Here is a 57,671-nt window from a genome sequence, read left to right as displayed (position 1 = left end):
GATTATTTCTTTGGTCTGAAGGTCATTCTTGTTTCTGGTTAGTAACTCCAAAACGTCAGCGTTCATCGTGAGCTTGTTTAGTGTTTCCCAGTCAATTGCCTCACGCTCCCGTGCGGGGAACAGAACCTCTGAACTGTCGGGATCCTCAACCGAAAGCGAAATTACTCCAATGCCGAAAGCCGCGGACAATCGGCGGAGTTCAGCGAGGAAGTCCTCGTCGGTTGAAATCTCGGCTGCTGCTAAGTAGCCCTCATGAGCCCAAGAAGAGTTCGATACCGACTGAAAGAACGCTTCTCGGAGGTTGGCGAAGGAAATGGATTTCTTGACCTCGAATGAGTAAAGTTTGACAGCGATGTTGCCCGTTGCAGCACTGAAATCAAGAAGCTCTGGCTTCCAATCTTCGAGGGCGTAGTAAACGCCGATTAGATCAGGATGCACCCACTCGCCAAATTCCTTCTTGCGGGAGGTATTGTGCCGGATTGTTTTGGTGAATGCCTTGAAGTAGAGGCGGCAGTAGTAGGTCAGGAAGGGGTGTAACTCTAATTCCTTATAGTCGTATTCAGTGGCAACAGTGTCATCTGATGCTGTTATGGCTTTCTCAATCTCGGTCTTAGTGGTGGTTGGTAGCAACTCCTTGAGAAAGTATCGTGCAGGGCGTTGACCGAGCTTAATGAATATTGTGTCCAGATTATCCCGCGTATTAGTGAAGATCGCTGAGTATAATGTCGCTGCGGGTGTCTTCCCCTGAGACTCCAGTTGGTTGTCGTACCCTTTCGTAAGGGCATTCTTCCAGAGTTCAGCGGGAGAAAGAGGGCGCTTCTCTTCGCGCAGAATCTTTTCGGCAAGACCGAGGAATGTCAGCTTTGGCAAAGTGTTGTAAGGCCTAACTATTAAGTAAGCCGCCTTAGGCGGCTGCAAACGCTGGTAGCCATCTCCTGTTGGATGGTCAGCGTGATGCCGTCGATGGATGGGAGCGGATGGCCCATTCTGAGTCCCAAGACAATCCACTCTTCCAAGACTTCACACAACTCCTCACGGCAGGCTTCCAGTGTATCAGCCTGCGCCCACACCCCTTGAAGGCCTTCGATGCTGGCAAAATATCCATCTCCATCCGGCAGCACCTCGTAGTGGGCTTTCCGTAGCGCGGCATTGATGTACGCCGTCAGCATACGCGCCTCTTTTCTCGGAGACTCGTGTTTCCTCTATCGAGGAAACTATTCCCGCTCCACGGCGCATGAACATGCCATGGGGGAAGCCGTCAACGGTCGGTCGAGTTGTCGGGTTACGCTACGCTAACCCGACCTACGACTTCCGAGAAATCTTTCGAACAATAACCCACCACAGGCCATAGCCGATCGCTAAGACGCCAACCACAACCGCCCAAATAATAACGTCTGTGTCAAGTCCCCACATCAATGCGCCTCTCGCGGTGTGAATTACAGACCAAGATTATGTTACACCCGCTTATCGTTCTTTAAAACCGTGATAACTGCTTAATTCTATAGATATGGCCGAAGTCGGTCTGTAAGCCGGATCCTGTACGGCCGGACTTTGCGGTCCGACCGGATGACCATTCCTCTAGGCCCGACGTTACCGCCGGGCTCAAGCAGCCTACCCGTCCCGCCTGCCCTGGAAGGAGCACGAGAGCGGGCCGCTCTCTGCATAATGGGGCGGGACCTATTTGGCCTTGCTCCGAGTGGGGTTTGCCAAGCCGACATGTCACCATGCCGCTGGTGCGCTCTTACCGCACCATTTCACCCTTACCCACGGGACCGTTCAGCTACGCTCGCGGCGAAGCCTGGCGGCCGATAATGCCGCGTGGGCGGTATCTTTTCTGTGGCACTGTCCGTGAGGTCACCCTCCCTGGGCGTTACCCAGCACCCTGCCCTCCGGAGTCCGGACTTTCCTCCCGTCCGCCAAAGGCGAACCGGCAGCCATCCGACCGACTTCGGCCACTATCAACGTAACCCACGTGGGCGCGATTTGCAATGGCGATCCACGCTGTGCCGGATAGCGGGCCGCGCGAGGGCGAAGGCGGTATCAGGCATACTGGGCAGCTTTCCACGACTGAAAATAGGTGTCCACCTGCTCAATAAAGCCGCGATGTTTCGGTTGCCATCCCAACAGGCGTACGGCCTTGCTGGAATCTACACGTTGATCCAAGGTCAGACACTCGGCAAAACCGTTAATGATGTAAGAGGCCTCGTCTGCCGGGAGGAATTCCGTGTATCCGGCATATCCGGTGACCCGCGCAACGGCCTCGGCCATTTCGCGTACGGTGGAACTTGAGTGATCGGTAAGGTTGAAGACCTCGCCGGCAAGTCCGCTCTCAGCCGCGCGTAGATACCCATCGGCCAGATCGTCGACATGCACCATCGCCCAATGATTATTGCCGTCGCCAACCACCTGGAGTACTCTGCCTTTGTCGGGGCCGTCGAACCACATCCCGGTCAGCCCCCCTTGCCGGCCATAGACGCAGCCGGGCCGCACCACGACCCCCCAGACCCCGGCTGTGTTCAGTACCATCTGCTCGATGCCGGGACGGCTGGCGACCAGCGTCGCTGGTCTCAAGGACGCACCCTCATCCGCTGTCTTGCCGAGGGTATCGCCATAGACCCACGTCCCACTTGTGTAGACAACGATCTTCGGCTGCGAATCGCGTTTGCCGGCCGCCAGCAACACCTCCATCGTTTGTCTGTCCAGCGAAAAGGTGTCTGCCTGGTAATCCACGGCGGCGTGGATCAGCACACCGCATTGCTCAGCAATCTGCTGATAACTTTCCGGATGCTGCATGCTCCCGATGACCGGGCGGATCTCGTGCGTGGCAATAGTATGAGCCTTTTTCTCGCTGCGGACCAGTCCCCATACCTCATGGCCGGCGCGGCGAAAAGCCGAGGCCACATTGAAGCCAATGTAGCCGCTTGCACCAGTTACAAATACCTTCATAACCCCTCCATTCTAACGGTGAACAGCTTCGTGCGGCTGCCCGTCAATCTCCCGCGTATGATCTCTGAGGTGCGCCTCAGCCGCCGGTCTTGAGGCGCCTCAAGACCGGCAGGATTCTGACGGTAGCAGTCGTCGAGGGCACCGCTAATCTGTTCATCGCCCGCGAGTATAGAAGAGCTGCAGAGATGGGGCAAGTCTTTTCAGTTATTGTGGGTGGGACACGGAACAGGCATCGTATGGTTAAAAATGCCGGCAGAATCTATGCTATACTTACACCGTCGTAACAGCTATACCATCGCTCGCCTTTCGCGAGCCTCAACAACCGATCACGGTTCAAGCGGATGAAATCCGAAACGATCGTAAGCAGGACACATACATCCTCATGAAAATACGGTAACAACGTGATGTGGACAGGTAGCTCTTGAGGCGTCAAGCGCCTTCCTGAGTCGGAGCGATATCATGACGGATGAAGCTCGGTACACCAGCGTCACGCTGACCGGCGGTCGAGGCAGGCTGGCGGACGATGTCCGGCAGGGACTCACCGCGTCCAGGAAGTGGCTTCCGTGTAAATACTTCTACGATCCTGAAGGAAACGCGCTGTTTGAGCAGATCAGCGAGCTGCCCGAGTACTACCTCACACGGACGGAGACCGCCATTCTCGCCGAGCATGCCGCTTCCATTATCCAACGCTGCCCCCCAGACCTCGCGCTGGTCGAACTCGGTAGTGGCGGCTCTACGAAGATCCGATACCTGATCGATTCCTGCCTGGCTCGGCAGCAGGCGCTTACCTACTATGCCGTTGACATCTCACCGGCCGGACTTCAGAATGGAACTCGAGCACTCGTACATGCGTACCCGCGTCTGCAGGTCGTGGGGGTAGCTGCCGAATTCGGGGATGGGCTGAGCTACCTTACCACACACGCAATCGGACCTCGATTGATCGCTTTTCTGGGCTCTACTATCGGTAACTTTGCGGAAGAAGATATTGCCCGGTTTTTTTTAATGCTCCGCCGCCATCTTCGCCCAATAGACCGGCTCCTGTTGGGGGTTGACCTGATCAAAGATCCTGCTGCTCTGGAAGCGGCTTACGACGACACCCTGGGCGTCACCGCACGGTTTAATCTCAACATCTTGACCCGACTCAATCGAGAACTGCACGCCGACTTCGATCTCACCGCGTTTCGACATCGGGTGGCCTGGAATCGCGAGCACAACCGGATAGAGATGCACTTGGTCAGCCTGCGCGACCAGCACGTGAGCATCGCCAATCTGGACCTCGGCATCGATTTTCGTCAAGGTGAAACGATTCACACGGAAAACTGCTATAAATACTCCCGACTGGGAATGGAATCCCTGCTCACTCGTCACGAGTTTCACGTACTTGGTCACTTTACCGATCCTCGGGATCAATTTTGTCTTTTTCTGGTCTCCTGATCCTCCCACCTACCATCCGGATGTCCCTTCCTGCGGGCCATGAACAACCTATCTGCAATTGAGTTTGCGCATGTGCATTACCGAGCCCCTGGCGGCGCGGTGATTCTTGATGACGTCAGCTTCACCGTGGAGCGCGGTGCGGTGCTCGTCCTTGTGGGCCGTAGCGGCGTCGGCAAGACGACTATCCTGCGGCTGATCAACCGCCTCCTCGTCCCGAGCGCCGGCGAGGTTCGGGTAGAGGGTCGACCGACACTCGAGTGGGACCCGATCGCCTTGCGCCGCCGGATCGGCTATGTACTGCAGGAGGTCGGCCTGTTTCCACACATGACCATCGGCCGCAACATCGGGGTCGTACCGCGCCTCAACGGATGGCCGGAGCCCCGTATCCATGCACGCTGTCAGGAGTTGTTGGAGCTTGTCGGGCTTGATCCCTCAACCTTTGAAGAGCGATTTCCCCACGAGCTCTCAGGCGGGCAACGCCAACGAGTAGGATTCGCGAGGGCGCTCGCCGCTGACCCCCCCGTGATCCTGATGGATGAGCCGTTCGGCGCGCTCGATCCGCTCACACGAGCCGAACTGCATCGCGAGTTCCGCCGCATTCAGGAACAGCTCCATAAAACCGTCGTCATGGTGTCGCACGACATGGGTGAAGCATTTGCGCTCGCCACCCGACTCGGTGTCCTGGATCAGGGACGCCTCGTGGCCCTCGATACGCCGGAGACAGTCGCCCGCACGGGCGATCCGAGGATCCGAATGTTCCTCGACGCTATGCCACCGGTACCGGTCATCGCCCGTGACTCTGATTAACTTCTGGTTCGTCCATCGCGCCGATATGCTGGGCGCCGTCGCTCAGCATCTGCTGCTCACGCTGGTCGCGACCGTCGCGGCAATCGCCATCGGGGTACCGCTCGGGATCGTGGCGGCACGGCGGCCACGGCTGGGCACCGCGCTGCTCGCCTTCGCCAACATCGCGCAGACGGTGCCCAGCCTGGCCATGTTCGGTTTCCTGGTGGCCCTGCCGGTGATTGGAGGGGTCGGCGCTAGAAGCGCGCTGCTCGTGCTCATCCTCTATGCGCTGCTGCCGGTCATGCGCAACACGGTTGCCGGCATCCAGGGGATCGACCGGGCCGCGCGGGATGCAGGTGTGGCCCTGGGGATGACGCCACAACAGTTGCTGCTGCAAGTCGAACTGCCGCTGGCGATGCCGACGATGGTGGCGGGGGTACGGGTGGCAGCGGTTGTCGGCGTCGGGGCGGCCACGATTGCTGCCGCCATTGGTGCTGGAGGGCTCGGCGACTACATCTTCCGAGGTCTCTCCATGACCGAACCGATCCTGATCCTGGCAGGCGCGGTGCCGGCCGCGCTCCTCGCCCTTGCGGTGGACGCGTCGCTCGGATGGCTGGAGCGTGCTATGACACCAGGGACCGCCCGATCGCGGCGCGTGACAGTCCGTGCGCTGGTGGCCGCCGGCATCGCGCTGACCCTGATCGTGATGGGTAGCTTCGCCGTCTCAGGGCGCTGGGGCTCCCGGGTCATCATCGGGTCGAAGAATTTTTCCGAACAGGTCATCCTCGGCGAGTTGCTGGCCCAGGTGATCGAGCGGACAACCGATCTCAGGGTCGAGCGCCGTCTCAATCTCGGCGGCACGTTTATCGCCGATCAGGCGCTTCGCTCCGGCGCCATCGACGCCTACGTCGAGTATACGGGAACGGCCCTGACCGCGATCTTTCATCAGCCGGTGTCGCGGGATCATGCGGATGTGCTCGCGCGCGTCACCGCAGCGTATGCGGCAACCGACCGCACGGTCCTGCCGCCCCTCGGCTTCAACAACACGTTCGCGATCCTCATCCGGGCTGCCGAGGCGCGCCGACTTAACCTCAAAACGATCAGCGATGCGGCGCCGCATACGCCGAACTGGAAGGCCGCGTTCGGATACGAATTCCTGGAACGCGAAGACGGCTACAAAGGACTGGTGCAGACCTACGGGCTGCGATTCGCAGAGACACCGCATGTGATGGATCTTACGCTCAGCTACCGGGCGCTCGCCGGCGGCTCCGTCGATCTGATCGCCGGTGAGGCGACCAGTGGGCTAATCAAAGGACTCGATCTGTTCATGCTCGAGGACGACCGGCACTATTTCCCACCCTACCACGCCATCCCCGTCGTGCGAACGGAGACGCTGGCAGCTCATCCGGAGCTTCGGACGGCCATCGAGCGGCTGGCCGGACGGATCTCGGAGGAGGCGATGCGACAGATGAACTATGATGTGGATGTCAGCCACCGCGATGCCGCGGTCGTCACGCGGGAGTTCCTCGACAAACTCTTTCAAGCGCCTTGACAAACGTGGCATTTTATCCCCACTTTGCAAAAAAAAGGGGGGGTACGGAGGGATTTCAGGGAGGGAAATACGGCTTTCCCTCCCTGGCAGTCTACTGCGCCCCAAAGTTCGGCCTGAACGGTTTCACGGAGGCGCTGGCGCGGGAGATGGCCGGCGATGGGATTCGTGTCTACGCCGTATGCCCGGTCAGAGAAAGGCTTACGGATAGTTGCCATCGATATCCTGATATTGAGAGTTGGAGGGCTTGACCCCTCACTTTGCCAAGGTACTAAGAAAGGCAGTAATCTTCGCCCTATCAATCAGGGTTTTCTTGAAACGGTCCTTAGCGTCGAATATGGCATGGGCTTCGTCACAGTACTTATCCAGCCACGCCCAGGTCATCTGTTGCTTGCGTCCCCACGTCACGCACACGGGTCCGCTGGGGGTGTACCCGGGCACATGGACATAGTGGCCGCCCCAGGAGCCTGGCGTCGAGTCAGGCCCTGTCGTCACGTCCCATGGCTGGCCGGTTTGAATTTGCGTCTTGGCAGCGTTGGGGAGTTGGAGGCCTAAGCCGACCCCAACGTCGGCAAAGATGGCTTGACGCATCTCCTCGTAGTTCGTAAAATCCACATCGGCGAAAGCCTGGATCTTGTAGGTGTGCTTGCCGACCTTCCACCCCTTGTGGCGCCACTCCTTGAGGGAGTCCAGAACAACGAGGCCCGTGTCGGATCCACCCGTCTCCTTGAAATACTCTTTGAGCACCTCTTTGTCCGCGATCATCAACACTGCCCCTTGTTCGATATCCTCGAAACGGAGCGTCTGGTGCGCTCTGCCAGCGATAACACAGTCGCCGTAGACATCGTTTCCGAACATCGGGGTCGGGATCCCCGAATGGGCGGTGTCGAAATCGTAGGAATTTGGCAACGCCGGTGCCGTCGCCCGCAACAGAGTGACGAACCGAAGAGTCCGCTTGTCTTTCTTCGCTGGCGCCTTGCCGAGCTTAAAGATCTTATGTGCGTGAATCCCTTTAGCCCTGGCCATTCCATCCTCCTTTTGAAATACGTGTGACTTTAGAACCTGGCACTATGCCGCATGAGAAAGTAGCCCCACGAGTCTCTGTCGCAACAGTCTTCTGAGTACCCGTTTCTCTATGTCGGTCCTTACCATCCTCGGCACCCAGGTACCAGCTCGGGGGCACCCACGTGCGGGCGGCCCTTGCAGCGTATGACTGGGCCTGACGTACTTGCCGCGGGCTCTTCTGTTTCACTGACCTAGGGCAGGTTAGCCGGCCTGTAGGGCGCGGAAGATTCGTTAGGGTCACTAACTACGCTATCGATGGCCATTCTTTCAGCAACGGATGGATCTTGTGCCATTCCTGCGGGAAAGCTTCTGGCTCCAAGAGAGACGCCGGGAAGGTTCCACGGCAAATGCGCCCACGGCTTATGGGCAGTCCCGGCGGGATTTGGTCTGATCGGGTACGTCAGCCCGTCGGTAAAGCGTACACCGACTTCGCCCAATCGGTCAATCATCCATTTTAAGGCAATGTCAGACAGCCCACTCTCGTCGTCTGTCCTCGGATAACCTCCGCCGACATCGGCATGGGCCCCTGGAAACAGTACCTGTGTCACCGTGGGAGCCGCGTCCCAGAGAGTTGGCGTAAAATCATTGCGTCGTTCATCCAATGCTACGGCGTGAAAACCATGGCTTACTTTTTGGCTCAGCTTTGTGTCAGCGAATTTGAAGGCGTCTACGCGCTTTCCTTTGGCCACATATTCAGGGAAGCCCATTGCTCCCACGGTCTCCCATACGGCTACAACTGCAATACGGTCTACAGGTATTAAGTCTTGTTCCTTGGGTGAGCTGTACAAAAGAAATGCGGGGAGGTTCGCGGCGATTTCTGCGAGGTGAGCCAGGGAGAATGGGTTTGAAAGTGTTGCCTTGCGGTAACGATACCATGCCTCGGCGCCTCGCCTGTATGCCAATTCTTTGTCTTGAGTGATATGTGCGGCCAAGAGTCCCTGCGATGCGATAAGGCCAGCCAGTGCGCGCGCCGTGTAGGCGCCACGACTGAAGCCGATGATATAAATGTTTGCTCCTGGTTCGTAGTTTCGAGAAATGAACGTATAACCACGTACAACTCGGCAAATGACGCCAGCCCCAAAAGTGCCACCCATCAATTTAATTATCGCATTGCGGGAGTCGCCGACACCATGAATATATTTGGCCGTCTGCTGGGTGATGGCCGCCTCAACCAATTCCTTTTCCTGTTCGTCAGCGGCAAGCGGTGAACCTGCTGCCAGCACGCCGTTAAGACAACTGAATAATTTATAAACATTTGTTGGATCAGGGGACCGATCGGCGTTTTCGTCTTCGTTCGGATTGTTCCACGTGCCGTCGGCACAAAAAACGATATTCTTCCGCATGTTCCTCTCCTTTGATCGAGACCTAAGAGTAAAGAAAAGAGGTCAAGTGTCAATGAATTTATGACGCATTACACTCGTGTATCGACATGGCTGCGAATTCCTCTCCCGCTTCAATTGCGGAGATACGCATAGATCAGCGTGGCGCTCATATCCCGGCAGCCTGGCGTCTCTTGGACGTTCCTGATCTTGTTACCGGTTTTCCACCAGTGTGTTGCAGACTGGGGTCGAAGGGTGTGACCGGCCCATTTGATCGGCAAGGTCGGCGCGCCCCGGATACAGAACGGCCCTTCGTGGTTTACCTACCCCGAAGGGCCGTGAGATATTTGTCTCCAGCGGGAGTGCTGGGATAGTTCAATTCATAGTCCCCACAGACCGCCACGGCCCCTCTTTTTCTGCATTGAGTTGCGGGTGCCGACGTGGCGTATTCGACATCATGGTCACTACACCAATAAATTGGCGTAGGATGATAGCAGCCCGTACACTGACATCACTAGGCGGATGCTACTTCGCTTACCGAAGTGATGTCAAGTTGAAACGAAGACGAGGATTCGTAAGCGGATAAGCGTCAATGGCAGTTCAGTGACGCCGATCAAGGAATTCTCGTAGCGCAACGAGACAATTTAAATGCCGCGAAACATCTCGAGGGATTGAAGGCGTGTCTTGTGATTTCGCACATACATTACCAGATACTTTATGGCGCGATGAGACGGTCTGCGCCCTCAGGCCACACGCGTTTGAAGTCGTCAATATTGAATGTTAACACATGGTCAACCCCGGATTTATTCGCTGCCTTGGCGATAATGGCGTCATAGATCACGCCTCCAGATAGTCCCAGATCAACCATCCGCCTGACGACAGAACTGTACTCCGAAGGTGAAAGGGAAACCATCTTTGCCAGAATTTCAACATCACTGTGGATCAGATGCCCGGCTATCCCTGGCGTAATCCGCGGGCTTATGGGCAACGTGGTCAACACCGCATACAGCTCAGCCAGCGTATGACCGGCAATCAGCATGTCGAACTCTTTTGCTCTCGCCCGTTTGAGCCATCGGAAAGCAGGGGCATGCAGGGGGTGCGGTTCTACAATCGCAGCCACAAGGACAGAGGTGTCAAAAAGGATTTTCATGATCTCCCCGGCAAAGCCACCCTCCTGAGGCGTTCCTCGCGATGGGCCCTCACAGCCTCCATCAGAATGCCTGTTGCTGTGCCTGCATAGACCAGCACGCCATTCTTCACCTTAATCGGGGGTTCTTCCCGCAACGGCTTCAAAACAACCTCGTCATCCGTTTGCTCTATCTTTAACAGTTCCCCTGGTTTCAGACCGAGAGCGTCGCGGATGTCTTTTGGGATCACCACCCGACCGAATCTATCCAAGGTTGTTTCCATGGCAATGCCCTCCTCTTCATGGCATTATATTATGCCAAATGGCAAGAGTCAATGCCATTTTCATCATCTCAACGGTCGGCAAGGAAGGGGGACAGAGGAAAAGGCGGGTCTGAGGAGGATGCGCGGGAGCAACCCCCCCCCATGTTTCCTAATCGGCTTTGGTGGTGGCGAGCTTCTTGATGATCTCCTCGAAGTATTCGATCGGGTAGGCGCCCTTCACCGGGATACCGTTGAGCAGGAAGCCTGGGGTGCCGTTGAAGCCGAACCGCTTGGCTTCCTCGATGTCCGCAGCGATACGGTCTTTCACGGCCTGGCTCTCGGCGTCCTTCTCGCACCTCTCCACGTCGACGCCGAGGTCCTTAGCGGTCTTCTTGAAGAAGTCGACTCCGAGCTTGTCCTGATTCTCGAAGAGGATGTCATGAAACTTCCAGGCCTTCTCTGGCGACTGGATCGCGACGGCCTCGAGCCACTGGGCCGCGGGCATGGCTTGGGGGTGGAAAGGCAGGGGCAGGTGCTTGTAGATGAAGCGCAGGTCATTGCCATGCCTCTTTCTCAGCTCCTCAACGGTGGGGTAGGCCCTTGCGCAGTAGGGGCACTGGAAGTCGGAATACTCCACCAGAGTGTACTTGGCGTCCTTGCTGCCACGGATCCGGGTCTTGTCGTCAATCGCGGGCTTGAGAGGGTTCCTGAAGGCGTCCTCGTAGGCCCTTCGCTCAGCTTCCTCGGCCTCCTTCTGCATGCGAGCCTGTTCCTCGAGCCCAGTCTGATTGATGATGTCGAAGATAGCCTTCCTGTTGGCCTTGATCGTCTCGATAAGTATGTTGGGATTCTCCTGCAAAACCTTCTTAAGCTCGTCGCCAGTGATCTCCGCAGCCTGCGCAGTGGCGTAGGCTAGAATCACGATCGTCACGGCGGCGAGGGCTCGGCCGATCCTCATGCTCTCCTCCTGCTGAGTTCCTTCAGCATATCATTTGTCCTATACGGTCCGGGCGCTTCCGTCAATGAAAGCAAGGAGGGCAACCTCTTTGAGGGGGATGCCCTCCTTTGCTGAGTTCTCCAGTCCTACAATTCTATTGCCTTTGTGTTCTGACCGCGGTGCACGCCTCCGCTTCAAATCGCGCTTAGTTCTTCACCCTTCCTTTTGGTATTACGATGGGCCTTGGAGACACGACACCAGAATCCGACACTGCGATTTCTCTCGCGGCTGCTTCATCCGCCGGATTCTTCAGGATGAGAACCGCCGGGATTTTCCCGCCTCCTGGTCCAGCGGGTACGATGCGAACGATGAGATTAGGTTGGTTAATACCGAGCTTTCGCAAAACCTCTCGCACCGACGCCTCGGTTACCCCATGACCAATCTTATCCAACTCATCTCCGATGGCGGCCGCCTGCGCCGGAGTTACGACCGTCGTGTCAGATACCATCCTATTGACGTTGCTTTTCGACAAGTTAAGGTTGGACGTAGCCCAAGCCATCGACCCCACCGCCATGAGCAGGCTCGTGACGGCACACACAAAGAACAGTCGTTTCATCTGCAATCACCTCCTTCAACTTAAAGAATCCCCGTAGGCTGACTACGAGTTGCCCGCTTGTCATCATTCTCACTCCGCGTCACGCGCCTGGAGCTTCAGCGAGAATTGAGGGCGTTATGTTCTGATTCCCCGTTTTGATGAGGATCACGCCTGGATGCCGGTTGAAGCCTACCCCCCCGGCGAAAACTTGAGGCAGGCATGACATATATCTATATCTTGTGCGATACCTATATGGGACATGTCCTACTGGATTGCTCCTTCTGGCTTGCATGGTCCACCCTGTGTTATCGGTCCCGCCAGACTCTCAATCGTCCACCAGTAGCCACCGGAGCACACAGTGATCCTTTGTACCGTACCCCCGCCACCTTTGCCACCAAGCCGTACTGCGTTTTGGCAGGACGCATATTTTTTGGCATCGTTCTTGTGATTGACGCATAGATCTTTCTGACCCATCACTGCTTCATCAGGAGGACGCAAAGGCTTCCTTCTTTCCTCAGCCTTCTGTTGCGCAGCGCCCAGGCCAGTGAAGGCCACTAGTATCACCACGCCCAATGCTAACGTCAGCAGCTTCTTCATCGCAATTGACCTCCTTCTCTCCCCGCGAAGAACGTGTTTCGCCTCGCCTATCAAGGCGTGCTCAAGCCCCCACTCCGAGTTCAGATCGCCGGGCTTCACGCCACCAACTAAGGGCTAGGAACCTTCACGAGGTCCCCGCGCGAGGCCTGAAAGGGCGACCGCGTCTTGGCCACGCTGAACTTCTCCTGGACGCTCACCACCTCGATCTCGCCTCGTTTGTCTTCCACAATCCCCAGGAGAGCCCCTGACTCGGGATCCATTAGTTCCCGCACGACGGCCGTAACGGTGAAGCGATCGCCCAGCTTCACGCCCGCGCCGGCTCCGGCGTTGATGTACACCTGGTTGCCTGTCACCTCCACCACCCGGCCTGTCCACGGCACCGGCTCCGTCGATCGGATGATGAACATCACGGCCTGCTCGATAGCCTGCCGCGTCGCCAGTCCGAGCACAGTCTTGTTGAACGCGTCGCCGCCGAAGGTTACCTGCTGCACGTTGATGTCCGCCGAGATCCCGCTCTGCGATGTGTTCGCCTCGACCCGGTGCGACTGTACCACTTGGCCCGTGGTGGTATCGATGACACGCACATCCATCCCGACCACACCCCTGGTAGTTTGGGCTCCAAGGAGACCGCCCAGCAGCCCTGAAGCCGCCCCAACCCCCAGATGCAAGCTCCCGCCACCGGCCCCCTGATCAAACTCGGTGACCGAGCCCGCGACGAGAAGCTGGGCCCCAAGGATCCGACTCACCTGAGCGACGGTCTCCCTGGAGACGATCTTCTGCATGGCCATCTCCTGCTCACGCATCACAGGCATAAGCTCGGCCCGCTCCACGACGATGAAGTGACCAGAATTGACTAGGGCAGTGGTCAGTTGGGCCGCCAGACCGCCACCAATATCCCAGACACCATACTGGGCCATAAAGGCGCCGGCGGCATCGAATTTGGCGACCGCGATCCGCTTCTTGGGGCCCATCAGCGGGGGGAGTCCACTCTGGAGGCCTATGGTCGGTATACCTACCGCGGGGCCGGAGGCCGGCGGTGCAGTCGGCTGCGACGAGCCGCCGCCAGTACCGGCGCACCCCGCCAGCACTGCGAGAAGAATGAAGAGCGCCGTCGACCTCGTAGGCTGCTTTGCCATTCTCATAACTTCCTCCTGATGGATTCTCCGATGGACGTGTGCCCGTCTACCCCCGGAAACACCACGGCCCTTCAGGGCTTACCAGCCTTGACTTAGCTCGTCGCAGGCTGCCATGAAGGGCCGCACACATTCTTCTTGTCTGACGCTGAGGCTTAAATGGCCAATCCCCGTCGGTTGACATGACTACCCTCTCAACGGAGAAGAATTCCAAGAAGAAACTACAATGTTATCATCCTCTTCCCACCATGGATGTCAAGGAGAAAGTCAAGCCAAATATTAGAGACAGAAAGTTGTCATTACGAACGAAGTGGAGCCATCTCGCACTGTTACGCTGAGTTTACCACCCACCCTGCCTCTGCCTGCGGCAGGCAGGGGTGCTCGCAATGACGAGGGAAATCGAGTGAGATTAGACAGTCTTATCCGGCCAGGGGCAGAGGTGACGGACGGGGCAGCGGGGGCAGTCGGGTCGCTTCGCCATGCAGACGGCGCGACCGTGGAAGACGAGCAGGTGGGTCAAGCGAATCCACTTCTCCTTTGCGATGATCCGGCAGAGCTGTTGCTCGATCTCATCCGGTTTGTCGCTCTGTGCCAGGCCCAGGCGGTTCGCCACCCGCATGACATGGGTGTCCACCGCAATTCCGGCCGTGATCCCCAAGGCGTTGCTCAGGACGATGTTGGCGGTCTTACGCCAGACGCCGGGCAATGTGATTAACTCCTCCATCGTTTGCGGCACCTGCCCGCCGAACTCCTCCATGATCTTCTTACAGCAGCCGACGATGCTTTTGGCTTTGTTCCGGTAGAAGCCCGTGGACCGGATCGCCTCTTCCAGCTCGGCGGGATCGGCCTCGGCGAACGCCTTTGGAGTCGAATACCGCTTGAACAGCCCCTTTGTAACTTGGTTAACCCGCTCATCGGTACACTGGGCGGCAAGGATCGTAGCGATCAGCAGTTCGAACGGGTTCTTGAAGTCAAGCGTCACGCAGGCATCGGGGTAGGTCTCCTCCAGGATGGCAAGGATCTTTTTTGCGGTGGCAGGGGTGGCGCTACGAATGTCGCCCTTCGCCGGTCTCAGCTTGACCATTTCGTGACCTCACGGGCGGTGCCGGTCAGATCCAAGGACCCGATGAGATCGGTCACGCGCCTCACCTTATGGTCGATCAAATATGCCTCGATCCCATCAATGACCCGTTTTGCGCTGCTCGGCGAGGTGAAGTTGCCCGTCCCGACCGCAACCGCTGTGGCGCCGGCGATCAAGAACTCCAGTGCGTCGTCGGCCGTTATGATCCCGCCCATTCCGATCAGCGGGAGCTTCACCGCTCGCGCCACCTCCCAGACCATGCGGACCGCGACCGGCCGGATGGCCGGGCCGGAAAGTCCACCCGTCACGTTGCCGAGCTTTGGCCGACGGCTTCGCACGTCGATGGCCATACCGATCAGCGTGTTGATGAGGGAGAGCGCGTCGGCCCCGGCATCCGCCAGCGACTGCGCGATCTCCACTACATCAGTAATATTTGGTGAGAGCTTCGGGATGAGTGGAAGCAGTGTTGCCTGCCGTACCTGCGATATCAGTTTGTGAGCCAACACCGCATTGCAACCGAAGATCAGACCGTCGGCCACGTTGGGGCAGGAGATGTTCAACTCGATTCCGCTGATCCCCTCTTGATCGCTGAGCCGCTTCGCCAGCTCCACGTAGTCATCGATCGACTCGCCGGCGATATTGACAATGACAGGCGGCCCCAACTTCCTCAGGTAGGGGAGTTTCTCCTCGATGAACGCGTGTACGCCGACATTCTGGAGGCCGATGGCGTTCAACATCCCGCCGGGGGTCTCCACGATCCGAGGCGGCGGATTTCCGGCTCGCGGCGTACGTGTGATAGTCTTGACAACGATGGCCCCCAGGCGAGAGAGGTCTACGTACGGCTCAAACTCCTGAGCATAGCCAAAGGTCCCGGAGGCGGTCATCACCGGGTTCTGCATGGTGATGCCCGCAACAGTCACACTCAGATCCGGTCGTTTAGCGTGGCTCACGACAGGCTTCACGTTTTTATCCCTCGTCCTTCGCACCCCGCGCACCTTGATCCCGCTCCTTTTTAACGGCTGTCCGGTAGCACTGCTGGAGACGGCGCGTGACTGGGCCGGGGCTGCCGGTACCGATTTTGGAGCCGCCAACCGCAATTAAGGGCGTGATCTCCTTGAGGGAGCCGGTAAGGAACGCCTCGTCCGCAGATAGGAGCCCACCGAGAGGGACCGGGGCTTCGTGGACGATCAAGCCTTCCCGCTTCGCCAGTTCGACAACCACTTCCCTGGTAATACCCGGTAAGAGCCCAGAACTTAAAGGAGGAGTCACCACCATCCCTTGTGAGACTGAGAACACGTTGCTCGTGGTTCCCTCGATGACGCAGCCATCGGCCTCCACAAATAAAGCCTCCACTGCGCCTTCACGTTTCGCCTGCGCCATCGCCAGCATGTTATAGAGATAGTCAAGCGACTTGATCTGGAGCGGGTTGAATGGACTTCCCCAGCGAACCGTAACCGCGCCGATCCCGACCTGCTGACGTTCAGCGATTCCCTCATCCAGTGGCCTGGCGACCAACAGTAGCGTAGGTGGGAGGGGCGCGTCGGGAGGCAGGAGAGAACCCAGCACGTCCGGGCCTCTTGTCACCGTCAACCGCAAGGAAGCATCAGTAACTTGAAGACGATTGCGCCGGAGCAGCTCACCCATCAGCTTTCGCCACTCGCCCACGTTACTTTCAAACGGGATTCCGATCTGATCGGCGCCTTTCTTGAGGCGAGCGAGGTGGCGCTCGAGGCCAAAGATCCACCCGGTATACGCCCGGATGGTTTCAAAGAGGCCATCGCCGTACGAGAACCCTCGATCGAACGCCGATACCTTCGCCCGCTCAGCCTGTACATAGCGCCCGTTCAGATAGACAAAGGCCATCCGCTTCCTTTACCTCCCAAAACCAGCACCCACGCCAAGGGTTCGAAAAAAGGTTTCGGCCTTGAGCAGCGTCTCCTCGTACTCTCGTGCCGGCGAGGAGTCGGCCACAATCCCTCCGCCCGTCTGGAAATAAATCCGTCCGCCCGTCGCGATAGCTGTTCGAATGGCGATGTTCAGTTCCATCCCTCCCGAGAACCCGATGAACCCGATCGCCCCGGTGTAGAGGCCACGAGCCGTTGGCTCTACCTCGTCGATCACCTCCATCGCGCGGATCTTCGGGGCCCCGGTGATCGACCCGCCAGGGAAGGTCGCTCGCAGACAGTCGATCGGATCTATCCCGTCCTCCAGGGTGCCCGCTACGGTTGACACCATGTGGTGGAGGGTGTGGTAGGTTTCGATCGTTTCGAACTGCTCCACATGCACGGAGCCGACCTGACAGATTCTGCCCAGATCGTTTCGCTCCAGATCCACGATCATGACATGTTCGGCGCACTCTTTCGGATCGTGACGGAGATGGCCGATGATCCGCGCATCGTCTTCCACAGTCATCCCGCGAGGACGGGTCCCTTTGATCGGACAGGTCGAGATCCGATTCCCCTCCACCAGCAGGAACCGTTCCGGAGAGTTGGACAGCACATGGAAGGGGCCACAGTGAAGGTACGCCCCGAATGGCGCGGGGAAGCGACTCCGAAGCCGCCGATACAGCGCCCACGGTTCGCCGGAGAACTGCGTGGCGAAGCGCTGCGAGATGTTGGCCTGATAGATATCGCCGGCGGCAATATACTCCAACACCGCCTCCAGCGCCTTACAGTATTGCTCTTTCGACATGTTGCTCTCGAGAGGAGCCTCAAGATGCGGCAACTCAGGCGGCCCGCTCCCGCCCGGCAGCTTGGCGCGCGCTATCAGGTCGCGACCCTCCTGCAACCGCTCTCGAGCCCTTCGCTCGCGGGCGACGCCCGGCGGCAGTGGCAGCCCGGAGGAGGTAATGAGCAACTCGCCCGTTGCCGGCTCAAACCAGAAGAGACGGTCGTAAAAATAGATTATACAGTCAGGCAGCCTCAGGTCGTCTACCGCCGCAGCCGGTAGTTTTTCGAGATGATGTCGAAGATCATACCCGAAGTAGCCGATAGCGCCGGCTATTGGAACGTCCCCGGCAGACGTCACGCCACCATACTGCCTGAGAGCCGCCTGAAGGTGTTGGAACGGGTCACCCCTGACTCGGCGGATCTCACCCTGGAGCGAGATAGTGATCTCATCGCCCTTCGCCGAGAAGGTGAGGAACGGATCGTAGCCGAAGCATGGCGCCCGCCAGTGATTCACAGCCCAGGGATCGGCGTCCAGGAGGCATAAACCGGGCTCGGCGGCAACCAGACCAACCAGATCCGTGAGGGCAGGTGGATTCGAAACTTCCTCTGCGATGAGGTTGAAAGACTGATGGGTGGTACGAAGCTCAGACATGAAGGGCGATGGGGTCATATCTGGTCTGTTTGGTCTATCGACCGAATTGACGGGATAGGCGGGATAGTCCCATTAACCCAAAGGATGTCGTGACCATCAAAGACCGGCCCCTCCTTGCAGACAAGGCGGTAGGTCCGACCTGCCTGTGCGTCGCACGCAGACGGGTCTCGCTTATCCCCCTTCACCGGCACAACGCAACCCATGCAGGCCCCAAACCCGCAGGCCATGTTCGCCTCGAGGGAGGCCTGGTATGGCAGATTATATTTCTCGGCAATCGGCGCAAGAGCCGCCAACATGGGGTACGGGCCACAGGCATAAATCCCCCCGTGCCCCCCTTTTGTAAAGGGGGGATGAGGGGATTTGGAGTGCGAGGCGTTGAGATACTGCTCCAGCAGCTCGGTTACCAGTCCTTTACGACCGGCGGTGCCGTCTTCTGTGGCCACCTGGACCGTCGCGCCGGCTCGCTGAAGGTCCGGAACGCACAGCAGGTCAACCTTCGATCTCCCGCCGAGAAAGGCGGTTATCTTCGCTCTGCGTGATACTCGGCGTGCAGCGAACGTCTCAGCAAGAGCAGCGATGGGGGGTACGCCGACTCCGCCGGCAACCAGGACGACGTCCGTCACCCTTCGCGGAACCTCGAAGCCGTTGCCGAGCGGACCGAGCATGCGGAGAGACCTTCCCGGACGCATCCCCGCCAGAAGCGTCGTACCTCGGCCACACACCTTGTAGAGGATCTCCACCTCGCACTGTGCACGCCAAATCCCCCCGTGCCCCCCTTTTGAAAAGGGGAGTTGGAGAGTTTTCGTACGCCTGATGCTCATGGCCCGAGGCAGCAGCGGATCTTGTCCATCGATCCATCCGAGCATGAGGAATTGCCCGGGACGGAAGCGCGTCAGGCGCGCTGGGCCGGCTAGACGCATCGAAAAGTACTCTGGCGCGATCTGCTTGTTGGCGACCACTTCGACGAGAGCCTCTGAGGCCGCTATCATTCCCTCCACATCGCACCTGTATGGGCGACCGGCCGGTCGCCCCTACGTGCCTCGTACCTGGTGATACTCCTGCAGCGCTTTGACCCTCAACGTCCCGCGCTGCATCGCCTGGATCGCTTCGACCGCCGCGCGCGCCGCGGCCATCGTAGTAAAGTAGGGAATGCCCATCGTCACCGCGGTCCGCCGGATGGAGTAGGAATCCAGACGCGCATGGTGACCCCCCGGCGTATTAATAACCAGGCCGATCTCCCCGTTCTTCATCTTATCCACAATATGCGGGCGCACGCCGTCAATGACCTTCGCCACTGCCTCAACAATCACACCCTCACCTTTTAATACGGCCGCGGTCCCGGCCGTCGCCACAACCTGAAAGCCCAACTCCATAAGTCGTCGCGCCAACAGCACGATATGCGGCTTGTCATTGTCCCGTACGCTCAGGAAGACCGTTCCCTCCAAGGGGAGGGCGCCGCTCGCGCCTACCTGCGACTTGGCAAAGGCCAGTCCAAATTCGCGGTCGATTCCCATTACCTCGCCGGTTGATCTCATCTCCGGCCCTAAGACGGCATCAACCCCTGGAAACTTCACGAACGGCAGGACCGCTTCCTTGACCGCCACATGGCGAAGCCCGGGCTCCTCGGTCACGCCAAGCTCCTTCAGGCTCATCCCGGCCATAATCTTGGCTGCCAGCTTGGCCAAGGGGACGCCGACCGCCTTGCTGACGAAGGGGACTGTCCGCGAGGCGCGGGGATTCACCTCCAAGACGTACACGACACCGTCTTTGATCGCGAACTGGATGTTGATCAGACCAATAACCCCAAGCTCCAGCGCCATGGCCTTCGTCTGGACCCGGATCTGATCGAGCAACGGCTGAGCCACCGATCGGGGCGGCAACGAGCAGGCCGAGTCGCCGGAGTGGACTCCGGCCTCTTCGATATGCTCCATGATCCCCCCGATTACGACATCCTGACCATCGCACAAGGCATCTACGTCCATCTCGATGGCATCCTCGAGAAACTTATCCACCAGTACGGGATGTTCCAGCGAGGCCTGTACGGCCCGAGTCATGTACTCCTGCAGACTCGACTCATTATAAATGATCTCCATCGCCCGACCACCGAGGACATATGAGGGCCGAACAAGAATCGGGAAGCCCACCTGCCGAGCGATCCGAAGCGCCTCACTCACCGAAACGGCGGTCCCATTCGGCGGCTGATTCAGACCAAGATGCTGCAGCATCTGCTTGAACCGTTCCCGGTCCTCGGCCCGGTCGATAGCGTCGGGTGGGGTTCCCAGAATCTTTACGCCCGCCCGCTCGAGCGGGATGGCCAGTTTCAATGGCGTCTGTCCGCCGAACTGGACGATCACTCCGTCCGGCCGCTCCCGTTCCGTAATGTTCAGAACATCCTCCAGACAGAGCGGCTCGAAGTACAGACGATCAGAGGTATCGTAATCCGTCGAGACCGTTTCCGGGTTGCAGTTGACCATGATCGTCTCATAGCCGATTTCTTTCAGGGCGAAGGCCGCGTGAACGCAGCAGTAGTCGAACTCGATCCCCTGGCCGATCCGATTCGGGCCGGAACCCAGGATTATGATCTTTTTGCGATTGGTCGGGTTAGCCTCGCACTCCTGCTCATACGTCGAGTACAGGTACGGCGTATGGGCTACGAATTCGGCGCCGCAGGTGTCTACCATCTTGAAGGTAGCCTCAATTCCCATCCGCTTCCTGGCATCCCGGACAGCGGATTCCTGAGAGCCGATGAGATCGGCCAGTCGCCGGTCGGAAAAACCCAAAGCCTTGGCCTCACGCATGACAGGGGTCGTCAGGAGGCGAAGCATCGATGACCCGCTGCGGCGCCCGTTGGGACCGATCACTCGGTCCTCAAAGTCCACAATCTCTTTGATGTTTTCGAGGAACCAGGGATCAATGGCTGTAAGTCTGTGAATCTCCTCTACCGTCATCCCCAGCCGAAACGCATCGGCAAGGTAAAAGACCCGCTCCCAATTGGCAACGCGAAGGCGGTCTCGGACCAGCATCCGGTCCGCCTCACTCACCTCGGAATCTCGCGCCTCGCGCCCCGCACCCCGCACTGCCAAGTCCCTGAAGATACGGCCCTCAAGCCCATACGCCTCAATCTCGAGCGAGCGGATCACTTTCTGCAAGGCCTCTTTGAAGGTCCGGCCGATTGCCATCGCCTCCCCAACCGATTTCATCTGCATCGTCAGTGTCTCGTCGGCGCCGGCGAACTTCTCAAACGAGAATCGAGGGAACTTCACGACGCAGTAATCAATGGTCGGCTCAAAGCAGGCAGTGGTCTCTTTCGTAATATCGTTGCTGATCTCGTCCAGCGTGTAGCCCACCGCCAGCTTGGCGGCGATCTTTGCAATCGGGAACCCGGTGGCCTTGCTGGCCAAAGCCGAGGATCGAGAGACCCTCGGATTCATCTCAATCGCCAGCATCCGTCCGTTCTCGGGATTGACGGCGAACTGGATGTTGCTACCGCCGGTCTCCACGCCGATCTCTCGGATAACGGCAATGGCGGCATCCCGCATAAGCTGGTATTCTTTATCGGACAACGTCTGAGCCGGAGCCACCGTAATTGAGTCGCCGGTGTGGACGCCCATCGGGTCAAAGTTCTCGATGGAACAGATAATCACGACATTGTCCTTCAGGTCGCGCATGACCTCCAGCTCAAACTCCTTCCATCCGATCACGGAGGCTTCCACCAGGATCTGGTGGACGGGGCTCACATTGAGACCCCACTGGACCTGCTCGTCGAATTCGTCCCGGTTGTAGGCGATACTGGCGCCGGTACCGCCGAGCGTAAACGACGGACGGATAATGGCCGGATAGCCGATTCGCTCGACGATGGTACGAGCCTGCTCGAAGGAGTCGGCATAGCCGCTCTCAGGCACCTCAACGCCGATCTTCTGCATCGCTTGCTTGAAGAGGTCGCGGTCTTCGGCCTTTTTGATGGCATGGAGCTTCGCCCCGATCATCTCAACCCCATATCGGTCCAGGATCCCGTCCTCAGCCAGTGCAACAGCCAGATTGAGGCCGGTCTGACCCCCGAGGGTGGGGAGTAGCGCATCGGGCCTCTCCCGGGCGATGATCTGCTCAACAACAGGCACAGTCAGCGGCTCCAGGTAGGTTCGGTCAGCCATCTCCGGGTCGGTCATGATCGTGGCCGGATTTGAGTTGACCAGGATCACCTGGTACCCTTCTTCCCGGAGGGCTTTACAGGCCTGTGTCCCCGAGTAATCGAACTCGCACGCCTGCCCGATGACGATCGGACCCGACCCGATGATCAGGATTTTCTCGATGTCGGTTCGCTTAGGCACCTATTTCACCTTCACGCCGTAGGCGAGGCCATCGCCTACCGACAGGATCTGAGCCAGCAACTGGGGATGGTGGACGAAGTAGTCGTTGAAGCCGCGCAGCGCCTCTGTTGAGCGACGATACTGCTCGCCGAACAGCCGATTGCTCGCTATCTGCCCTTTCCAGAGGACATTATCGCACACGACAACTCCGCCGGTCCGCATCAGCGGTAAGGCCAGATCCAGGTAGCTCCGGTACTCCTCTTTCACCGCATCAAGATAGATGAGATCAAACGGCCCGTCGAGACTCGGGATGACCGTCAGAGCCGGACCCTCATGAAACTCGACCTGATCCTCCAAGCCTGCCCGTTTCACATACGCCTTCGCCTTCCCGATCATCTCGGTACTGATGTCGATGGTCATAACTTTACCTTGAGGCGACATGGCCCGCGCCATGAAGATGTCGGCATACCCGATGGCGGTTCCGACCTCCAGCGCACGCTTCGCCCGAATCGCCCGGACTGTGATCTCCAGAAACGTTGCGACCTCAGGATCAGCGATGGGGACGCCATGCTCATGCGCAAAGCGTTCCATCTCCCGCAACAGCAGGTCCCTCTCGGGCAGCAGCCGCTCCAGATAGTCCTCTTGTTCCTTATGGATGATCAGTCCGATCTGCGCCTTCATTTGCGTGCGCCAGCCTTTGCCATCAACTCTACGAAGCGCTGAAACAGATAGTTCGCATCATGAGGACCGGGGGAGGCTTCCGGGTGGTACTGTACGGAGAAGATCGGCAGGCGGCGATGACGCATCCCTTCAACAGTGTGGTCGTTCAGGTTGACGTGGGTCAGCTCAATCTCAGTGTCCGGAATCGACGCGATATCTACGACAAAGCCGTGGTTCTGAGTGGTGATCTCCACCTTCCCCGTCGTCAGATCCTTGACAGGCTGGTTGCCGCCGTGATGACCGAACTTCAGCTTGTAGGTCCGTCCCCCGAACGCGAGGCCCAGGATCTGATGCCCCAGACAGATGCCGAAGATCGGCTTTGTGCCGATCAGCTTCTGAACGTTGTCGATCAGATAGGGCACGCCCTCCGGGTCGCCGGGACCATTACTGAGGAAGATGCCATCCGGGGCCAGATCCAGGACCGTAGACGCCGGGGTGTCCGGTGGGACCACCGTTACGTCGCACCCTGCCTCTATCAGCTTTCGCAGAATATTCTGCTTGATCCCGCAATCGTAGGCTACCACCTTAAAGGATCTAGGGTGGAGGGTGGAGGGTGGAGGGAAGAGCTTAAGCTGGTCTGCCAACGCGACGCTCGACGCTCGACGCTCGACGCTGTTACCGTGGCCTTTGCTCAAATGCCACGGTCCCTCGTGCCAGGTGTACGGCGACGCACAGGCGACTTCCTTCACCAGGTCACGTCCGATCAGGCCAGGCGAGGCCTTCGCTCTGGCAATCAGGCTGTCGGGTTTGAGATCGTGTGTGGAAATTACCCCTTCCATCGCTCCATGGTCCCGGAGATGGCGGGTCAAGGCGCGGGTGTCAATCCCCTGAATGCCTACGATGCCCTGCTCTGCAAGGTAGCTGTCGAGGGTCTGAGTGCTCCGCCAATTACTTGGGTGAGCGCTTGCCTCCTTCACAATAAATCCCTCTACCGCCAGAGCGCTCGATTCGGCATCTTCAGGATTGATTCCGTAGTTACCGATTAGCGGATAGGTCATGACGACCATCTGACCCTTATATGAGGGGTCGGTCAGGACCTCCTGGTAGCCGGTCATACTGGTGTTGAAGACCACCTCGCCGGCGGTCTCTCCCTCTGATCCAAAGGAGCGCCCCTCGAAGATGGTGCCATCCGCCAGCGCCAAGAGCGCCCTTTTCACAGGTCTCTCCACGTTACGCCTCCCACACGACCTTACCTCCGACCAGCGTCGCCACCGTCGCACCGGTAAGCCGCCACCCGGCAAACGGCGTATTCCGACTCTTGGAGGCAAAGGTTGCGGGATCCACCGTCCAATCACGATTGGGATCAAAGATCGTGAGATCGGCATCGGCGCCCTCGGCGATCCGTCCCTTCGCGAGCTTCAGGATGCGCGCGGGCTCGCCGGAGAGTTTCGCTATCGCCTGTGGCAGGCTCAACACGCCCGGAGCCACGAGCGTCGTAAGCGTCACTGCGAGCGCTGTCTCCAGGCCGATCACACCATTAGGGGCCTGATCAAACTCCCGCTCTTTCTCTTGGACCGTGTGGGGGGCGTGATCCGTCGCGATCACATCGATAGTCCCGTCTCGCAACCCCTCCAACAGGGCCTGCCGATCGTCCTCGGAGCGAAGCGGCGGGTTCATCTTCGCGTTGGAATTGAAGCCGCGGACAGCGTCCTCTGTGAGCGCCAGATGATGCGGGGTGACCTCGCAGCTTACCCGCATCCTACGGGCCTTCGCCTCGCGAATCAGACGCACCGATTCGGCCGCGCTCACATGGGCAATGTGGAGCCTCGCGCCGGTCAACTCCGCCAGCAACAGGTCGCGCGCCACCATGACCGCCTCCGACGCCGACGGGATGCCGCGCAGCCCAAGCTCAGTCGAGACCAGTCCTTCGTGGACGACTCCCCGGCCGCTCAGATGCAGATCCTCGCTATGCTGGATGACCGGTAAATCAAACATCGCCGCATATTCCATGGCCCGCCGCATCAGTTCAGCATTCATGACCGGGCGGCCATCGTCGGAGATGGCCACACATCCCGCTTCGAACAGCTCCCCGATCTCGGCCAGCTCCTCCCCTTTCAACCCCTTCGTGATAGCGCCGATGGGATAGACCTGAACGGCCCCCTCGCGCTTGGCCGTGTCCAGGATGAACTCGGTCACTGAGCGCGTGTCGTTGACAGGATCGGTATTCGGCATACAGCAGACCGCCGTGAAGCCGCCCCGCGCTGCCGCCATCGTTCCGCTTGCGATGGTCTCTTTATCCTCACGCCCCGGCTGGCGCAGGTGGACATGCATGTCGATCAGGCCGGGACAAACCGTCAGTCCCGTCGCATCCATTACCCGATCAACGCTGCCTGATGTTGACTCCCCGCTCTTTGCAGTTTTCGACCCCCTGGCTTTACCGACTTCCGGTAGTTCGGTGCCTCCCGCTTCCCGCCTCCCGCCTCGTGTGCTTTTCTCAATTCGGACAATCTTTCCATCTTCGATAAACAGATCGAGAAGATCATCCAATCCGCTTGTCGGATCGATGACCCGCCCACCTCTGATCAGAATCCTCATGATCGCTCCATCCTTGGAACTATCCTGCCTGGCCGCCGCCGGCCATAAGGTACAGAAGCGCCATCCGTACGGCCAGGCCGTTCTCCACCTGATTCAGGATCAGCGAATACGGCCCATCCGCAACGTCCGGCGCGATTTCTATGCCTCGATTAATCGGGCCTGGATGCATGATCAGCACATCGGGCTTTGCGGCTTTCAGTCGTTCGGCGGTCAGGCCAAACAGGCGTGAGTACTCCCGCAGCGAGGGAAACAATCCGGCCTGTTGACGCTCGGTCTGCAGCCTGAGCATCATGATGATATCGACGTCGGCGACGGCTCGATCGAGATTCGTAAAGACCTCAACGCCGAGTCGCTCAATAAAACGGGGAAGCATCGTCCTGGGCCCTGCGATCCGCACCTCCATCCCCATCCTGTGCATCCCATAGATATTGCTTCTGGCGACCCGGCTGTGGGCGATATCGCCGATAATGGCGGCCTTCAGTCCCTCCAGTCTCCCCACCTTTTCCCTGATGGTAAACAGATCGAGCAGGGCCTGACTGGGGTGTTCGTGGGCGCCATCCCCGGCGTTGATAACCGACGCCGCAAGCCGCCCAGCCAGGAACCCCGCCGTGCCTGCCGCCGGATGGCGGATGACCACAATATCCGGGTGCATCGCCTGCAGCGTGAGACCCGTATCCTTCAAACTCTCTCCCTTAGTCACCGAACTGGCTGAGGTAGAGATATTGATGACGTCGGCGCTGAGCCACTTGCCTGCAATCTCAAACGATGTGCGGGTCCTCGTACTGGGTTCATAGAACAGATTGATGATCGTTTTACCACGTAGAGCCGGTACCTTCTTGATGTCGCGACGGGCCACCTCTTTCATCGACTCGGCGGTATCCAGGATCAGCCGGATCTCGTCCGACGTCAGTTCCTGCATACTCAACAGATCTTTATGTGCGAGGCCCATCGCGTCCCTCCCTACTGCTCCACGATGACGACTTTGTCCTCACCATCCTCCTCAGTGAGCAGGACCTGAATCTGCTCCTGTCGCGAGGTGGGGACATTCTTGCCGACATAATCGGCCCGAATCGGCAGCTCGCGGTGACCCCGATCGACGAGGACGGCAAGCTGAATGAGACGGGGCCGGCCAAGATCGATCAAGCCGTCCAGGGCTGCCCGGATGGTTCGGCCCGTGTACAGGACGTCATCCACCAGCACCACTCGCTTTTCATTGATCGAGAACGGGATGTCAGTTTTGCGAACGACCGGCTGTGGCCCGACCTTGTCCAGATCGTCGCGGTAGAGGGTCACATCCAAGGCGCCAACTGGCGGCTCAGCCCCGGCAATCAGCATAAGTTCCTTGGCGATCCGTCGTGCCAGATCGACCCCCCGGCTACGGAGGCCGATTAGCACCAGGTTCTCTGTCCCGTTATTTCGCTCGATGATCTCATGGGCAATCCTGGTGACCGCCCGCTGGATGGCCGATGGATCCAGGATTTGGGCCTTTTCGTTTAGCTCAGTGGCCATCGAATTCACGACATAAAAAAACCCCCTCACCATCCGGCGAGGAGGCTATTCGATACACGCTGACTACAATAATGACTTGCGGGGTCCCCACTGCATCTCCTTTTCGAACCTCTCTGAGTCCGATTAAAAGGTTAATTTATTGTAGCCGAAGGCGCAGTACTGTCAAGCTCAATCTTCACGCGTCCGACTTCAGAGTTTTTTGACTGTAATCCCAAGTGACAACCTTTTTAGGGACGACCTTCATGAGGAGCGGATCGGATCCGCTCACCAAGTACTTATAGCCCGGGTGCTCGGCTGTGCCAAAGTAGCGCTGCGCCATCGCATCGCGGAATTGCTGAAGCATCCGCTTATCGTTGACGAACTCCACCGTTCCCTGGATCATGATCCCTTTGTAGTTCTCGAAACCATCACCTCCATCGACGACGAGGGCTACCTTCTGATTGGCCTGCAGGTTCCGGCCCTTTTTGGATCGGGGTGAGGTCTCTATATAAAGTTCACCATCCAGCAGTATGTGCCACACAGGTACTACGTGCGGCTGGCCTTGGCGATCCACAGTAGCCAGCCGGCAGACCTTCTGCTGTCCCAAGAATACGTTCATGGCCTGTTGGCTCATTGTTGCCTCCACGTTTCTCCTCCTATGCCGCAGGCGGTGTGGCCCGGCGCGCGTCAATCAATTCACGAATAGCCGGAATCAGGTAGATGGTGGAAAGATCGAACCGTGACAGGCAATCAGCCAGGACCTGTATTCGATCGCCCGGCGCAAGACGATAATCGATGATCGCCACGAGTTGTCCTCGCAGCGTGCAGGTCCCGCTTCTCACGACGAATTCCTGGTGATCCAAGCTCTCGTAGAGGACCTTCACGCCAAGCTGGTCAGCTAACCTTTCAAGCTGTTGCAGGATTGCTGCCTCGACCATCGCGCGTACCGACGCCGTATAACTCTGAGCGTTAAAGCCACCCTACAGAAGAAGCGTACAAATGTCAAGGCGATGAATAGATCCCGAAGAACAACAAAAAACCGCTAAGGGATCGACCTGACGATCGATCCCTTAGCGGTCGGAGGGAGGGGAGGGTAGGAGGAGCAGAGCACATTTACCTAATTAGACAGCCGACATCGACAAGGGTTTAAGGGCCGAATTACCTTGCCTCACTAAACAAATTCTGCTACCAATAGGCTGAAGATAAGATCTACTAATCCCTCTATTTACAACTAGTTATACTGGATGCCACATCGAGAACCATGTCAGAGATCGCTACGCTTCGGGCGCAAGCTGAGGAACTCCGACGACTCATTCGCCGCCACGAATACCTGTACTATGTGCTGGACCGGCCGGAGATCACCGACGCCGAGTTCGACAAGCTCTTTCAGCGTCTGCAACAGCTTGAAGCAAAACATCCCGGCCTGATTACGCCCGACTCTCCGACGCAACGTGTTGGCGGTCAGCCTGTCGAAGGGTTTACCTCGGTGCAGCACAAGGCGGCGATGCTCTCGTTGGACAACGCCTACACTGCCGATGAAATTCTGGAGTTCGAGGCCCGTATCAAGAGGGCGCTCCCTGGCGAGCGGTTCACCTATGTGGTTGAGCCGAAGGTCGACGGCCTGGGCGTAGCCCTGCTGTATGAGGACGGCCGGCTTGTGCGGGGAGCTACCAGAGGGGACGGTCGATATGGCGAGGACGTGACGCAAAACCTGATGACGGTCAGGGGGATCCCCCATCGCCTGTACGGACCGTTAGCTACGTGTGCTGCCTTGGAGGTGCGCGGCGAGATCTTCATGTGGCGTCAAGCGTTTGAAAAGTTAAATCGGGGGCTGGAGACGGAAGGCGAAGAGCCGTTTGCCAATCCCAGGAATGCCGCGGCCGGCTCAGTCCGCCAGAAAGACTCGCGAGTTACCGTAAGCCGTCCCCTCGATATCTTCATCTATGGCGTCAGCTATGCAGAGCCGGATCCGTTCACAGACCATTGGCAGACCATGGAACAGTTGCTTGAGTCCGGATTCCTTCTTGATCCCAACGACCGCAAAAACACGCTGGAGCGCTATCGCCGGCGCTGCGCCGATATCGAGGGCGCCATCCAGACCTGCCTTGAGGTCGAGGCCGGTCGTGACGAGATCGGGTGCGACTGCGACGGCGTCGTGGTCAAGGTCGATGCAATCGAACAGCAGCGCAGGCTCGGCTCGACCACCCACCATCCCAGGTGGGCCATTGCCTATAAGTTCCCGGCGCGGCAAGCGACCAGTGTCATCAGAAAGATCGACATCAGCGTGGGACGAACAGGAGCGCTGACGCCGACCGCCCTGCTCGATCCCGTAGAGATTGCCGGCGCCACGATCAGCCGGGCGACGCTCCACAATGCCGATGAGATCGAACGTCTTGATGTCCGGGAGGGAGACAGTGTCCTGATCGAGCGGGCCGGGGATGTGATCCCGCACATTTTACGGGTGATTCAGGACAAGCGGCCGTCTCACAGCACGCCGTTCCGGTTTCCCACCCGATGCCCTGTCTGTGGCGCCGAGGCCTTCCGGCCAGAGGGCGAGGTCGTCAGCCGCTGCGTGAACTCCGCCTGCTTAGCGCGGCTGAAAGAGTCGCTGCTACACTTCGGCTCGCGCCGGGCCATGGACATCGAGCACCTTGGCGAGGCCGTGGTGGAGCAGCTTGTCGACCGGAAGCTGGTCCGGGAGTTCGCCGATCTGTACCGACTTGACGTGGACACGCTGGCAGGGCTTGAACGGTTAGCGCAGAAATCTGCTACCAACCTGTACAACGCCATCCAGGGGAGCAAGGGACGCGGGTTGAGTCGCCTGTTGTTCGCGCTGGGCATCCGGTATGTGGGCGAGCACGTCGCCACGATCCTGGCTCAGCATTACGGCTCGATGGATCGGCTGGAGCAAGCGCCGGAGGAAGAACTGGCTGAGATCTACGGCATCGGCTCTCGCATCGCCCAGAGTGTGGCGCTCTACTTTCGCCAGTCGGAGAACCGCCGTCAGATTGAGCAGTTGCGAGGCGTAGGCGTCAGCATGAAGGAAGCAGGGGTCACGGCGGGACCTCGCCCTCTGGCGGGCAAAACGTTCGTCTTAACGGGCGGGCTGGAAACCCTCACCCGCGACGAGGCAAAAGAGCTGATCGCGCAGGCCGGCGGCCGCGTGACTTCGTCGGTCAGCTCAAAGACCGATTACGCCGTCGTGGGCAAAGATCCCGGCAGCAAGTTCGACGACGCCAAGCGCCTCGGCGTCCCCACCCTCGACGAGGCCGCCTTCAAGAAGCTGTTTAACCTCAAGTAAGCGTGGACCCACTAAAGTAAGAGGGTGTGTGACAGAACCAAAACGAAAGATAGTGTTGCTTGTTGCACTGGCACTGGCCGGCGCAGTACTCATCGTCGGCTGGAGGCTGGTCCGCGAGAAGGGGGACGGCGACAACCTCGTGGCGAACGGGACGATCGAGGCTACCGAGGTCGAGGTCAGCTCGAAGTTGCCTGGCCGTCTCGCCCAGCTCCTGGTGAAGGAAGGAGACCAGGTTCAGGCCAATCAGGTCATTGCTCGTCTCGACACCTCGGAGATCGAGGCGGAGGTAGCGCAAGCGCAGGCGGCACTGGCCAAGGCCGAGGCCCAACTCAAAGAGCTGCTGGCCGGCTCGCGCCTTCAGGAGATCGAGGAGGCACGCGCCAATCTGCAGCAGGCCGACGATAACCTGAAGCTGGCACGGGACGATTGGGACCGCTTCGACAACCTCTTCAAAGAGGGCGCCATTTCGATACAGGAGCGGGACCGCGCCAAAAACCGGGTAGAGGTGGCCGCAAGTCAGGTCAAGGCCGCCCGTGAACGGTACGAATTGATCCGGGTAGGACCTCGACCGGAGGTCATTGAGGCGGCCCGCCACGAACGTGATCGGGCGAAGGGGGCGCTTGGAATGGCCAAGGTCCGACTGCGCGACAGTACCATTCTGGCGCCCCTCTCCGCAATCGTTCTCACCAAACGGGCCGAGCAAGGAGAGGTCGTCAATCCCGGTTTCCCTATTGTAATTCTCATCGATCCTGATGATCTGTGGCTGCGCGTCTACATCCCGGAGTCGGAGATCGGATTGGTGAGCATCGGCCAGGCCGCGGCGGTCACCGTCGATTCATTTCCGAATCGTCGCTTCGAAGGGAAGGTGGTCGAGATCAGCTCGAAAGCCGAATTTACCCCCCGCACGGTTCAGACCAAGAAGGAGCGCGTCAACCTGGTCTTTGGAGTCAAGATCAGCCTGGACAACCGGGACCGCCTGCTGAAGCCGGGGATGCCGGCCGATGCCGAGATCAAGATGGGAGGCAGAGGGACAAAACAAACCAGCCGTCGCCCGCCCGCCCGTTGGAGTCTCCTCAATGGCTGAGTTTGACCTCGACAGCTACGCCGTCATTACGAAAGGGCTGACAAAGCGATTCGGTAAGATCGTCGCCGTCGACCATATAGATTTAAGAATTAAGCGAGGCGAGATCTACGGATTCCTTGGTCCTAACGGGGCCGGGAAATCCACGACCATCCGGATGCTCTGCGGACTCCTGGACCCGACCGAGGGGTCAGGGTATGTGCTGGGCCACGATATTGCGAAGGAGCCGGAGCGGATCAAAGAAAAGATCGGCTATATGTCCCAACGGTTCAGCCTGTACGAGGACCTCACCGTCCGGGAGAACCTGGACTTCTACGCCAGTCTCTACTCGGTCCCTAATGGGATCAAGCGGGCCAGAATCGAGCAGATGGTCCAGATGGCCGACCTGACCGGGCGCGAGGGCACGCTGGCGGCCCACCTGTCGGGCGGCTGGAAGCAACGCCTGGCTTTGGGGTGCAGCATCATCCATAAGCCGGAGTTGCTCTTCCTGGATGAGCCGACGGCCGGGGTTGATCCGGTCTCCCGCCGCAACTTTTGGGATCTGATCTATCGGCTCTCCGAGGAAGGGATTACCATTGTGGCCACCACGCACTATATGGATGAGGCGGAGCACTGCGCCAGTCTGGGATTTATCTATCAGGGTCGGATCACAGCCCAGGGCAGCCGCGAGGAGATCAAGGCGAATGCCCTGAAAGGCCAGGTCGTCGAAATCGAATGTGATCCGATGCGGGAGGCCACGATATTTCTTGAAACGCTCCCTGGCGTGGCAGAGGTCGTGCGATTCGGGAACACCATTCACGTCGTCACCGAGGATAGGAGCCTTTCACCCGCCGACGTGGAGACCCGCCTGACCGGTGAGGGATTGAAGGTCAATCGGGTTGAGGCGGCGATTCCCTCGATTGAGGATATCTTTGTCTCCTTCGTGGGCCTAGCCGACCGGCGCTCCCTCCGGGCGCAACTGAAGCGAATGCGCGAAGGCGCAATATGAGGTCGCGCCTGTTCGGTATGATCCGTAAAGAGTTCATCCAGATGTGGCGCGATCGACTGACCGTCGGGATGATGCTCTCTATGCCGATGATGATCCTCGTCATCATCGGGTGGGCCATCAATACCGACGTGAAGCATATGGTGACCGCTGTTCTCGATCAATCTCGGACGCCTGAGAGCCGAGATCTCCTCCATGCCTTTACCAACTCTCAATATTTTAACCTCGACTATCACGTGGAAAGCTATGAACGGATCACCCATCTCATCGACAGCGGCAGCGCGAAGGTAGGGATCGTCCTTCCGCCAGACTATGCCCGCGCGCTCAAGCAGCAGCGCGTAGCCCAGGTCCAGGTGATTGTGGATGCCTCCGACCCCATGGTCGCGACATCGGCCATCAACGCGGCCAACGCCATCGGGCAGGTCGGCTCGCTACGGATCGCGTCCGAGATGCTCCAGCGGAGCACCGGCCGGGTCCCGCCCCCCACTCCCCTGGATGTCCGGGTCCGGGCCTGGTACAATCCGGATCTCGTCAGCGCCATCTTCATCATCCCGGGCCTCCTGAGCTTCATCTTGATGCAAACCACCATCACCATCATCGCCATGGTGGTAGTGCGGGAGCGTGAGCGTGGAACGCTCGAGGCGCTGATTGTCAGCCCGCTGCGCCGCTGGGAGTTGATGATCGGGAAAATCGTCCCGAATGTCGTGATCGCCTATGCGCAGATGACACTCGCCCTCGTATTCGGCGTCTGGGCCTTCGATATCCCGGTTCGTGGAAGCCTGGTCCTCCTGTATTTTCTATCGCTGTTCTTTATTATGGGAACTCTGGGTCTCGGCATCCTGTTATCCACAGTTGCCAGGACCCAGCAGCAGGCCATGCAGCTCGCATATTTTATCTTCGTCCCATCGGTCTATCTTTCCGGCGTGCTCTTCCCGATCGAGGGGATGCCGCCCCTGGCCAAGACCGTGGCGTATGTGATCCCGCTCACTTATTACGTGGAGATTATCCGCGGGATCATGCTGAAGGGGATCGGGATCTCGTATCTCTGGACGCATCTGCTGGTTCTTGCTGCCATTGGGGTTGTCCTGATCACAGCCAGCATTCTCCGCTTTCACAAGAAACTCGGCTGAGCACAGGGGCTCATTTCAAGACGCCGCAGTACCTGCTCACGTGGTAGAATGAAATCGTGAATGAACGCGCGAGGCTGGTCCTCTCAGTGGCTGCGACTGAGGGAAGGAGCGGTGAACGCCATGCCTGATCCGGGACGACTTGAACTGGCGGAATTTTACTTCAAAGAAGGATATCGATTGCAGACGAGCGGCGATCTGAATGGCGCCATCGCGGCCTATAAGCGGTCTATCGAGCTGTACCCGACGGCTGAGGCGCATACCTTCCTGGGGTGGGCGTACAGCTTTCAGGGACAGATTGACGAGGCGATCAAGGAGTGCGAGGCCGCCATCTGGATCGATCCTGAGTTCGGTAATCCGTACAACGACATCGGTGTTTATCTGATTGAGAAGGGGGAATATGATGAGGCGATCCCGTGGCTTGAGAAGGCGATGGTAGCCAAGCGGTACGAACCTCGCCATTACCCCCACATGAATATGGGCCGTGTTCTTGTGCGGAAGGGGAGGTACGAAGAAGCGGTCAAAGAGCTTAAGAAGGCCCTGGAGATTGAGCCGAATTATACTGCGGCCCGCGTCGAGCTGCACAAGGTTCTCGGTCTGTTGAATTGACCGGCTGACCCCTTCTCGAGGCTCGCACCCATGTTATCGCAATGGTCGCTGCTGATGCTCCTGCTGGCGCTTGTCGGGGCGACGATCTCACTCGACAGGCAGACGCTTAGGAGCGACGCTCCGCGTTCGGATCTGCACATATCGTTCGTCGATAAAGCTCGACAGTATTTTACCGCCCCGGAGTTGGCTAGAGGACGGGTATACGCACGCGGACGATATCTGTTGTACGGTGTGCGAACAGCGTTGACCTTTGGCCTGTTCGGGCTCCTGACCTTGTGCCCGTTATCGGCAAAGATTCGCGATCTCAGCGTCTCGGTCGCCGGCGGACGTGTATGGCTGACTATCGGGGTTTTCGGCCTCTTACTGGCTCTGCTGTATCATGCGGTCATCTTTCCCGTCAGTCTGTACGGCAATTTCCTGCGCGAGCACACATTCGGTCTCTCTCGTCAGACGTTCGCTGCATGGGCGTGGGATTACATAAAAGGGACACTGATCAATGCAGTGATCCTGCTCCCGCTGCTGATTCTGCTCTATACGTTCATCCGAAGGGATCCCGTCCGTTGGTATCTGCCGGTATGGGTTGTCGTCGTCCTGGTGATGAGCCTGCTTGCCGAGCTGTCGCCGATCCTCCTTGATCCGCTGTTTCATACGTTCCGACCGGTACAGGATAAAGAGCTGGTAGAGCGAATTCGTGCGTTAACTGATCGGGCGGGCCTCACGGTAGGGCCGATCCTTGAGATGGATGCCAGCCGTAAGACCACGAAGACCAACGCCTACTTCACGGGGCTTGGCCGCGCGAGACGCATCGTTCTGTACGATACGCTGATCGCCAGTTCCACCCCTGAGGAGGTAGAGTTGGTCGTGGCGCATGAGCTGGGCCACTGGAGACGGCACCACATCTGGAAGGGGATAGCTATGAGCGCAGTCTCGGCGCTGGCGGCCATGTGGCTCATCGCTCGTCTTCTCAATGTCGCGGCCGACTCCGAACGTTTCGGTTTTATTCATCCGGCTGACCCCGTCTCGTTACCGTTCCTGCTGCTCCTCTTGCTCGTTCTCACCATTCTGACGACACCGATCCAGGTGGCTATTTCACGGTCCTTCGAACGCGAAGCCGACCTCGAATCGCTCCGTCTCACCGATAACCCCGAGGCCTTCATCGCTTCGGAAGTCAAACTTGCCAGGTCGAATCTCGCCGATATCGATCCGCCGCGAGCGATAGTCTGGCTCTTGTATACTCACCCTCCGGTTCTGGAGCGTATCGCCATGGCTGAGGCATTCCGAGCGGGACAGGGGCAGTGAAGAGGTACAATTGATGGCCGTCAGATCGTTCGGTCCTGTGATCTTCGTTCATGGTGGCGCAGGAAAGGTCGCGCCCGACCTGGTTGAGTTACGACGAGCGGGTATTCGAGCGGCCGCGCTGAATGGATGGCAGGCGCTCACAGCGGGAGGCTCCGCGGTAGAGGCCGTCGAGCAGGCCGTCAAGATGCTGGAGGACGATCCGGCCTTCAACGCCGGCCGTGGCGCCTGCCTGAATCGGGACGGAGAGATTGAGCTTGACGCCTCGATCATGGACGGCCGAGATCTGGCAGCCGGAGCCATCGGCGCCGTAAGGCGGATCGCCAATCCCGTGACGCTTGCGAGAGCCGTGATGGAGGCGGGGGGACCGGTCCTGCTTGTGGGCGAGGGGGCCCGGCAGTTCGCCGCAGCGGTTGGGATCAAGGAGTGCGGGGCCGACGCGCTCATCACGGAGCGACAGCGCGCCCGATGGGCTACCCTGCGAGGGGGGAACGCCGAGGGTGTCGGCACTGTCGGCGCCGTTGCCCTCGACCGGGCGGGCCACCTGGCCGCAGCCACCTCGACGGGCGGCCTGCCGCTCAAGGCGCCAGGCCGCGTGGGCGACTCCGCGCTGATCGGTTGCGGGACCTATGCCGACGATCAGCTCGGCGCGGTCAGTTGCACCGGCAATGGGGAGGCGATCATCAAGCTGGCGCTCGCAAAGACGGCCCTCGAATTTCTTGAGATGGGCGAAGAGCCGATGGCGGCAGCCAGACGCGCGGTCGGTGAATTGACGGCCAGGACCGGCGCCGAGGTCGGTATCATCCTGCTGGATCGATACGGCCGAATCGGCATTGCGAGGAATACCGCGCAGATGGCCTGCGCCTGCATCCGGAACGACAATGCCGATCCGGAACTCTTCGATTGAGCCGAACGGACGCAGAGGATGAAGAGAATAGCCGATAAGAAATATGAGGGGATGCTAGCGCGGTGGAGTGGAAACAGAACTCGCGTCTCCGTGGTATTCTTCTATGGGTCCCTGCTCCTGCTCCTCTATCTGACCTACCTCATCATCGTTCCTTTTGCGTCCCCGATTTTCTGGGCAGTCATTCTGGTTGTCGTCTTTCAACCGGCTTATCGCCGCCTGTTACACCGGCTTGATGGTAAGTCCGGGCTCGCAGCCCTCTTGCTGACGATTACGGTCATTGCTGCCGTGGTGATTCCGGCCATTCTCTGCGGATGGGTGCTGGCGCAAGAAGCGGTGAGCGTCTATCAGGCGGCGGAACGGGTCTATCGGCAGCAGGGACTCACAGGGATCGCGTCCCACCCGGCGGTGATGGCCGGTCGGGCCCTTTGGGATCGCGTGAGCCTGCCCTTCACGCGTCTGGGCTTCGATCTGAACGCGTTGCTGTTGAGCGGTTTGAGCGCGGTCAGCAGTTTCATTGTCGACAATCTGAAGGGGATCGCCATCAACCTGTTGAGCTTCACGGTCAATCTCTTTCTCGCCGTCTTTACTCTCTTCTTCCTGCTCAGAGATGGCGAGGCGATCGTTCGCAGCCTCCAGAGGCTCTTGCCACTTGAGCGCAAGCATGCCGAGGCGCTTTTTTCACGCCTCTACGAGGCTGTGTCGGCTGTCGTACGCGGCACCATCGTCACGGCCCTGGCGCAAGGCCTTCTCGGAGGAGTAGGGTATTGGCTCTTCGGCGTCCCGTACCCGGTTTTTCTCGGGCTGGCAACCGGCCTCTTCTCGCTGCTGCCGGTTGGCGGGTCCGGATTGATCTGGATCCCGGCAGCCATCTATCTGTTCCTGGAGGGAGGCTGGATTCGCGGTCTGTTGTTACTCGCCTGGTCGACGGCGGTCGTCAGTACCGCCGACAATGTGCTGAAACCGGCTCTCATCTCAGGCGGGACTAATCTCCCGACGCTCTTTCTGTTTTTCGGTATGCTTGGCGGTCTGCAGGTATTCGGCATTCTCGGGTTTATCCTGGGGCCCGTACTGCTTGTGACGCTCTCAACCTTTCTTGAAATCTACGCCGACATGTCGTCGCCTCCGGTCGACCAGACCCTCGGAGGCGGACAGAGCCAATGACGATCAAAAAACGGTTGTTCGAATGCTACCGATAGGGATAAGGGATCTCAGGACCTCAATAGGCTGGAGAAAATCGAGCAGGCCTGATCCACCACAGGGCCTGCTCCTTTGAAATTGCACGCGATCCCGATTAATAGCCGCGCGGTCTGCGACCGCCGCCACCACCACCGCTGCGAAATCCGCCTCCTCCGCCTCCGCGGCGAGGGGCCTGCTCTTTTGCCTCATTGACCGTCAGAGGTCGGCCGCCAACCTCTCGTCCGTTCAACGCCTGGATGGCAGCCTGAGCGTCGCTCTGGTTCTCCATTTCGACAAAGGCAAAGCCCCGCGGTCGTCCGGTATCGCGATCGGTAATGATCTTCACATCAGCCACCCGACGACCACCCTCTTCGAAAAGGGCGCGGAGCGCAGATGCGTCCGTATCAAACGGGAGATTGCCCACATACACTCGTGTCCCCATGCGCTTGGAACTCCTTTCGCCGGCGTACCGCCGACTTTTGACGGGTAGTTCGATTGATGCCGTCGCCATGGTCCCGCCTTCCATGGCCGGCTTCGTCCTCCCGGATCTCCCCGGAGGACTCAGAATTCCGACTGGTCGCGGCGAACCGCGCGAGCTGCCTGACGGCGAAGTCTGCGCGCAGCCTCACGAACCTTTCGGCGACGCTTCTCCCCTGGTTTCTCGTAATGCGCTCTTCGTTTCAGTTCCTTCAGGATTCCATCGCGCAAAACGAGCTTTTTAAAGAGCCGAATAGCCGATTCGACCCCTCGACCGTCTACTTTGACCTCGAGAGGGCGATGTCGAGTCCCTTTGTCGGACCTCGAACCCCCGCTCGTCTCCTCAGTGCCATCGTCAAGAGCCATTATCCCTCTTCATCACAGCATCGCTTTCCGCTGATATGATCAGGGTCTTAGAAACGGAAAAACCGCGAGCCCCTGGTCCTCGCGGTGCTTTCAGACTACGTAAACGAAGCCCTCAGACCAACAAACGTTTTACTATAAGCATCACCCGCGCATTTGTCAAGGATAATCAGCCACAGGATAATCAGTCAAAACCCTATCGAGACCTCAAGCAGTCCTTGCGCCCACCCTGATCCTGATGTATAAGAGGAGTGGAGAAGGCCAAACGGGTTGAGCGGCGCAAGCAGCAGCCCGGTCTAATGAAGGATGAATGAGGACGATGACATGCCGACTTCAGCCGCAGAACAATACATTAATTTCGCTTTTTATAAGGTCGACCTGGCCTGGCGACGGCTTCCGAAAGAAGAACGCGAGGCAAGTAAAAAGGAGTTCGGCGCCGCGATTGAGCAGTGGCGTGAACGGATGCTGCTGATCCCTTACTCGACCGTAGGACTCCGGCCGGACACCGATTTTATGCTCTGGCGAATCGGTAACTCGCTGAAGTTGTTGCAGGAGATGTCCAGACAGCTCAACGGGACGGTGCTCGGCTCCTACGTGGCCACGCCGTACTCATTCGTCGCCATGGCCAGGCGCTCGATCTATGTGGCCAAGCATCTGCATCCCGGCCAGGAGGGCCGTCGATCGACCATCATCCCCGGTGAACATCAGTACCTGTTCGTCTATCCGTTTGTCAAGCAACGGGACTGGTACCTGCTGCCGCTTGATCGGCGTCAGGAGATGATGAATGTCCATATTAAAGTGGGCCACAAGTTTCCATCGGTGAAACTGAACACTACCTACTCATTCGGCCTCGACGACCAGGAGTTTGTGGTGGCGTTTGAAAGTGATAGGCCGGCTGATTTTATGGAGCTTGTCATGGCGCTCCGCGAGACCGAAGCAAGCCGTTTTACCCTTCGTGATACGCCGATCTTTACCTGCATTCAAAAGACTATTCACGAGACCCTGGACGACTTGGGCTAGAGAACGGACGCATATGGAGACATCTCTCATCCGGATCGGACATAGTCCCGATCCGGATGATGCATTCATGTTTTACGCCCTGGCGAAGGAGCGACTCGATACAGGGCGATTTCGCTTCCAGCATGTCCTCGAAGCGATCGACACACTGAACAGTTGGGCGCTGGCAGGCAAACTGGAGGTGACGGCGCTCTCGGTTCATGCCTACACCTATGTAGCCGATCGCTACATACTGTTACCCCATGGCGCCAGCATCGGACGGAACTACGGGCCGATCGTGGTGGCGAAGCGAGGACTTGATCCTGCCGAGCTCCGCGGCAAGCGAATTGCCGTCCCCGGTAGACTCACGACGGCATTCCTCGTGCTGCGATTGTACCTCGGTGAGTTCCAGGCCATTGAGGTCCCCTTCGACCAGGTGTTCGATGCCATCGAGAGCGGCGAGGCGGATGCCGCACTTGTCATTCACGAAGGCCAGCTTACGTTCGACGCCCGCGGCTTTACCAGGCTAGTCGATCTTGGAACGTGGTGGCACCAGCAGACCGCGCTGCCACTGCCCCTTGGGGCCAACGCCATCCGTAAGGATCTGGGTGAGCCCTGTTGCCTGGAAGTCTCGAGATATCTCCAGGCCAGTATCGACTATGGCTTGGCTCACCGACAGGAGGCGCTCCAGTATGCCATGCAGTTTGGCCGCGGTATGGAGGCGGCGCTGGCCGACCGGTTCGTCGACATGTATGTCAATGAGGACACTCGCGCCTGGAACCAGGAAAGCAGACGGGGTCTCGAACATCTCCTGAATTTAGCATGGCAGCAAGGGGTGATCACCACGCGAATCCACCCGGAGTTCCTTCCAGGTTAAGCCGCTCTCCACTCCTCTCGTTTCTTCACATCTATCCTCGATTCAATCCGTCCTATAATTATTGACTCGCTGCACGCCTCAGTTATACAGCTTTCCATTGTACATCTACGTTATCCGATAATAATATCTTCGCAAATAATATAATGTGATGTTGTTTGATCGTATCTAGCATTCTATTTGCATATATTTATGTGTTTAATTATCTAATATGAATTAAAACATATTTTTTGATATGTTATGCCTACTTAAATAGGTAATAGACATCATTTTGATGCTTACTCGTACAGGCTTTACTACACCATATTACACTCAACTCAACACGATCAACGCTGGAAGGCTGTGTTCCAAATTCGGACAGGGCTAACCAGCCATCCCCCGTCCTCCAGATTGGAGGTCGGGCTACGCAGAGAGAGGAGGCAACATGAATAATGCAAGCGTTCAGACAATCTACCGCAATCCAGTCAAGGAGGTGTACAACTACATCGAGAAGCAACGGACAAGGCGACAGAGCAACCGGGTCCTGCACGCCCATCCCTCCCCGCTCTTCTGGCTGGAGCGGGATGTGCCAATGAAGGAGGTGATGATCGAGCGAAGAGTCGCAAACGCAGCCATACCAAAGCGACTCAACCTGTATGTCGGCACCCCATACTGCCTTCCCACCAACCCCGAACGATGCGGCTACTGCCTATTTCCAAGCGAGGTGTACCAGGGTCAGCATCAACTGGATACGTACTTGAAGTACCTGGAGTCGGAAGGGCGACGGTATCAACAATTCTTCGAAGGGGAGGAACCCGCCAGTATCTATTTTGGGGGAGGAACATCGAACCTGTATAAGCCGGATGATTACCATAGGCTTATGGAGGTCGTGAGAGGAGTCTTCCCAACCATTCCCCAAGGTATCGAAATCACAATGGAAGGGATTCCTCAGCTTTTTACCAGGGAGAAGCTCGCGGCGATGAAGACAGCCGGGGTCAATCGGATCAGCATGGGAGTGCAGCAACTCGATGATGAGATGATCAAGCTGAGCGGGCGGAAGCAGAAGGCCAAGCACGCTTTTCAGACTCTCCAGTGGTGTGAGGAACTGGGACTCCGAAGCAGTGTCGATCTGATCTTCGGGTGGCCGCGACAGACGATGGCGTTGATGCTGAAGGACCTGGAGGCGATCGTTCGCGCAGGCGTCCGACACATCACTCATTACGAACTCAACGTGGCCGGTCGGACCGATTTCGCGCGCCATCGGCGGGATGAGATCCCTTCGACCGAGCAGAACCTCGAGATGTATCACACGTCCAAGCAGTTCCTCGAGAGCCATGGATACCGACAGATGACCGCCTACGACTGGGAGAAACCGGCTGCTGACCTACCGGACGACCTTCAGTTTGAAGAGCACATGCGTCGATTCTTCACATACGACAAGGAGCAAGGGATCATCGGATATGACATGTGGGGTTGGGGGTTCGCCGGTGTATCGTACTTCCTTGGGACCCCTGAGATGCCTGGTTGGACCTATATGAACTCTCTTAAGGTCGGAGACTATTTCGGTAGACTTGACGAGAGTCGATTTCCGATTGAGCGTGGATTCCGATACACAGCGAAGGATCTTCGGATCGCCTGGCTCTTTCAGTCGCTTCAGGGAATGAGTGCGGACCTGCACCTGTACAAAAGGATCTTCGGTCGGGATCTGCTTGAAGAGTATGCCGATATCTGGCAGGCGCTCGCCGAGAAACGATGGGTCGAGATCGATCACGAGAAGGTGACGTTGGTGGGCGATGGGGTCTTCTACACTCCCTTGATCCAGGGTTTGCTCGCGCATGAGCGGACAGAGGAAATGAGAAAGGGCAAAACCTCAGCACCGCGCATCCAAGAGGATGTGCTGCCATTGGTACAGCAACTGCCCGCGAATACAGCCACCCGACGAGAACGGATCACAGAAGAATCCATCCCCAGCACGGAACTGATGGCTGAATCCGAAAGCGTCGCTTCTGATTTCCGGCTCATGACACCGCGGCGACGCGAATCGGTCGAACTCACATGGCATCGGGAGCTGACCAGCGACAGCGTTGAACTCTCACTGCTGAGGATTTACGGCGAGGTCTGGTACGAATCTCCCGTCCTTCTCTCTCACGGGACATTTTCAAACGCCCAGACTTGCACGAGGCTAGCCACATATCTTGCCGAAAACGGCTTTGACTGCTGGATCCTGGAGCTCAGAGGTCACGGTCGAAGCGAGGTTGGACCGGTTCACCCGGATTTCGAGCAGTTCAGTGAGCTTGACGTACCGGCAGCGCTCCGCGCAGTACGACAAAGGACACAGAACAAGCAGCTCTTCTGGATCGGGCACAGCGGAGGTGGCCTTGTGCCCCTGATGCACCTGGCGCGTCATCCTGAAGCGTGCGCACAGGTCAAGGGGATCGTAACGCTGGCCAGCCAGGCAACGGATGCGGGGGTCACCTGGTCAGGCTGGGCGAAGATTGCCCTGAGCGCAGTGGGGAACAATCTCATCGGATACGCGCCAGGGCCATTGTTCAAGCTGGGACCGGAGAACGAATTCCGTGGCGTGATGAACCAGTGGTTCCGCTGGAATTGGAATGGTCGATGGACCGGAACAGATGGTTTCGACTACCTCGAGGGGCTCGGAAGGATTGAGGTCCCCGCTCTCTGCTTCGCCGGAGGAGGCGACCGGTTCATTGCCCCTCATCAGGGGTGTCGCCGGCTCTACAATGCATTAGGGGGCCTGGATAAGCAAATGGTGTTCTGCGCCAAATCCGAAGGATACGGAGAGGATTACAGTCATGCGCGGATCATCACGAGTCGTCGGGCCCAGCAGGAGATCTGGCCCATCATCTCAGAATGGCTTGTCAAGCGGGCCAATTGACACAACGTGGTAAAGATCTAGCAGAGTGTGCACTATCCCGACACTCTGCTAGATCTTTTCGCGAAGCTCCAATCCCTCCGCGACGAGCGCCATCACCTCGGTGACCTGGAACGGCTTGCTCAAGACCAAATCGACTCCAGCCTCCTTGAGCTTCCCCCGGTCAAGCGTAAGCCCCCACCCGGTAATGAGACCAATGGGGGTACGAGGGGCTATGCTCTTTATGGCCGATGCCACTTCCCAACCCGTGCACTCGGGCATACCCAAGTCTGTAAGGACAAGATCGAAGCTCACCTGCTGGAAAAGATGAATCCCTTCCCGCCCACCCCCTGCTTGAACGACCGTATGCCCGGCCGCCTGAAGGAGTTCGAAGAGAAGTTCGCGGATCATTTCATCATCGTCAATCACCAGGATTCGTCCCGGCTTATGAGTAGACGGCACCGGTTTGAGCTGTGGGGTTGATCCACACTCGGAGGAAATCGGCAGCTTGACCAACACGGTGGTACCCTGCCCGGGTTGGCTCTGCACATAGATCTGGCCATGGTGTACTCTGATGATTCCATGCGACACGTTCAAGCCAAGCCCGGTCCCCTTGACCCCCTTCGTGGTAAAGAAAGGATCGAACACCTTGGTCTTCACGTCGTCGGTCATTCCGATCCCCGTGTCCGACACGCTTGCGCAGACCCACTCTTCAATCTCTTCGGTCTTCAATGTAAGCTTGCCTCCGTTTGGCATCGCCTCCACAGCGTTGAAGATGAGATTAGTCAGGACCTCCCGAAGTTCCGAGATATTGCCCATCACATGGGAGATCTTACCGTAGCTGGTTGCAATCTCGATGGTCGTTCCGGCGAGATTGGCTTCGTCTTTCCACTTGACTTCGGTGATGGCCAGGACGTCTTTGACCACCTGGTTGAGATCCACAGGGAAGAACTCTTCATCTCGCCGTTGGCGGGTAAAATGTTGCAGGCGGCGAACCATGTTGGCCCCGTCCAGCGCCGCCTTTTCAATCGCTTCGAGACCTCGCGTTGCCTCCGCCTCCTGGACTGCCCGACGCAATATTTGAGCTCGCCCCAGGATTGCGCCCAGCACGTTGTTAAAGTTATGGGCGACTCCAGACGCCATCTCGCCTAGGGCTCGGAGCCTTTCTGCCCGAAGAAGCTGCTGCTCTAATTGCTTCCGTTCTGTGACATCCCGCGCGATCCCATGCCAGCCCGTCATCTGGCCTGTGACATCCCGAATGGTCACCATTCCAATCTCGAACGGAACTAATACGGAATCCTCTTTCTTCACCATATCAAGCTCGCAGAAGCCGAATGGGTCATTACCCTTGGCCGCCCTGGCAAAGATCTCCAGGATCTGGCGCTGGCTTATGGACGTGAGGATGTCGGTAAAGTAGCGACCCAACAGCTCTTCAGGCGTGTAGCCGAGTATTGCCCTTACCCCAGGGTTCACGTACGTAAATCGACCTTCAGCGTCCAGCGCGTAGATTATGTCGCGAACATGCTCGGCCAGCAGTCGATACTTCTCCTCTGAGGCCCTGGCAGCCTGAGCATGCGTTCGGGCTTCTTCAAAAAGTTTGGCGTTCTCGATGGCGACCGCAGTCTGGCGAGCGATGGCATCCACCAACCGCACCTCTTCTTTGGTAAAGTGGTGCTCCTCTGTCCACCAGGTGGCGAAGAGACCGCCGACGATCTTATTTTTTGCCAGCATCGGTACAAAAAGAGCTGATTTACAGGAAAAAGCATGAAATACGGAGTGGTCGACTCTACTCTCCCTGCTGGTATCGCTCGTATATACGGCCCCCTTTGTACTTAACGCTTCTTCGATAAATCGAAATCCCTTTACTGGAATCGGTGTCCGTTTGAGCCGGTCTAAGAGATGCTTGGGCAGACGATAACCGGCAAACGGGAGGAGCTGTCTGCCATCGCTGTCTAACAGATAGGCGCCGGCAGTATCGGCCGAGAGGACGCGGGCGACTGCTCGCGCGATGCGTCGGATAGCCTCCTGCAGATCGAGGGTAGAATTGACGGAGTAACTCACCTCGAGCAGCGTCTGCGTCTCTTTGAGTCTGACCTGTGTCTCACCGATCAGGCTGGCATTCTCCAACGCCGCACTCAACTGACTCGCGACAGCCTGGAGGAACAGCCGTTCAATGTTGGAGAAGGACGCAGACCCCGCCTTGGCGAGATTCAGCACACCGATCGGCCGATCCTGCGCGAAGAGGGGCACGCACGCATGAGCGCCGGCTGGCGACTCGGATAAGGCTGGCTGCGGACAATGATCGATGATGCTAAACTTGGGGGGTGGATCGGCGCCGGTAAGGAAGCGGCAACAGGGGCAGTCCGGGCAGTCAACGGTAGGAGCTGTAGAAACCTCCTTGCCGGCATGTCTGACGGCCGCAAGATAGACCGAATCCTGTGGTAACTTGGTGGCGGCAGGCCAGTTCACGTGGTCCGGGAGACCGCGGGTCAGGCAGATCCAGCCAAGGACCGCGTCGTCGACCACCTTCAGGACCTCTCCCAGAACGGTTCCGAGGAGTTGGTCGGGGGCGGCGGACCGCATTGCCGACGAACTGCCGATCACAGCGGCGAGACTCTTAATCAGTCGTTCCATCGTTTCCTAACATGGATATGGCATAATACCGTATATAAAATGTCTCTAACTAAATTTAAATCATAACTCAGTACTATGTCAAGTAATAAACTACTGTTAGCCATTATCGACTACTCTGGAAACAATATATGGCAACTGGTCGATTTTCATATGCGTTTCGCCACAAGACGATCTTTTTGCATGACGGGCACGATGTCGGTCAGATCCGTTTGCGCGCAGATCTCCAGGTCCGCCCCAAAGCCTTTTTGAATGATGTCTCTTCCCCATTCGCAAACTCGGAGCATCCCAAGCAGGTCGTTTCGATAGGTTGCGAAGAGTTGGTGGACGGCCCTGGCGGAATCGCTGAGCTCACACGCGCGTTCAGAGATGCTGAGTACGCGATCGATCAACATCCCGCTGCCTACAGCGTCTTCCAGACAGAAACGGCCATGTTGGCCCGCGCACACAATAAGGATGTCGAGGCCGGTATCTGTGAGCCGGCGCGCGGCTGCGGATACGTTCAGGAATGAGCAGGCGATTATTGCCTGAGCCCCTGGGACAACCTGGAACGCGCGGGTCCCGTTGGTTGTCGTCAGGACAACGACCTTACCCTTGACCCGATCTCGCCCATATTCGGCCGGAGAATTTCCAAGTTCAAAGCCTACTGCCCTATCTGCTTCCCGTTCTCCAGCAAGCAAAACGCCTCCGCCCAGCCTCTTCGCCACGGCCCCGGCCTCGCTCAGCGTCCGCACAGGGATGACACCAGCACAACCGTGGTGCAGCGCCATGGTAATGGTCGTGGTGGCTCGTATCACGTCGATCACGGCCACTGCTCGACCGGAGGCGAACCGACAGGTCGGATCCAATCGACTGAATGCCACGTCGATGATCACGATAGTTCTCCCAGCCCGGTAATCTCACGAGCGCCCTGCACCGAATCCATTGACACCCCTCTGAATACCTGCTATGAACGGGCGGCCATCATCCTTCGGCAGGAAGGTTCCGGACAATGGGTGCGAGATTTTCGTCGGATCAAAAGCGAACCATAGCCACGCTGAGCGCCGCCATCGCGATTCGGATGCTCGGCATCTTTCTCGTGCTTCCCGTCTTTACGCTCTATGGGGAGCAATTTACCAGCTCAAAACCGCTGATCGGTCTTGCCTTCGGTAGCTATGGGCTGGCCAATGCCCTGCTTCAGATCCCGTTCGGCTGGCTGTCCGACCGATTTGGCCGAAAACCGCTCTTGCTCATCGGCCTCACGCTTCACAGCGTGGGCTCCATCCTGGCCGCCGTCCCTCCCAACATCTTCGCCCTCATCGCCGCGCGCCTGATCCAAGGGACCGGCGCCGTCAGCTCTGTCGCATTCGCCATGGTGGCCGATTCGGTCGACGAGAAGAACCGCGCGACCGCGATGGCCTTCCTTGGGATCTCCATTGGCCTCTCCTTCGTCGGCGGTATCCTGGCTGGACCGTTAATCGCCAGCCTCACCGGTTATGCGTCCCTCTTCTGGCTATCCGGCCTTCTGAGCCTGGTCGCATCCATCTACCTGGCACTGGCCGTCAAGGAGCCGCCAAGGGAGCCGGGAACGGCTGACGTCTCTGGCGACCGGCCATCGATCGCTTCGGTGTTTAAGATCGCTGCCATCATCAAGCTGGGTGTCTGTGGATTCCTCATGTCGTTCTTCATGAGCAGCTTCTTCTTCTACTTTCCCTTGCTGGCTCGCCGACACCTGCCCCTGCAAAGCTATTACCTCTTGCTTGGCCCGATGGTCCTCGTCGCTGCCGTCGTAATGTTTGCGGCCTCCAGGGCGGCCGACCTGGGCCGGGCAAAATCGATGGGCGTGTTGGCCTTCGTTGTTCTTGCGATCAGTGGGTGGCTGCTCTTTCGAGGGGCTGACCTTGGGCTCCAAGCCCACCCGCTCATAGTCCTCACTGTTGCCGGCATACTCTTCTTTGCCGGCTACACCAGCCTTCAACCGATCCTCCCCAGCCTCATCACCAAAGCGTCACCGAAGACCGTGTACGGGGCAGCGCTGGGGATATTCAGTTCGCTGCAATTTCTCGGCAGTTTCGCGGGCGGAGCGGCTGCGGGATTGCTCGGCACTGTGGGGACGGATTTCGTGATGGCAGCACTGCTGGCAATCGCAGCGTCAGGCGTCATACTGATGGCCCAGGTAAAGCTCGTATGACCTGGCAGTATCGGCTGACGAGAATGCCTCACGTATGCGCCAACCGCCCCATAAGTCCGGCTAGCGGATGAATCCTTCTTCGCGCTCTCTTTTGACCGCCTCGCGAATTTCGAGGCTCCTGCGAAGATAGCAAGGGCGGCAGACACTCCGGACAATATCTGAGGTTGGCCCTTCCGCAAGGAGAAAGGTTCCCTGGAGTGTGATTCCCTTGCCGCAAAGGAAGCAGTGACGGAGCATCTCCTTCATGTTCTCCTCGATCGGCGGCCTCTATTCGAGCCTGAGATCACAGAGCACCGGGACGATTTCCCTTGACAGTCTTTCCCCGGTCCGCTTAAATCATTCGCGTTGATACGCTTACCGATGTGGGGCTGTGGCGCAGTTGGGAGCGCGCCTGACTGGCAGTCAGGAGGCCACGGGTTCGAATCCCGTCAGCTCCACCATTGATTTTCTCCAGCATTACGCCTGGTTCACCGATCGTAGCCGAGAGGCTGTGATCGGCGTCTTTGTGCTCGGCACCAGGCGTTCGTCGCGCCTCTACCCTATCGTACAATCTTGCTGAACCCCACTCGACTTCTATTGGCATTAAGGAACTCAGCCGTCACGCCCTGCACCATGCGAGCGAGCCTCCTCCTCGGCTTTTTCTGCCTGGCGACGCCTCGATGCCTTGCGAATCGGGACCATGATCCCAATGATGAGGCCGACGGGAATCGCAAGAAGCAAGGCTAAGCTCTGGATATTCGCTGCCGTCCCAGTATCTCCCTCAGATGCCATCATCCAAATCGGTGCGAGGACAAATCCTCCGATGAGGCCGACGATGAATCCTCCGGATACCCCCACGATCGCTCCCATGAGGCATTTTCTGACAAGCATGGCGTCATCACCCTCCCCCGGTATGGCTCCCGGTTGCGGATAAACTGCAGATCCACGTCTCAGGGTGCCATGTTTTGCCGCGTTTTGTAAGGCTATGTCTCGGAACAGGTTGAATCTACAAAGGGTTCATTCCCCGCGGCTTGCCGCGAGTCCGTCATACCGACGGAAGCCGGTATCCAGAAGGCCCGATGTGATCGGCGTCTTTTTGCTCGGTGCCAGTTCTGGTGTAGTGAGTCATAAATACCTTTATGGGCCGTTCGTGGTGAGCTTGTCGAACCACGGATGGAACATATTGAAAACATGACCCTTCGACAAGCTCAGGGTGAACGGTAAACACGCGACACGAGTTGCTTCCGACTCCCTATCGTCCGACCTTACCGGACCCGGTCCGGCTTCCGTCCGTGTTGAAGAACTCCGCCGTCCCGCCTTGCACCTTCCCGTACCCGACATGCTTGCCGCCGGCATCGTAAAACTCAATGGTCTGCGAGGGCGCACTACCGGGAGGGACCTGTTCAGGGTTCACATGCCACCGCCCTTCGGCCACGTCACGGAGCGCTTGATCGCGCCATTGCGCGAATCCACAGCCGGAGAGCAGGTAGACCAGGAACATCAACGCCACGAGGAGTCCCATGATCAGCCAGGCGCGGCCGTGACGGCGCGTCGGAATGGACGGCTCCCCTCCCTCCTGGGGCATGGACACATCCCGCCGATAGCCCAGGCCGGTTCCGGGGATGCCAACCTGAATTCGCGCCCGCTTGGGATTCACGGAGAGCTTCGCGCCTGGAGGGCCGACACTGAGCCCCAGGCCGGACTTAGACAGGTTCAGCGAGAGGAATTTCCCGAGCCGAAGCCGCTTACGAAACAAGAAGCCCATTCTCGCCCCCTTCACGGTTGTGGATAGGTTGCAGATTCACGTTTCAGCATGCTATGTTTTGCCGTGATCTGCAAGACTAAGTAAAGGGCTACTCCTTCTCAAAACCCTGGCTATCGAATTTCAGCGTGCGGCAATTCTCGGTCACAGTACGCACCACGTGGTCCGGTGCGCCGGACGGAATGTCCGCCTCGATCTCCAGGGTGACTTTCACATTCGCTCCCACAATTCCGGCGAGGTGGGCAACAACCTCGTCCGCAATGCGCCCGGCATCCCGTCCGACTCGCTTGGAGTCCAGAGTCGCAGCTCCATGGAAACGTGTCGGGGCCGACGGTGTCGCGGGTGGCTGCGTGTCTCCGCCTGTCGTGCCGGTTGTCGGGGCGGTTCCGCCTCCCGGTCCGCCGGTTGGAAGTATCGTTCCCCCTCCTGGCGTCGGCGCTTCAGCGGCAAGCTGACGTTGTGCAGGCTCCGGCTTCACGAGTAGGCCGATGGGATTGTCGCCGTCAATCCAGAGTTGACGACCGGCCTGAAGACCTCGATACCGGCCGGCCGTTTCGTCGAAGCTCTCGGCGTAGGCAAACGAGTCCTGCGACCAGGTCAGAAGCCCAAGACCTCCACGAACCGCTTCGACAAGGACGCCGGTGTCCCGCAGTCTGGGCAGGTACAGGTAGCGGGCAAAGTCCTCGGTAAGTTGCTGGATCGACACATGATCGTCCCTCCACAAGGGGACCTGATCGAGTTCCAGCCGCAGTCGGCTGGCGGCGAGCCCCGATATAAGGAGTTCGTCATTGCGGAGTTTCTTGCTGGCGCGCACGGCCAGCGCGTCCTGTCCGGTGAGGCGAAACGCCTGCCATTCGACGTTGGTGTGCGGGTTCGCTTGTGTAGGAACGATGAGCCACTGGTACGTCTCCGACAGACGGGCAGCGACGGCACTATGGGCGCTCTCTTTCCGGGACACGGCCTGCTTGGTCTGATGCGGATCGAGGTTCAGAGTCTCAGCTTCATCCACGATGGAACACCACGCCAGGTACTGGCGGACGGCCTCGTCCAGGTCTTGAAGTCGGGTCTTGTCCGCCGCCAGGAAAACCAACGTGTTCCGGTAGATTCGCGGGGCCATCCCACGATTCTGTAAGAACTCATGGGCGGCGGCAAGCGCCGGGCTGGCCGTATCCTTGGCATGAGGGTGCTCGATCCCGAACACCACCAGCCGCGCGTCCTTGTCATCCGCCACATCGCTCGATGTTCGCGCCAGGGGGTGAACCCGGCTAAAGTCACCTTTCTTCTGGAGGTCGTTCCGCACCCAGCGCCCGACCTCGCCCGCTACGGCATCAGGATCACCTTTCAGTTGCTCGGCCCGGTCGTCGGCCAACTTCGTCACCGTCGGCTGGGTCGAGTACCAGTAGCGGACCGAATCTTGATAAAGGAACGTCGCCGCCGCGCTTAACCGTCGCAGCGCGTCGCCGAAGATCGCGGACGCTTCGCCGGGCATCACGCACCCGAGCTTAATCCGCCGGTCGTCTATGCCCTTGTTCGTCGCCTTGGCCGTGGGGGCGGAGCCGAGATAAATCGTCCGCGCTACCCGTCGGCATGCGGAATACTTGCCGAGATTCGGGGCCTCGCCGTCGACGCGCAACGGCAGCGAATTGGGGCCGTCCACGTCCTTTTCGATGACCGGAACCCAGTTGTCCGATAGGTAGCGAGACGTCAGTTCAGGCAGGACGCGATGATCGTCAATGGGGATGCTTGACGGTAGAATCAGTGGAGAGCGGTCGCCGCGCTCCCAGAGCGCATGGATCACCGATGCCATGAGTCGCAGGACACCGCGTGTTCTTTGGAACTTCGCCAAGGATGACCAGTCGCTGTACAGACGGTCGAACACCTCGGGATGAATGGGATATGCGGCTTTGAGGCGCGCCTCATACTCGGTCTCGTGACATTCCAGCGGAAACTCCTGTGACTGTGTCCGATAGAGGTCAAAGAACGCCTTAGCCACAAGATCTCGCGCGACAAACTGTTCGCGATCCACCAAGGGTTCAAACAAACGCCGACGCACAATTTCAAATCCTTCTTCCGCGCTGGCAGGCCGCCACGACGACTCCACGCGACCGACCGCATTGTGGAGTCGGTCCAGCGCAGTACGACCACGCTCGCCGCCGACCTCGATATCTTCCGTCTGAGTGTGTGGTGAGCCTCCTGTGTCGGACGCCGGAAGACTGATAACAAGCAAACACCATTTGGCGGCTTTTGCTGACTCGGTCAGCGCCTGGGCAAAAGTAAAGTGGGTCTCGAAGCTGCCACCTGGAAGATCGCCCTGGTCGTGCAGTTGTCGCGCATAGGCCACCCACTCGTCAATCAGGATCAGGCAGGGCGCGTACTCGTTGAACAGCACCCGCATCACATCGCCGGGGCTGGTCGCCCTCTCGTCATCCGCCGCTACCCGCTGAAACGCCCGCTTCGCCTCTTTGACCCCGCCGCGCGCGAAGCCGAGTTGCCAGGCCATCTCCCCCCATAAGGTGTGGACCACCGTGCCGTCCGGTTTCGTCACCGGATTACCGGGGGAAATCTTGTTGCCCACCAGCACCACGCGGTTGACCTTCGGCAGATCTTCCACGTCGGCGGTCTTGAGGATACCGTCCACTCCGAGCAGGTCGCTATGCGGCGTGCCGGAGAACATGTGGTACAGCGCCAGCATCGAGTGCGTCTTGCCGCCGCCGAAATTGGTCTGGAGCTGGACGACCGGATCGCCCCCCGTACCGGTCAACCGTTGTGCGGCCCCGGCGAGTAGCCCGGTCAGGCTTTCGGTCAGGTACGTGCGCCGGAAGAACTCGATCGGCTTCCGGTATTCGTCGGAACCCTCGCCAAGATGAACCTGCCACAGGTCGGCGGCGAACTCGGCCTGCTGGTACTTGCCGCTCGCCACATCCTTGTGCGGGTGGACAACCTCCCGCCACGGTTTGAGTCTCGCCTGCGCCTGGGTTTCGATGGTCGTCCCGGCCGCTTTGCGCCTCTCCGTGCGGACCTGCTCGTCAAAGCGGACCCGGAGCAGTTCCATCTTCATCTTCTCAACGTCGTTCGCTTCCGGCGCGGACACGGCGGTCAGCAGTCGGGCCGCGCTGTCCAGGGCGCGATAGGCGTCGTCCGTGCTGAATGGCCGTTGATGCGCCCAGCGGTTGCGCACCTCGCGGAGTTCGCTGACAAGTGTCCGCTCCGCTTGGCCCAGGGTCTTACGAAAGACGCTGTTCCACTGATTCCACATCGTGACGAGGATGGCGGCGGCGTCCCACTGCGGCTTGTCCGGCGTGCCCAGCAGTTGAAGCTGAGAATCCGCCAGCGATCGCTTGGTCTCCGCGAACCAGTCGGGAACGTCGGTCGTTTTGAGTTCCCGCTCGACGAACGGACAAAGCCCTGCCGTCAGGAGTTCCAACATCTTGCCGACACGTTCATGGTTGGTAATCGCCATTGCTACCTCTCAATTCCAAGCATGTAGTGAGTGCAGCTCGCGCATATTCAAAGTGCGCTGGGTGTCTAAGTGTCAATAAGTTGCCCCATTTTCAAGCTCATATGGATGTCGGCAGTTTGCGTCTTTCGCAGGTCACAGCGTGGCCCCTTTGGCGCGTTTCTGACCCCTTGGACCAGCCTTGGCGTGCTCCGAATCTGGCCCCTTTGGCCCCTTTGTGGCCCCTTTGCCCATGGAGTAGAAAGTTCCCTTTCCTGTAGTTCCCACTCGCCTCAGAATTCCCTTGCGAACGAGTTCCGAAAGCTCGCGATGAGCCGTGCGCTTGGACACTCCAACTCGATCCTGGACCTCAGTATTCGCTACGCGCCCGGACGCCTTCACAATCGCCACAACTTGCCTCTGTCGCGCTGTCAGGCCGAGTTTCTCTAACACTTCCTCCGTCAACCAGTCCCGCCAGACCACCGTGACGAACCGCTCGCCGTCGCTCCGAAACTCCGGCTCCGGCAGGCCCGCCTCCGCGCAGAGCCGGATCATGTCCAGCGTTCCTGTCCCCGCACGTTCGATATAGTGCGCCAGAAAAAGCGGCTCGCAGATCAGGCGGTTGCGCGGCACCGACGGATGAGGATCTCGAAGCTGATCCAGTGTCAAGTCCTCCGGCAAGCTACCCGGATTCCAGACCTCGATCCGATCGGCGAAGACCATCGCCTGAACCCCGGACTTCGACGCGTAGTTGCGGTGAGCTACCGCGTTGACGACGGCTTCGCGTACCACGCGGAACGGCACCTCATAACTCACGTTGCCGGCGACAGTTCTCTCGCTCGGTGTCACGGTTCGCCGAATCCGATCCATGACGAAGTCCACCGCCTTGTCCACCACCTCGAACAACGACCCGCGATAGACCTGCTGGCTTGGGATGGGCTTGGCGATCTCCATGCCGTGAAAATGCAGACACGTTGCTTCTGCGGAATGGATGAAACGCTCCGGCGTATCGCAGAAAAGCAGGATAGCCCCGCGTGTCGGCTTTCCCTTGGTGAGCAGATTGAGATGTGCCAGCGCTTCCTTGGGCGAGGTGGCGGGCGCGAGCGCATAATCCCGCTCCGTTCGCGCCTTCTCGATAAACCACCGTACCTTGCGCGGCGAGATGTCGCGCATCGTCGCGCCCTCGCACGGCGCGGCATCGAAATCCTTCGCGGCAACGAATCCGCGCTCTTGAAGATACTGAATCAAACTTCCGTACAACAGCCGCAACAGTTCCGGAGTATCCTCGAAACGCCGCCGCACCAACTCATCGCCAGTCCTGCGGATCAGCGCCGCCATCTTCGGCTCGCGCCGGGAATCGTCCCGCCCCTTCACCAGGATCAGCTGTCGCTTGCGCAGTCGGCTGGCCAGCATGAACTCCTGTTCGGTCGCCGACACCCCGTCCGCGCCCGGTCTGCCATACGTGTTCCCAAAGAGGCCCAGATAGATCGGACTGGCCTTGACTTGTTCCAGATACACATCATCAGCCCGCCGATCAGTCGGCGGAAGGTCCTCAAACAGGAATACGCGGAAGAACTGACGAAGTAGGTCATTTCCATGCACGAAATCGCGTACAGCCACACGCTCCGCCGCCAACTCCTTCTGCGCGCTGTTGAGAAATATCTGCTCCATGCTCATAGAAGCTCGCCCTGTTCCGCTCGTGGCTTGTCGCCTTCGCGGGCAAGGCGAGTGATCTCAGGCCAGCTCTGGACGAGGCTGTTGTAGGAAAGCGCCTCTGCCGCGCGCTTCTTGCGCTCACACAAGGTGTAGAGCCGATAGGCCAGCTCGCGGGCGACCTCGGCCTTTGCGCCGAGCTTGGCGACGAGCGCTGCCGTCGCGCCTTCGCCGCCGGCTTCGAGCGATCGGATTAATTGATGCACCATCTCCCATGCCGTGAGTCGCAGATCGGTCGTCGGGTCCCTGCCTGCGCCGTGCTTGGCGCGGCAGGCAGGCCAGTTGGCGGGCAGTTCGTCGGGCTTCAGTAACCGCACCTTGCCGCGACTCGACGCCAGGATGCCCGCCTCGACCATACCGGCCACGCTGGTATTCTTGGCCTTGGAGAGGGTCTCGGCTACACCGTACTCGCCCTCGGCGAAGCCCGACTGTTCAAACCACGCCAGCGCCCAGCGGCTGTCGGCGTCGAAGTCGCCCTCCTGCTCGGCCAGCGCCTCGTCGAGGGTCTGGTTGATGAGCGCCAGCGCCTCACGCACCGAGAGCGTCTTGCCTTCGGCGTCGAGCACCTTGGCGTAGCGCGTGTAGACCGCCATGCCCGGGCCGATGGCCGCCTGCGCCAGGTCCACCGGGGCGATGTTGCCCCGCTGCAGGTGCGTGAGCGCCTTGGGCAGCTCGGCCTTGAGCACGGTGATGAACTCGCGTCGCGTCGCGGTAGGCGCATTAGCCACGCGCGGGCGGCAGACGAGAATGATGCTGGAGGCGAGGGCGTTTCGTTTGGTCTTCAAGTTGCCGGTGTACTCCGTGCGCATCGGCCAGGTACCGCTGATGCCGAAGCCAGCGCGGATCACTGCTTCCAGGAAGGTATCCCAGCCAGTACTTGCGGTGCCTTCCTCGACATCAGTCTCGGCCTGCCGGAAGGCGTAATAGATGGTGACAGGGAAGGCCGGATGCGACAGTTCGGCCAGACGGTGCATCACTTGCGTCATGCCGCTGAGGAAGAACGCCTCGGCGCCGGCCTTGTCATCGTGGCGGTACGCGAAGGCAACCAGTTCCTCGGCTTTCGGCGCGACGAGAGTTGCAAAGAGACTTGGGAACACCGATTTCAGCGACCGACGTAGCCACACATAGAAGAAATCTGAGAGGTCCGCGTACGGGACGTTGTCGAAGTAGGGTGGATCGGTGGAGACAACCTTATCAGCGCTTATGGCCTGAGTTGCAGCGTCTGCTTGTAGCCCCAATCCATGCTGCCCTACACCAAGCGCTTGAATCATTTCCGCTGCCTGTTCCACGCCAAGCAGGATGTTGCCTGTCGAACCACTCAGGGGATTGGCCTCCGCATAGTCAAAGACCATCGGAATGGCTTGCCGCCCGAATGTGGAGACGATCCCGTCCCGAGTGATGTGCCACGCACAAACTGATGACCCGTAGTTGGCGCCCTTGTCGACTGCGAACGCGAGGTACACTCCGACAGCATTGGCGTACGCCGTGGCTCCAGTGCCGCCGGCGTCTAGGAGCTTGTCCTCTGCGCGCAAGGCGGCGGCAAGGGCGTCACGCTTCACCCGCTCGCGCGCTTCCTGGACCAGGTCGGAGAAGGTCGTCAGCGCCACGATCTGGCGATCGGTGAAGAGCTGGTCGAAACGATCCATGCCGTAGGGCTTCACGCCGAGGTACTGAGTGCTTCCTGAAATCGTGACCTCCGGCCTCCACTCCGCCTTCGCTTGGCGCGCGACGGCTTCCATCGCATCGGTGGGCGGTAGATAGACTCTGCCGCGCACGCCTTCGGCGACGATGGCCATCAGCCGCGCGCCCATGCACCCGGCCTTACCCTCGGCCTTGATGTAGTTACCTTCGATCGGCGTCCCCGACATCAGGCAGCGGAAGTTCGCGCCACGCGAAAGCTTGGTGCCGTTCTTCGCCTTCTCCGCATCCTTCGGCTTGCCCACCTTCACCGTGAAGCGGTAGCCGCCGCCCTCGATCACCGGCTCGACGTACGCCTCCTTGCCCGCCTTGGTGGAGAGCATGAAGGTCGAGGCGAGCGGCACGTCCACCTGCGCGAAGGCCGGGTTCGGGCTCTTCACCGTGCGCGCCCAGACCCAAGCGATCACGGTGAGTTCTTTTCCAGCGTAGGGGATCAGGTCTGGCCGCTCGGCGAAGAAATCCCCCCCATCCCCCCTTTGCGAAAGAGGGGAACGAGGGGGGATTTTGACCTTCGGGTAGAGGTGGCCGATGCGCTTCTCGGCCTCGTCGCGCATCCACTGGCCATAGTAGCGCACGTCCTCGGCGAGGCCCTGCGCGCCGCGCCACTCGCGCGCGAGCAGCGTCTTCTCCTTACGCGCCTCGGGGTTCACCGGCGGCTTCCCTGCGAACTTCGGCGGGATCTCGATCATCGCCTTGTTGATCAGCACCGCCACCGGGTTCAGGTCACTAGCGTACGCCTCCAGGCCAAGCCGCTGCGCCTCTAGCGGCAGCGCCCCGCCGCCGGCGAAGGGGTCGTGGAAGGCGGGCAGCTTCTTGCGGTCGAACAGCTCCTTCGACCGCGGATGGTCGGCGTTTTCCGCGCAGGCGCGCCGCCAGCTCGACCAGATCTCGTCGCGCGCCGCCTGCAGCACCTTTTCGTTGGTGGTGTTTTCCCACAGCACCAGGCTCTCGATGATGCGAAAGAGCCGCTGGCGCTCGATGTCGGCCAGCATCTCGTCCAGCGTTGGCTCCGGTCCGGGCTCCGGCACGGCGAG

General features: G+C 58.9%; 49 protein-coding genes, 1 tRNA gene and 1 other RNA gene (1 of these 51 running past the window's edge). 17 read left to right on the top strand and 34 right to left on the bottom strand.

What is annotated here, in order from left to right; translation table 11 throughout:
- The 4 genes from KGL31_02150 to KGL31_02135 all read right to left on the bottom strand — a co-directional run.
- Positions 1–861 carry the 5' portion of a hypothetical protein gene (locus tag KGL31_02150; protein MDE2320707.1) on the bottom strand. Its footprint begins 72 nt before the window's first position, so the window shows 861 of its 933 coding nt (coding positions 1–861); it begins with the start codon at positions 859–861; the stop codon falls past the left edge of the window.
- Positions 862–890: 29 nt separating this feature from the next.
- Positions 891–1,169 (bottom strand): type II toxin-antitoxin system HicB family antitoxin, encoded by a 279-nt coding sequence (locus KGL31_02145; protein MDE2320706.1) that lies wholly within the window; start codon positions 1,167–1,169, stop codon positions 891–893.
- 340 nt (positions 1,170–1,509) lie between these two features.
- An RNA gene (rnpB, locus tag KGL31_02140) (RNase P RNA component class A) lies at positions 1,510–1,950 on the bottom strand.
- Between the two features lie 90 nt (positions 1,951–2,040).
- Positions 2,041–2,946 (bottom strand): NAD-dependent epimerase/dehydratase family protein, encoded by a 906-nt coding sequence (locus KGL31_02135; protein MDE2320705.1) that lies wholly within the window; start codon positions 2,944–2,946, stop codon positions 2,041–2,043.
- A gap of 459 nt (positions 2,947–3,405) precedes the next feature.
- Here KGL31_02135 and egtD point away from each other — a divergent pair, with 459 nt between their 5' ends.
- The 4 genes from egtD to KGL31_02115 are packed head-to-tail and all read left to right on the top strand — an operon-like array spanning position 3,406 to position 6,966.
- Positions 3,406–4,380, top strand: coding sequence for an L-histidine N(alpha)-methyltransferase (egtD, locus tag KGL31_02130; protein MDE2320704.1), 975 nt, complete (start codon positions 3,406–3,408; stop codon positions 4,378–4,380).
- A 39-nt stretch (positions 4,381–4,419) separates the two neighbouring features.
- Positions 4,420–5,187 (top strand): ATP-binding cassette domain-containing protein, encoded by a 768-nt coding sequence (locus KGL31_02125; GenBank protein ID MDE2320703.1) that lies wholly within the window; start codon positions 4,420–4,422, stop codon positions 5,185–5,187.
- A complete protein-coding gene (locus KGL31_02120) occupies positions 5,174–6,718 on the top strand; it encodes an ABC transporter permease subunit (GenBank protein ID MDE2320702.1) in 1,545 nt (514 codons plus the stop codon). Before KGL31_02125 ends, KGL31_02120 begins: the two co-directional genes overlap by 14 nt.
- A complete protein-coding gene (locus KGL31_02115) occupies positions 6,715–6,966 on the top strand; it encodes an SDR family NAD(P)-dependent oxidoreductase (GenBank protein MDE2320701.1) in 252 nt (83 codons plus the stop codon). Before KGL31_02120 ends, KGL31_02115 begins: the two co-directional genes overlap by 4 nt.
- A gap of 4 nt (positions 6,967–6,970) precedes the next feature.
- Here the strand turns inward: KGL31_02115 and KGL31_02110 are convergent, their stop codons facing one another.
- From KGL31_02110 to KGL31_02010, 21 genes are all read right to left on the bottom strand, one after another.
- On the bottom strand, positions 6,971–7,741 hold the full coding sequence (locus tag KGL31_02110) for a hypothetical protein (protein MDE2320700.1): 771 nt from the start codon (positions 7,739–7,741) through the stop codon (positions 6,971–6,973).
- 230 nt (positions 7,742–7,971) lie between these two features.
- Positions 7,972–9,123: a DUF2235 domain-containing protein gene (locus KGL31_02105; protein ID MDE2320699.1), complete on the bottom strand. Its 1,152-nt coding sequence runs from the start codon at positions 9,121–9,123 to the stop codon at positions 7,972–7,974.
- A gap of 691 nt (positions 9,124–9,814) precedes the next feature.
- Positions 9,815–10,249, bottom strand: a complete 435-nt coding sequence (locus tag KGL31_02100; protein ID MDE2320698.1) for a PIN domain-containing protein — start codon at positions 10,247–10,249, stop codon at positions 9,815–9,817.
- Positions 10,246–10,509: an AbrB/MazE/SpoVT family DNA-binding domain-containing protein gene (locus tag KGL31_02095; GenBank protein ID MDE2320697.1), complete on the bottom strand. Its 264-nt coding sequence runs from the start codon at positions 10,507–10,509 to the stop codon at positions 10,246–10,248. The genes KGL31_02100 and KGL31_02095 overlap by 4 nt, the downstream gene beginning before the upstream one ends.
- Positions 10,510–10,657: 148 nt before the next feature.
- Positions 10,658–11,446, bottom strand: coding sequence for a thioredoxin domain-containing protein (locus KGL31_02090; protein ID MDE2320696.1), 789 nt, complete (start codon positions 11,444–11,446; stop codon positions 10,658–10,660).
- Between the two features lie 184 nt (positions 11,447–11,630).
- The gene (locus KGL31_02085; protein MDE2320695.1) at positions 11,631–12,041 is read right to left on the bottom strand and encodes a hypothetical protein; all 411 of its coding nucleotides are present in this window, start codon (positions 12,039–12,041) and stop codon (positions 11,631–11,633) included.
- Between the two features lie 243 nt (positions 12,042–12,284).
- Positions 12,285–12,617 (bottom strand): hypothetical protein, encoded by a 333-nt coding sequence (locus KGL31_02080; GenBank protein ID MDE2320694.1) that lies wholly within the window; start codon positions 12,615–12,617, stop codon positions 12,285–12,287.
- A gap of 107 nt (positions 12,618–12,724) precedes the next feature.
- Entirely contained in the window at positions 12,725–13,753 is a 1,029-nt protein-coding gene (locus KGL31_02075) for a hypothetical protein (GenBank protein MDE2320693.1), read from the bottom strand.
- Between the two features lie 406 nt (positions 13,754–14,159).
- Positions 14,160–14,834 (bottom strand): endonuclease III, encoded by a 675-nt coding sequence (gene nth, locus KGL31_02070; GenBank protein ID MDE2320692.1) that lies wholly within the window; start codon positions 14,832–14,834, stop codon positions 14,160–14,162.
- Positions 14,822–15,817: a dihydroorotate dehydrogenase gene (locus KGL31_02065; protein ID MDE2320691.1), complete on the bottom strand. Its 996-nt coding sequence runs from the start codon at positions 15,815–15,817 to the stop codon at positions 14,822–14,824. The genes nth and KGL31_02065 overlap by 13 nt, the downstream gene beginning before the upstream one ends.
- Entirely contained in the window at positions 15,798–16,694 is an 897-nt protein-coding gene (locus tag KGL31_02060; protein MDE2320690.1) for an aminotransferase class IV, read from the bottom strand. Before KGL31_02060 ends, KGL31_02065 begins: the two co-directional genes overlap by 20 nt.
- Before the next feature lie 9 nt (positions 16,695–16,703).
- Entirely contained in the window at positions 16,704–18,152 is a 1,449-nt protein-coding gene (gene pabB, locus KGL31_02055) for an aminodeoxychorismate synthase component I (GenBank protein MDE2320689.1), read from the bottom strand.
- Between the two features lie 14 nt (positions 18,153–18,166).
- A complete protein-coding gene (locus tag KGL31_02050; GenBank protein ID MDE2320688.1) occupies positions 18,167–19,141 on the bottom strand; it encodes a dihydroorotate dehydrogenase electron transfer subunit in 975 nt (324 codons plus the stop codon).
- Between the two features lie 42 nt (positions 19,142–19,183).
- Complete coding sequence (gene carB, locus KGL31_02045) at positions 19,184–22,480, bottom strand: carbamoyl-phosphate synthase large subunit (protein ID MDE2320687.1); 3,297 nt, start codon at positions 22,478–22,480, stop codon at positions 19,184–19,186.
- Complete coding sequence (locus KGL31_02040; protein MDE2320686.1) at positions 22,481–23,140, bottom strand: O-methyltransferase; 660 nt, start codon at positions 23,138–23,140, stop codon at positions 22,481–22,483. It lies immediately after the preceding gene.
- Complete coding sequence (carA, locus tag KGL31_02035; GenBank protein MDE2320685.1) at positions 23,137–24,336, bottom strand: glutamine-hydrolyzing carbamoyl-phosphate synthase small subunit; 1,200 nt, start codon at positions 24,334–24,336, stop codon at positions 23,137–23,139. Before carA ends, KGL31_02040 begins: the two co-directional genes overlap by 4 nt.
- Before the next feature lie 13 nt (positions 24,337–24,349).
- Positions 24,350–25,714: a dihydroorotase gene (locus KGL31_02030; protein ID MDE2320684.1), complete on the bottom strand. Its 1,365-nt coding sequence runs from the start codon at positions 25,712–25,714 to the stop codon at positions 24,350–24,352.
- A 19-nt stretch (positions 25,715–25,733) separates the two neighbouring features.
- A complete protein-coding gene (locus tag KGL31_02025) occupies positions 25,734–26,663 on the bottom strand; it encodes an aspartate carbamoyltransferase catalytic subunit (GenBank protein MDE2320683.1) in 930 nt (309 codons plus the stop codon).
- Between the two features lie 11 nt (positions 26,664–26,674).
- Complete coding sequence (gene pyrR, locus KGL31_02020; protein MDE2320682.1) at positions 26,675–27,223, bottom strand: bifunctional pyr operon transcriptional regulator/uracil phosphoribosyltransferase PyrR; 549 nt, start codon at positions 27,221–27,223, stop codon at positions 26,675–26,677.
- A gap of 175 nt (positions 27,224–27,398) precedes the next feature.
- Positions 27,399–27,848: a pyridoxamine 5'-phosphate oxidase family protein gene (locus KGL31_02015; GenBank protein MDE2320681.1), complete on the bottom strand. Its 450-nt coding sequence runs from the start codon at positions 27,846–27,848 to the stop codon at positions 27,399–27,401.
- Between the two features lie 10 nt (positions 27,849–27,858).
- Entirely contained in the window at positions 27,859–28,140 is a 282-nt protein-coding gene (locus KGL31_02010; GenBank protein MDE2320680.1) for a hypothetical protein, read from the bottom strand.
- A 323-nt stretch (positions 28,141–28,463) separates the two neighbouring features.
- Between KGL31_02010 and ligA the strand changes: the two genes are divergently transcribed.
- From ligA to KGL31_01970, 8 genes are all read left to right on the top strand, one after another.
- Positions 28,464–30,503 carry an NAD-dependent DNA ligase LigA gene (gene ligA, locus KGL31_02005; GenBank protein MDE2320679.1) on the top strand — a complete coding sequence of 680 codons (2,040 nt, stop codon included), beginning with the start codon at positions 28,464–28,466 and terminating at the stop codon, positions 30,501–30,503.
- Positions 30,504–30,531: 28 nt separating this feature from the next.
- Entirely contained in the window at positions 30,532–31,587 is a 1,056-nt protein-coding gene (locus tag KGL31_02000) for an efflux RND transporter periplasmic adaptor subunit (protein MDE2320678.1), read from the top strand.
- Entirely contained in the window at positions 31,580–32,572 is a 993-nt protein-coding gene (locus tag KGL31_01995; GenBank protein ID MDE2320677.1) for an ABC transporter ATP-binding protein, read from the top strand. Before KGL31_02000 ends, KGL31_01995 begins: the two co-directional genes overlap by 8 nt.
- On the top strand, positions 32,569–33,699 hold the full coding sequence (locus KGL31_01990; protein MDE2320676.1) for an ABC transporter permease: 1,131 nt from the start codon (positions 32,569–32,571) through the stop codon (positions 33,697–33,699). The genes KGL31_01995 and KGL31_01990 overlap by 4 nt, the downstream gene beginning before the upstream one ends.
- Before the next feature lie 120 nt (positions 33,700–33,819).
- The gene (locus KGL31_01985; GenBank protein MDE2320675.1) at positions 33,820–34,305 is read left to right on the top strand and encodes a tetratricopeptide repeat protein; all 486 of its coding nucleotides are present in this window, start codon (positions 33,820–33,822) and stop codon (positions 34,303–34,305) included.
- A 30-nt stretch (positions 34,306–34,335) separates the two neighbouring features.
- The gene (locus tag KGL31_01980) at positions 34,336–35,604 is read left to right on the top strand and encodes a M48 family metallopeptidase (GenBank protein ID MDE2320674.1); all 1,269 of its coding nucleotides are present in this window, start codon (positions 34,336–34,338) and stop codon (positions 35,602–35,604) included.
- A gap of 13 nt (positions 35,605–35,617) precedes the next feature.
- Complete coding sequence (locus KGL31_01975; protein ID MDE2320673.1) at positions 35,618–36,508, top strand: isoaspartyl peptidase/L-asparaginase; 891 nt, start codon at positions 35,618–35,620, stop codon at positions 36,506–36,508.
- Between the two features lie 51 nt (positions 36,509–36,559).
- Positions 36,560–37,669 carry an AI-2E family transporter gene (locus KGL31_01970; GenBank protein MDE2320672.1) on the top strand — a complete coding sequence of 370 codons (1,110 nt, stop codon included), beginning with the start codon at positions 36,560–36,562 and terminating at the stop codon, positions 37,667–37,669.
- 130 nt (positions 37,670–37,799) lie between these two features.
- Here the strand turns inward: KGL31_01970 and KGL31_01965 are convergent, their stop codons facing one another.
- Both KGL31_01965 and rpsU read right to left on the bottom strand, forming a co-directional pair.
- Entirely contained in the window at positions 37,800–38,210 is a 411-nt protein-coding gene (locus KGL31_01965; GenBank protein ID MDE2320671.1) for an RNA-binding protein, read from the bottom strand.
- 35 nt (positions 38,211–38,245) lie between these two features.
- The gene (rpsU, locus tag KGL31_01960) at positions 38,246–38,527 is read right to left on the bottom strand and encodes a 30S ribosomal protein S21 (GenBank protein ID MDE2320670.1); all 282 of its coding nucleotides are present in this window, start codon (positions 38,525–38,527) and stop codon (positions 38,246–38,248) included.
- A gap of 321 nt (positions 38,528–38,848) precedes the next feature.
- Between rpsU and KGL31_01955 the strand changes: the two genes are divergently transcribed.
- From KGL31_01955 to KGL31_01945, 3 genes are all read left to right on the top strand, one after another.
- The gene (locus KGL31_01955) at positions 38,849–39,544 is read left to right on the top strand and encodes a chlorite dismutase family protein (GenBank protein MDE2320669.1); all 696 of its coding nucleotides are present in this window, start codon (positions 38,849–38,851) and stop codon (positions 39,542–39,544) included.
- Between the two features lie 13 nt (positions 39,545–39,557).
- The gene (locus KGL31_01950) at positions 39,558–40,397 is read left to right on the top strand and encodes an ABC transporter substrate-binding protein (protein MDE2320668.1); all 840 of its coding nucleotides are present in this window, start codon (positions 39,558–39,560) and stop codon (positions 40,395–40,397) included.
- Positions 40,398–40,818: 421 nt separating this feature from the next.
- Complete coding sequence (locus tag KGL31_01945; GenBank protein MDE2320667.1) at positions 40,819–43,272, top strand: alpha/beta fold hydrolase; 2,454 nt, start codon at positions 40,819–40,821, stop codon at positions 43,270–43,272.
- Positions 43,273–43,320: 48 nt separating this feature from the next.
- Here KGL31_01945 and KGL31_01940 read toward each other — a convergent pair whose 3' ends face one another.
- Entirely contained in the window at positions 43,321–45,882 is a 2,562-nt protein-coding gene (locus tag KGL31_01940) for a GAF domain-containing protein (GenBank protein ID MDE2320666.1), read from the bottom strand.
- 146 nt (positions 45,883–46,028) lie between these two features.
- Positions 46,029–46,754 (bottom strand): 2-phosphosulfolactate phosphatase, encoded by a 726-nt coding sequence (locus KGL31_01935; protein MDE2320665.1) that lies wholly within the window; start codon positions 46,752–46,754, stop codon positions 46,029–46,031.
- Between the two features lie 116 nt (positions 46,755–46,870).
- Between KGL31_01935 and KGL31_01930 the strand changes: the two genes are divergently transcribed.
- Together KGL31_01930 and KGL31_01925 are read left to right on the top strand one after the other, a co-directional pair.
- Positions 46,871–48,049, top strand: coding sequence for an MFS transporter (locus KGL31_01930; GenBank protein MDE2320664.1), 1,179 nt, complete (start codon positions 46,871–46,873; stop codon positions 48,047–48,049).
- A 364-nt stretch (positions 48,050–48,413) separates the two neighbouring features.
- A tRNA-Ala gene (locus KGL31_01925) sits at positions 48,414–48,489 on the top strand.
- A 151-nt stretch (positions 48,490–48,640) separates the two neighbouring features.
- On the opposite strand, the gene KGL31_01920 is transcribed toward KGL31_01925, so the two are convergent.
- The 5 genes from KGL31_01920 to KGL31_01900 all read right to left on the bottom strand — a co-directional run.
- On the bottom strand, positions 48,641–48,919 hold the full coding sequence (locus KGL31_01920) for a hypothetical protein (GenBank protein ID MDE2320663.1): 279 nt from the start codon (positions 48,917–48,919) through the stop codon (positions 48,641–48,643).
- A 361-nt stretch (positions 48,920–49,280) separates the two neighbouring features.
- Positions 49,281–49,793 carry a DUF4236 domain-containing protein gene (locus KGL31_01915; GenBank protein ID MDE2320662.1) on the bottom strand — a complete coding sequence of 171 codons (513 nt, stop codon included), beginning with the start codon at positions 49,791–49,793 and terminating at the stop codon, positions 49,281–49,283.
- Between the two features lie 88 nt (positions 49,794–49,881).
- On the bottom strand, positions 49,882–53,250 hold the full coding sequence (locus KGL31_01910; protein MDE2320661.1) for a DUF499 domain-containing protein: 3,369 nt from the start codon (positions 53,248–53,250) through the stop codon (positions 49,882–49,884).
- A gap of 132 nt (positions 53,251–53,382) precedes the next feature.
- Positions 53,383–54,897: a DUF4062 domain-containing protein gene (locus tag KGL31_01905; GenBank protein ID MDE2320660.1), complete on the bottom strand. Its 1,515-nt coding sequence runs from the start codon at positions 54,895–54,897 to the stop codon at positions 53,383–53,385.
- A gap of 2 nt (positions 54,898–54,899) precedes the next feature.
- A partial coding sequence (locus KGL31_01900) for a DUF1156 domain-containing protein (protein MDE2320659.1) occupies positions 54,900–57,671 on the bottom strand: 2,772 nt, incomplete at its 5' end.

This window comes from Candidatus Methylomirabilota bacterium, assembly GCA_028870115.1.
Taxonomy (GTDB): Bacteria; Methylomirabilota; Methylomirabilia; order Methylomirabilales; family Methylomirabilaceae; genus Methylomirabilis.
Note: the sequence above shows the minus strand (reverse complement) of the source record. Positions and strands in the feature narration are given on the sequence as shown.

Coding starts and splice junctions, on each gene's coding strand:
- KGL31_02145 (MDE2320706.1), bottom strand. CDS start 1,169: ATGCTGACGGCGTACATCAATGCCGCGCTACGGAAAGCCCACTACGAG.
- KGL31_02135 (MDE2320705.1), bottom strand. CDS start 2,946: ATGAAGGTATTTGTAACTGGTGCAAGCGGCTACATTGGCTTCAATGTG.
- egtD (MDE2320704.1), top strand. CDS start 3,406: ATGACGGATGAAGCTCGGTACACCAGCGTCACGCTGACCGGCGGTCGA.
- KGL31_02125 (MDE2320703.1), top strand. CDS start 4,420: ATGAACAACCTATCTGCAATTGAGTTTGCGCATGTGCATTACCGAGCC.
- KGL31_02110 (MDE2320700.1), bottom strand. CDS start 7,741: ATGGCCAGGGCTAAAGGGATTCACGCACATAAGATCTTTAAGCTCGGC.
- KGL31_02105 (MDE2320699.1), bottom strand. CDS start 9,123: ATGCGGAAGAATATCGTTTTTTGTGCCGACGGCACGTGGAACAATCCG.
- KGL31_02100 (MDE2320698.1), bottom strand. CDS start 10,249: ATGAAAATCCTTTTTGACACCTCTGTCCTTGTGGCTGCGATTGTAGAA.
- KGL31_02095 (MDE2320697.1), bottom strand. CDS start 10,509: ATGGAAACAACCTTGGATAGATTCGGTCGGGTGGTGATCCCAAAAGAC.
- KGL31_02090 (MDE2320696.1), bottom strand. CDS start 11,446: ATGAGGATCGGCCGAGCCCTCGCCGCCGTGACGATCGTGATTCTAGCC.
- KGL31_02085 (MDE2320695.1), bottom strand. CDS start 12,041: ATGAAACGACTGTTCTTTGTGTGTGCCGTCACGAGCCTGCTCATGGCG.
- KGL31_02080 (MDE2320694.1), bottom strand. CDS start 12,617: ATGAAGAAGCTGCTGACGTTAGCATTGGGCGTGGTGATACTAGTGGCC.
- KGL31_02075 (MDE2320693.1), bottom strand. CDS start 13,753: ATGGCAAAGCAGCCTACGAGGTCGACGGCGCTCTTCATTCTTCTCGCA.
- nth (MDE2320692.1), bottom strand. CDS start 14,834: ATGGTCAAGCTGAGACCGGCGAAGGGCGACATTCGTAGCGCCACCCCT.
- KGL31_02060 (MDE2320690.1), bottom strand. CDS start 16,694: ATGGCCTTTGTCTATCTGAACGGGCGCTATGTACAGGCTGAGCGGGCG.
- pabB (MDE2320689.1), bottom strand. CDS start 18,152: ATGTCTGAGCTTCGTACCACCCATCAGTCTTTCAACCTCATCGCAGAG.
- KGL31_02050 (MDE2320688.1), bottom strand. CDS start 19,141: ATGATAGCGGCCTCAGAGGCTCTCGTCGAAGTGGTCGCCAACAAGCAG.
- KGL31_02040 (MDE2320686.1), bottom strand. CDS start 23,140: ATGAAGGCGCAGATCGGACTGATCATCCATAAGGAACAAGAGGACTAT.
- KGL31_02030 (MDE2320684.1), bottom strand. CDS start 25,714: ATGAGGATTCTGATCAGAGGTGGGCGGGTCATCGATCCGACAAGCGGA.
- KGL31_02025 (MDE2320683.1), bottom strand. CDS start 26,663: ATGGGCCTCGCACATAAAGATCTGTTGAGTATGCAGGAACTGACGTCG.
- pyrR (MDE2320682.1), bottom strand. CDS start 27,223: ATGGCCACTGAGCTAAACGAAAAGGCCCAAATCCTGGATCCATCGGCC.
- KGL31_02010 (MDE2320680.1), bottom strand. CDS start 28,140: ATGGTCGAGGCAGCAATCCTGCAACAGCTTGAAAGGTTAGCTGACCAG.
- ligA (MDE2320679.1), top strand. CDS start 28,464: ATGTCAGAGATCGCTACGCTTCGGGCGCAAGCTGAGGAACTCCGACGA.
- KGL31_01995 (MDE2320677.1), top strand. CDS start 31,580: ATGGCTGAGTTTGACCTCGACAGCTACGCCGTCATTACGAAAGGGCTG.
- KGL31_01990 (MDE2320676.1), top strand. CDS start 32,569: ATGAGGTCGCGCCTGTTCGGTATGATCCGTAAAGAGTTCATCCAGATG.
- KGL31_01985 (MDE2320675.1), top strand. CDS start 33,820: ATGCCTGATCCGGGACGACTTGAACTGGCGGAATTTTACTTCAAAGAA.
- KGL31_01980 (MDE2320674.1), top strand. CDS start 34,336: ATGTTATCGCAATGGTCGCTGCTGATGCTCCTGCTGGCGCTTGTCGGG.
- KGL31_01975 (MDE2320673.1), top strand. CDS start 35,618: ATGGCCGTCAGATCGTTCGGTCCTGTGATCTTCGTTCATGGTGGCGCA.
- KGL31_01970 (MDE2320672.1), top strand. CDS start 36,560: ATGCTAGCGCGGTGGAGTGGAAACAGAACTCGCGTCTCCGTGGTATTC.
- KGL31_01965 (MDE2320671.1), bottom strand. CDS start 38,210: ATGGAAGGCGGGACCATGGCGACGGCATCAATCGAACTACCCGTCAAA.
- rpsU (MDE2320670.1), bottom strand. CDS start 38,527: ATGGCTCTTGACGATGGCACTGAGGAGACGAGCGGGGGTTCGAGGTCC.
- KGL31_01955 (MDE2320669.1), top strand. CDS start 38,849: ATGCCGACTTCAGCCGCAGAACAATACATTAATTTCGCTTTTTATAAG.
- KGL31_01950 (MDE2320668.1), top strand. CDS start 39,558: ATGGAGACATCTCTCATCCGGATCGGACATAGTCCCGATCCGGATGAT.
- KGL31_01945 (MDE2320667.1), top strand. CDS start 40,819: ATGAATAATGCAAGCGTTCAGACAATCTACCGCAATCCAGTCAAGGAG.
- KGL31_01940 (MDE2320666.1), bottom strand. CDS start 45,882: ATGGAACGACTGATTAAGAGTCTCGCCGCTGTGATCGGCAGTTCGTCG.
- KGL31_01930 (MDE2320664.1), top strand. CDS start 46,871: ATGGGTGCGAGATTTTCGTCGGATCAAAAGCGAACCATAGCCACGCTG.
- KGL31_01920 (MDE2320663.1), bottom strand. CDS start 48,919: ATGCTTGTCAGAAAATGCCTCATGGGAGCGATCGTGGGGGTATCCGGA.
- KGL31_01915 (MDE2320662.1), bottom strand. CDS start 49,793: ATGGGCTTCTTGTTTCGTAAGCGGCTTCGGCTCGGGAAATTCCTCTCG.
- KGL31_01910 (MDE2320661.1), bottom strand. CDS start 53,250: ATGGCGATTACCAACCATGAACGTGTCGGCAAGATGTTGGAACTCCTG.
- KGL31_01905 (MDE2320660.1), bottom strand. CDS start 54,897: ATGGAGCAGATATTTCTCAACAGCGCGCAGAAGGAGTTGGCGGCGGAG.